This window comes from Ramlibacter sp. Leaf400 (assembly GCF_001424545.1).
Classification (GTDB): Bacteria; Pseudomonadota; Gammaproteobacteria; order Burkholderiales; family Burkholderiaceae_C; genus Ramlibacter.
Genome location: NZ_LMQL01000001.1, coordinates 1 through 56,687, shown reverse-complemented (window position 1 = coordinate 56,687; position 56,687 = coordinate 1). Strand labels below are relative to the sequence as shown.

Annotated in this window: 51 protein-coding genes, 3 tRNA genes and 1 pseudogene (1 of these 55 running past the window's edge); 19 read left to right on the top strand and 36 right to left on the bottom strand. The window is 68.8% G+C overall.

All coding sequences use genetic code 11. The features are described from left to right. The 6 genes from ASG30_RS00270 to ASG30_RS00245 form a co-directional block, all read right to left on the bottom strand. Position 1, bottom strand: partial view of an ABC transporter substrate-binding protein gene (locus tag ASG30_RS00270; protein ID WP_055890866.1) — a 1-nt sliver only. The gene continues 1,574 nt to the left of window position 1, outside the view; a 1-nt sliver of its 1,575-nt coding sequence is all that appears in the window; only part of the start codon is in view: it crosses the left edge, with 1 base visible at position 1; its stop codon lies beyond the left edge, outside the window. Positions 2-43: 42 nt separating this feature from the next. After that, complete coding sequence (locus ASG30_RS00265; RefSeq protein ID WP_055890864.1) at positions 44-1,270, bottom strand: M20 aminoacylase family protein; 1,227 nt, start codon at positions 1,268-1,270, stop codon at positions 44-46. Continuing rightward, positions 1,270-2,250, bottom strand: a complete 981-nt coding sequence (locus ASG30_RS00260; RefSeq protein ID WP_055890861.1) for an ABC transporter permease — start codon at positions 2,248-2,250, stop codon at positions 1,270-1,272. The genes ASG30_RS00265 and ASG30_RS00260 overlap by 1 nt, the downstream gene beginning before the upstream one ends. Before the next feature lie 191 nt (positions 2,251-2,441). Further along, positions 2,442-4,025 carry an ABC transporter substrate-binding protein gene (locus ASG30_RS00255; protein ID WP_055890858.1) on the bottom strand — a complete coding sequence of 528 codons (1,584 nt, stop codon included), beginning with the start codon at positions 4,023-4,025 and terminating at the stop codon, positions 2,442-2,444. Between the two features lie 98 nt (positions 4,026-4,123). Further along, positions 4,124-4,816, bottom strand: coding sequence for a DUF3047 domain-containing protein (locus tag ASG30_RS00250; RefSeq protein ID WP_235579707.1), 693 nt, complete (start codon positions 4,814-4,816; stop codon positions 4,124-4,126). Between the two features lie 175 nt (positions 4,817-4,991). Then, positions 4,992-6,083, bottom strand: a complete 1,092-nt coding sequence (locus ASG30_RS00245) for a porin (RefSeq protein WP_055890852.1) — start codon at positions 6,081-6,083, stop codon at positions 4,992-4,994. Positions 6,084-6,391: 308 nt separating this feature from the next. Between ASG30_RS00245 and coq7 the strand changes: the two genes are divergently transcribed. Continuing rightward, a complete protein-coding gene (gene coq7, locus ASG30_RS00240) occupies positions 6,392-7,009 on the top strand; it encodes a 2-polyprenyl-3-methyl-6-methoxy-1,4-benzoquinone monooxygenase (RefSeq protein ID WP_055891873.1) in 618 nt (205 codons plus the stop codon). Between the two features lie 7 nt (positions 7,010-7,016). On the opposite strand, the gene ASG30_RS00235 is transcribed toward coq7, so the two are convergent. Next, complete coding sequence (locus ASG30_RS00235) at positions 7,017-7,469, bottom strand: OsmC family protein (protein ID WP_055890849.1); 453 nt, start codon at positions 7,467-7,469, stop codon at positions 7,017-7,019. Between the two features lie 397 nt (positions 7,470-7,866). Between ASG30_RS00235 and ASG30_RS00230 the strand changes: the two genes are divergently transcribed. Next, positions 7,867-8,985, top strand: a complete 1,119-nt coding sequence (locus ASG30_RS00230) for a porin (protein ID WP_055891870.1) — start codon at positions 7,867-7,869, stop codon at positions 8,983-8,985. 50 nt (positions 8,986-9,035) lie between these two features. Here ASG30_RS00230 and ASG30_RS00225 read toward each other — a convergent pair whose 3' ends face one another. Further along, the gene (locus ASG30_RS00225) at positions 9,036-10,331 is read right to left on the bottom strand and encodes a hypothetical protein (RefSeq protein WP_235579705.1); all 1,296 of its coding nucleotides are present in this window, start codon (positions 10,329-10,331) and stop codon (positions 9,036-9,038) included. A gap of 126 nt (positions 10,332-10,457) precedes the next feature. Between ASG30_RS00225 and ilvA the strand changes: the two genes are divergently transcribed. From ilvA to ASG30_RS00210, 3 genes are read left to right on the top strand one after another with little or no spacing between them, the layout of a single operon-like run. Continuing rightward, positions 10,458-12,002 carry a threonine ammonia-lyase, biosynthetic gene (ilvA, locus tag ASG30_RS00220; RefSeq protein ID WP_055890847.1) on the top strand — a complete coding sequence of 515 codons (1,545 nt, stop codon included), beginning with the start codon at positions 10,458-10,460 and terminating at the stop codon, positions 12,000-12,002. Further along, a complete protein-coding gene (gene cobS / locus ASG30_RS00215) occupies positions 12,002-12,829 on the top strand; it encodes an adenosylcobinamide-GDP ribazoletransferase (RefSeq protein WP_055890845.1) in 828 nt (275 codons plus the stop codon). Before ilvA ends, cobS begins: the two co-directional genes overlap by 1 nt. Then, on the top strand, positions 12,829-13,377 hold the full coding sequence (locus tag ASG30_RS00210; protein ID WP_055890842.1) for a histidine phosphatase family protein: 549 nt from the start codon (positions 12,829-12,831) through the stop codon (positions 13,375-13,377). The genes cobS and ASG30_RS00210 overlap by 1 nt, the downstream gene beginning before the upstream one ends. On the opposite strand, the gene ASG30_RS00205 is transcribed toward ASG30_RS00210, so the two are convergent. Further along, complete coding sequence (locus ASG30_RS00205; protein ID WP_055890839.1) at positions 13,374-13,841, bottom strand: type II secretion system protein N; 468 nt, start codon at positions 13,839-13,841, stop codon at positions 13,374-13,376. The two genes, ASG30_RS00210 and ASG30_RS00205, sit on opposite strands and share 4 nt — an antisense overlap. A gap of 41 nt (positions 13,842-13,882) precedes the next feature. Here ASG30_RS00205 and gspG point away from each other — a divergent pair, with 41 nt between their 5' ends. From gspG to ASG30_RS00155, 10 genes are read left to right on the top strand one after another with little or no spacing between them, the layout of a single operon-like run. Continuing rightward, the gene (gspG, locus tag ASG30_RS00200) at positions 13,883-14,320 is read left to right on the top strand and encodes a type II secretion system major pseudopilin GspG (RefSeq protein WP_055890837.1); all 438 of its coding nucleotides are present in this window, start codon (positions 13,883-13,885) and stop codon (positions 14,318-14,320) included. Beyond that, a complete protein-coding gene (locus ASG30_RS00195; protein WP_055890834.1) occupies positions 14,295-14,774 on the top strand; it encodes a pilus assembly FimT family protein in 480 nt (159 codons plus the stop codon). Before gspG ends, ASG30_RS00195 begins: the two co-directional genes overlap by 26 nt. Beyond that, positions 14,771-15,127, top strand: a complete 357-nt coding sequence (gspI, locus tag ASG30_RS00190; RefSeq protein ID WP_055890831.1) for a type II secretion system minor pseudopilin GspI — start codon at positions 14,771-14,773, stop codon at positions 15,125-15,127. Before ASG30_RS00195 ends, gspI begins: the two co-directional genes overlap by 4 nt. 1 nt (position 15,128) lies before the next feature. Next, positions 15,129-15,896 (top strand): PulJ/GspJ family protein, encoded by a 768-nt coding sequence (locus ASG30_RS00185; RefSeq protein WP_055890829.1) that lies wholly within the window; start codon positions 15,129-15,131, stop codon positions 15,894-15,896. Then, positions 15,893-16,876, top strand: a complete 984-nt coding sequence (gene gspK / locus ASG30_RS00180) for a type II secretion system minor pseudopilin GspK (RefSeq protein WP_268793554.1) — start codon at positions 15,893-15,895, stop codon at positions 16,874-16,876. The genes ASG30_RS00185 and gspK overlap by 4 nt, the downstream gene beginning before the upstream one ends. 52 nt (positions 16,877-16,928) lie before the next feature. Then, positions 16,929-18,137, top strand: coding sequence for a type II secretion system protein GspL (gene gspL / locus ASG30_RS00175; protein ID WP_055890825.1), 1,209 nt, complete (start codon positions 16,929-16,931; stop codon positions 18,135-18,137). Further along, positions 18,134-18,616, top strand: coding sequence for a type II secretion system protein GspM (gene gspM / locus ASG30_RS00170; RefSeq protein WP_055890822.1), 483 nt, complete (start codon positions 18,134-18,136; stop codon positions 18,614-18,616). The genes gspL and gspM overlap by 4 nt, the downstream gene beginning before the upstream one ends. Before the next feature lie 20 nt (positions 18,617-18,636). After that, a complete protein-coding gene (gspN, locus tag ASG30_RS00165; RefSeq protein ID WP_082521787.1) occupies positions 18,637-19,431 on the top strand; it encodes a type II secretion system protein N in 795 nt (264 codons plus the stop codon). A 4-nt stretch (positions 19,432-19,435) separates the two neighbouring features. Further along, complete coding sequence (gene gspD / locus ASG30_RS00160) at positions 19,436-21,640, top strand: type II secretion system secretin GspD (RefSeq protein ID WP_055890819.1); 2,205 nt, start codon at positions 19,436-19,438, stop codon at positions 21,638-21,640. Beyond that, on the top strand, positions 21,640-23,034 hold the full coding sequence (locus ASG30_RS00155) for a GspE/PulE family protein (protein ID WP_055890817.1): 1,395 nt from the start codon (positions 21,640-21,642) through the stop codon (positions 23,032-23,034). Before gspD ends, ASG30_RS00155 begins: the two co-directional genes overlap by 1 nt. Here ASG30_RS00155 and ASG30_RS00150 read toward each other — a convergent pair. From ASG30_RS00150 to ASG30_RS00130, 5 genes are all read right to left on the bottom strand, one after another. Beyond that, a complete protein-coding gene (locus tag ASG30_RS00150; RefSeq protein ID WP_055890814.1) occupies positions 23,031-23,219 on the bottom strand; it encodes a hypothetical protein in 189 nt (62 codons plus the stop codon). The two genes, ASG30_RS00155 and ASG30_RS00150, sit on opposite strands and share 4 nt — an antisense overlap. Beyond that, a complete protein-coding gene (locus tag ASG30_RS00145; protein ID WP_055890812.1) occupies positions 23,216-23,434 on the bottom strand; it encodes a hypothetical protein in 219 nt (72 codons plus the stop codon). Before ASG30_RS00145 ends, ASG30_RS00150 begins: the two co-directional genes overlap by 4 nt. A 107-nt stretch (positions 23,435-23,541) precedes the next feature. Beyond that, positions 23,542-24,264, bottom strand: a complete 723-nt coding sequence (locus ASG30_RS00140; RefSeq protein WP_055890809.1) for a haloacid dehalogenase type II — start codon at positions 24,262-24,264, stop codon at positions 23,542-23,544. A 2-nt stretch (positions 24,265-24,266) separates the two neighbouring features. Beyond that, the gene (locus tag ASG30_RS00135; RefSeq protein ID WP_055890806.1) at positions 24,267-25,247 is read right to left on the bottom strand and encodes a Bug family tripartite tricarboxylate transporter substrate binding protein; all 981 of its coding nucleotides are present in this window, start codon (positions 25,245-25,247) and stop codon (positions 24,267-24,269) included. A gap of 19 nt (positions 25,248-25,266) precedes the next feature. Continuing rightward, the gene (locus ASG30_RS00130) at positions 25,267-26,517 is read right to left on the bottom strand and encodes an NAD(P)/FAD-dependent oxidoreductase (protein WP_055890804.1); all 1,251 of its coding nucleotides are present in this window, start codon (positions 26,515-26,517) and stop codon (positions 25,267-25,269) included. A 128-nt stretch (positions 26,518-26,645) separates the two neighbouring features. Here ASG30_RS00130 and ASG30_RS00125 point away from each other — a divergent pair, with 128 nt between their 5' ends. Further along, complete coding sequence (locus tag ASG30_RS00125) at positions 26,646-27,548, top strand: EamA family transporter (protein WP_055890802.1); 903 nt, start codon at positions 26,646-26,648, stop codon at positions 27,546-27,548. Positions 27,549-27,551: 3 nt separating this feature from the next. Beyond that, a complete protein-coding gene (locus ASG30_RS00120) occupies positions 27,552-28,508 on the top strand; it encodes a LysR family transcriptional regulator (protein ID WP_055890799.1) in 957 nt (318 codons plus the stop codon). Positions 28,509-28,544: 36 nt separating this feature from the next. Here ASG30_RS00120 and ASG30_RS00115 read toward each other — a convergent pair whose 3' ends face one another. The 4 genes from ASG30_RS00115 to ASG30_RS00100 are packed head-to-tail and all read right to left on the bottom strand — an operon-like array spanning position 28,545 to position 34,471. Then, a complete protein-coding gene (locus ASG30_RS00115) occupies positions 28,545-29,531 on the bottom strand; it encodes a Bug family tripartite tricarboxylate transporter substrate binding protein (RefSeq protein WP_055890796.1) in 987 nt (328 codons plus the stop codon). Between the two features lie 46 nt (positions 29,532-29,577). After that, positions 29,578-31,206, bottom strand: a complete 1,629-nt coding sequence (locus ASG30_RS00110) for a hydantoinase B/oxoprolinase family protein (protein ID WP_055890793.1) — start codon at positions 31,204-31,206, stop codon at positions 29,578-29,580. After that, the gene (locus ASG30_RS00105; protein ID WP_055890790.1) at positions 31,203-33,323 is read right to left on the bottom strand and encodes a hydantoinase/oxoprolinase family protein; all 2,121 of its coding nucleotides are present in this window, start codon (positions 33,321-33,323) and stop codon (positions 31,203-31,205) included. The genes ASG30_RS00110 and ASG30_RS00105 overlap by 4 nt, the downstream gene beginning before the upstream one ends. Continuing rightward, a complete protein-coding gene (locus tag ASG30_RS00100) occupies positions 33,320-34,471 on the bottom strand; it encodes a pyridoxal phosphate-dependent aminotransferase (RefSeq protein ID WP_055890788.1) in 1,152 nt (383 codons plus the stop codon). The genes ASG30_RS00105 and ASG30_RS00100 overlap by 4 nt, the downstream gene beginning before the upstream one ends. 380 nt (positions 34,472-34,851) lie before the next feature. Between ASG30_RS00100 and ASG30_RS00095 the strand changes: the two genes are divergently transcribed. Together ASG30_RS00095 and ASG30_RS00090 are read left to right on the top strand one after the other, a co-directional pair. Further along, a complete protein-coding gene (locus ASG30_RS00095) occupies positions 34,852-36,243 on the top strand; it encodes a PQQ-dependent sugar dehydrogenase (protein WP_082521785.1) in 1,392 nt (463 codons plus the stop codon). Continuing rightward, complete coding sequence (locus ASG30_RS00090; protein WP_235579704.1) at positions 36,243-36,575, top strand: c-type cytochrome; 333 nt, start codon at positions 36,243-36,245, stop codon at positions 36,573-36,575. Before ASG30_RS00095 ends, ASG30_RS00090 begins: the two co-directional genes overlap by 1 nt. A 607-nt stretch (positions 36,576-37,182) precedes the next feature. Here ASG30_RS00090 and ASG30_RS00085 read toward each other — a convergent pair. The 18 genes and pseudogenes from ASG30_RS00085 to tuf form a co-directional block, all read right to left on the bottom strand. Continuing rightward, a tRNA-Gly gene (locus tag ASG30_RS00085) sits at positions 37,183-37,258 on the bottom strand. Positions 37,259-37,311: 53 nt separating this feature from the next. Then, a tRNA-Phe gene (locus ASG30_RS00080) sits at positions 37,312-37,387 on the bottom strand. Positions 37,388-37,406: 19 nt separating this feature from the next. Continuing rightward, positions 37,407-38,114 (bottom strand): response regulator, encoded by a 708-nt coding sequence (locus ASG30_RS00075; RefSeq protein WP_055890785.1) that lies wholly within the window; start codon positions 38,112-38,114, stop codon positions 37,407-37,409. Positions 38,115-38,157: 43 nt separating this feature from the next. Beyond that, positions 38,158-40,440, bottom strand: coding sequence for a sensor histidine kinase (locus tag ASG30_RS00070; RefSeq protein WP_055891858.1), 2,283 nt, complete (start codon positions 40,438-40,440; stop codon positions 38,158-38,160). After that, positions 40,440-41,042, bottom strand: coding sequence for a DUF4390 domain-containing protein (locus ASG30_RS00065; protein WP_156385363.1), 603 nt, complete (start codon positions 41,040-41,042; stop codon positions 40,440-40,442). The genes ASG30_RS00070 and ASG30_RS00065 overlap by 1 nt, the downstream gene beginning before the upstream one ends. Beyond that, complete coding sequence (gene rsmB / locus ASG30_RS00060; RefSeq protein WP_082521784.1) at positions 41,020-42,372, bottom strand: 16S rRNA (cytosine(967)-C(5))-methyltransferase RsmB; 1,353 nt, start codon at positions 42,370-42,372, stop codon at positions 41,020-41,022. Before rsmB ends, ASG30_RS00065 begins: the two co-directional genes overlap by 23 nt. Then, entirely contained in the window at positions 42,369-42,953 is a 585-nt protein-coding gene (locus ASG30_RS00055; RefSeq protein ID WP_055890782.1) for a LemA family protein, read from the bottom strand. Before ASG30_RS00055 ends, rsmB begins: the two co-directional genes overlap by 4 nt. 82 nt (positions 42,954-43,035) lie before the next feature. After that, a complete protein-coding gene (gene rpoC, locus ASG30_RS00050; RefSeq protein WP_055890779.1) occupies positions 43,036-47,262 on the bottom strand; it encodes a DNA-directed RNA polymerase subunit beta' in 4,227 nt (1,408 codons plus the stop codon). An 18-nt stretch (positions 47,263-47,280) separates the two neighbouring features. Further along, positions 47,281-51,393, bottom strand: coding sequence for a DNA-directed RNA polymerase subunit beta (gene rpoB, locus ASG30_RS00045; RefSeq protein ID WP_055890776.1), 4,113 nt, complete (start codon positions 51,391-51,393; stop codon positions 47,281-47,283). Between the two features lie 282 nt (positions 51,394-51,675). Next, positions 51,676-52,059 carry a 50S ribosomal protein L7/L12 gene (gene rplL / locus ASG30_RS00040; protein WP_055890773.1) on the bottom strand — a complete coding sequence of 128 codons (384 nt, stop codon included), beginning with the start codon at positions 52,057-52,059 and terminating at the stop codon, positions 51,676-51,678. A gap of 47 nt (positions 52,060-52,106) precedes the next feature. Beyond that, positions 52,107-52,607 carry a 50S ribosomal protein L10 gene (gene rplJ, locus ASG30_RS00035; protein WP_055890769.1) on the bottom strand — a complete coding sequence of 167 codons (501 nt, stop codon included), beginning with the start codon at positions 52,605-52,607 and terminating at the stop codon, positions 52,107-52,109. 306 nt (positions 52,608-52,913) lie between these two features. After that, entirely contained in the window at positions 52,914-53,621 is a 708-nt protein-coding gene (gene rplA / locus ASG30_RS00030; protein WP_055890766.1) for a 50S ribosomal protein L1, read from the bottom strand. Further along, positions 53,622-54,053 (bottom strand): 50S ribosomal protein L11, encoded by a 432-nt coding sequence (rplK, locus tag ASG30_RS00025; protein WP_055890764.1) that lies wholly within the window; start codon positions 54,051-54,053, stop codon positions 53,622-53,624. 154 nt (positions 54,054-54,207) lie between these two features. Next, positions 54,208-54,804, bottom strand: a complete 597-nt coding sequence (nusG, locus tag ASG30_RS00020) for a transcription termination/antitermination protein NusG (protein ID WP_055890762.1) — start codon at positions 54,802-54,804, stop codon at positions 54,208-54,210. A 3-nt stretch (positions 54,805-54,807) separates the two neighbouring features. Then, positions 54,808-55,191, bottom strand: a complete 384-nt coding sequence (secE, locus tag ASG30_RS00015) for a preprotein translocase subunit SecE (RefSeq protein WP_055890760.1) — start codon at positions 55,189-55,191, stop codon at positions 54,808-54,810. Positions 55,192-55,302: 111 nt separating this feature from the next. Beyond that, positions 55,303-55,378, bottom strand: a tRNA-Trp gene (locus ASG30_RS00010). A 16-nt stretch (positions 55,379-55,394) separates the two neighbouring features. Continuing rightward, positions 55,395-55,490: pseudogene (locus tag ASG30_RS21975) on the bottom strand (elongation factor Tu); the annotation flags it as partial. 4 nt (positions 55,491-55,494) lie between these two features. Further along, a complete protein-coding gene (tuf, locus tag ASG30_RS00005; protein WP_055890757.1) occupies positions 55,495-56,685 on the bottom strand; it encodes an elongation factor Tu in 1,191 nt (396 codons plus the stop codon). Between the last annotated feature and the right edge of the window lie 2 nt (positions 56,686-56,687).

Genomic DNA, 56,687 nt, shown 5'->3' with positions numbered 1-56,687 from the left:
TCTTTGGCTCCTTTTCGTGAAAGGGTAGGCGTGGGGAAAGGGGTCAGGCCGCGGTGAGCGGCAGCGCCTGCTCGACCAGGCTGGCGTGGAGCGCCGAGCCCAGTGGCAGGATCTCGTCGTTGAAGTCGTAGCGGCTGTTGTGCAGCATGCAGCTGCCTTCGCCGCCCTGGCCGATGCGCATGTAGGCACCTGGCTTGACTTGAAGCATGAAGGAGAAGTCCTCCGCACCCATGCTTGGCTCCAGGTCGCGCACGACATGGTCGGCGCCCACCAGCGACTCGGCCACGTCGGCGGCGAACATCGCCTCGCGCGTGGTGTTGGTGGTGGCGGGATACACCCGTTCGTAGTGGACGCTGGCGGTGGCGCCGAAGCCCAGCGCGACGGCGCTGCAAAGCTCGGTGAGGCGGCGCTCCACCAGGTCCTGCACGTCGGGGGTGAAGGTGCGCACGGTGCCCACCAGGGTGGCCTTGCCGGGAATGACGCTCATCGCGTGGACGTCGCCGGCCTGCAGGGCGCACAGGCTGATCACCGCGCCGTCGACCGGGCGCACGTTGCGCGAGACGATGCTCTGCACCGCCGTGATGATGTGCGCCGCCACCAGCACCGGGTCGACCGCCAGGTAGGCGTGGGCGCCGTGGCCGCCCTTGCCGGTGATTTCGATCGTCACCTTGTCGGCCGCGGCCATCATCGGGCCGGCGCTCAGGCCGATGGTGCCGGGGCGCAGCCCGGGCCAGTTGTGCATGCCGTAGACGGATTCGACCGGGAAGCGGTCGAACAGGCCGTCCTCGATCATGGCCTTGGCGCCGGCGAAGCCCTCTTCACCCGGCTGGAAGATGACGATGGCCGTGCCGTCGAAGTTGCGCGTCTCGGCCAGGTAGCGGGCCGCGCCCACCAGCATGGCGGTGTGTCCGTCGTGGCCGCAGCCGTGCATCATCCCGGCGCGCGAGGACTTCCAGGCGAACTCGTTGTTCTCGGACATGGTCAGGCCGTCCATGTCGGCGCGCAGGCCGATCATGCGGCCGCTGGCCGTCTGGCGCCCCCGGATCACGCCGACCACGCCGGTCTTGCCGAGGCCGGCGTGGATCTCGTCGACGCCGCACAGGCGCAGCGCCTCCTTCACCCGGCCGGAGGTGTAGACCTCCTCGAAGCCGATCTCGGGATGCGCGTGCAGGTCCCTGCGGAAGGCGGTGAGCTCCGGGTGGTACTGCGTGATGTGCGCGAAGGCGCGCCCATTGGCCTTGAGCCGGGAAGACGGGACGGCGCTCAGCATCAGTGCCCCCTGCCGCCGCCCACGCGCAGGCGCGGATCGACCGCGAAGTACAGCAGGTCCACCACGAGGTTGATGACCACGAAGATCAGCGCGATCAGGCACAGGTAGGCCGCCATCACCGGGATGTCGGCGAACGTCACCGCCTGGATGAACAGCAGGCCCATGCCCGGCCACTGGAAGACCGTCTCCGTGATGATGGCGAAGGCGATCAGGCCGCCCAGCTGCAGGCCGGTGATGGTCATCACCGGCACCAGCGTGTTCTTCAGTGCGTGGCCGAAATGGATGGCGCGGTTGGACAGGCCGCGCGCGCGCGCGAACTTGATGTAGTCGGTGCGCAGCACCTCGAGCATCTCGGCGCGCACCAGCCTCATGATCAGCGTGAGCTGGAAGATGGCCAGCGTCACCGCCGGCAGCACGATGTGGTGCCAGCCCTTGGGCGTGAGCAGCCCCGAGGACCACCAGCCGATCTGCACCGTCGGACCGCGGCCGAAGCTCGGGAACCAGCCCAGCGTGACGGCGAAGATGAGGATCAGCAGGATGCCGATCAGGAAGGTCGGCAGCGAGACGCCCAGCAGCGACAGCGTCATGAACGCCTGGCTGAGGAAGGTGCCGCGGCGCAGCGCGGAATAGACGCCGATCGGGATGCCGATGGCCAGCGCGAGGAAGGCCGCGACCAGGGCCAGTTCCAGCGTGGCGGGGAAGCGCTCGGCGATCAACCGCGAGACCTTGGCGCCCTGGCGCAGGCTCAGGCCGAACTCGCCCTGGACCGCGTTGAGCAGGAAGTGCCAGAACTGGATGAAGAAAGGCTTGTCCAGGCCCAGGTCGGCACGCAGTTCGCGGATCTGGTCCGGCGTGGCGTCCTGGCCGAGCAGGAAGACGACGGGGTCGCCCACGAACTGGAACAGCAGAAAGGCGATGAAGGCCACGGTGACCATGACCACCACGGCCTGCATGAGGCGACGGAGGATGAAAGCAAACATTGGTTGGACAACAGCGGGGGCGATGCTAGCAGAGCAAGCTGCGGGCCAGCCCCGGTGAAAACGAGGGGCGCGCGGCGCGAACAAGAGGTCGAAAGAAGGGCCATGGCCCCGAAACGAGCAGGCGAGGGGCGCCGCAAAGCGCTCCCTCGCCCCGGTGGGTGCGGCGGCTCAGCCGCCGTGGACCCGCGGTGTCAGTTCACCGAGACCAGGCGCCAGTCGATGCGGTTGTCCGGACGGTGCACCACCTCGACGTTCTTCTTCATCGCCCAGGGGATGATCTGGTTGTGCAGCGGGATGTGGGACACGTCGTCCTTGCTCATCTGCAGGGCCTCGACCAGCCGGCGGTTGCGCACCAGCGTGTCGGTCTCGACCTTCGCACGGTCGATGACGGCGTCGATCTTCGGGTTGCTGAACCGGCCGACGTTGTAGTTGCCGTCGCCGTCCGTGCCCACCGAGCGCACCAGCGACTGCAGGCTGTACATCGCGTCGAAGGTCGGCACGCCCCAGCCGAGCATGTAGATGCTGGCTTCGTAGCGCTGGATCATCGGGAAGTACGTCACCAGCGGCAGGGTGCGCAGCTTGGCGCGCACGCCGGCCCGCGCCCACATGGCGGTGACGGCCTGGCAGATTTCCTCGTCGTTGATGTAGCGGTTGTTGGGGCAGGCGAAGTCGACCTCGAAGCCCTGCGGGTAACCCGCCTCGGCCAGCAGCTTCTTGGCGCCTTCCAGGTCGAAGGGCGCGCGCTTGTGCAGGTCTTCGTTCCAGCCGTTCACCTGCGGCGCGATCAGCGTGCCGGTGGCCTGGCCGAGCCCGCGCATCGTGACGCGCATCAGGCTGTCGATGTCGATCGACTGGGCCAGCGCCTTGCGCACGCGCTGGTCCTTCAGCGGGTTCTTGCCCTTGACGTTGGAGCCGGGCAGTTCGTCGCGGAAGGTGTCCAGGCCGAAGAAGATGGTGCGGCTCTCGACGCCGTCGATCACCTTCAGGTTGCCGTTGTTGCGCAGGCGCGCGAGGTCCTGCGGGCTCGGGTCGAGCACCAGGTCGACTTCACCGGACAGGAGCGCGGCGACGCGGGTGGCCTCCGACTTGATCGGCGTGTAGACGATCTCGGTCAGGTTGCCTTCGAGCTTGCCCCACCAGTTGGGGTTGCGCTCCATCACCATGCGCTGGTCCGGCACCCACTGCTTGAGCATGAAGGGGCCGGTGCCCATGGCGTTGCGGTTGGCGAACGTCTCCTGCGTGACGTTGCGGATGTCCTTGGGTTCGACCGAGTTGTTCTTCTCCGCCCAGGCCTTGCTCATCATGCGCAGCTCGGTGAGCTGGTTGAGCAGCACGGGGTTCGGGTTCTTGGTGAAGATGTCGATCGTGTTGCTGTTGACCTTCACCACGCGGTCGATGCCGGCCGTGTAGGGCGTGAAGTTCGACGTCTTCATCATCGCGCGCTGCAGCGAGTAGACCGCGTCGTCGGCGGTGAACGGGCTGCCGTCGTGGAACTTGACGTTCTGGCGCAGGTTCACGCGCAGCTGGGTCGGCGTGACCTGGTTCCAGGAGGCGCCCAGCACCGGCTCGATCTTGAACGTGCGGCTGTTGTAGTAGACCAGCGTCTCGTAGACCGCGGCGTGGATGCCGTTCTGCAGCGCGTTGTTCTGGGAATGGATGTCCCAGGTGGAGATCTCGCCGGCGCTCGCCCAGCGGAACGTCTTCGCTTGCACGGCCGGGGTGCTGGCCATGGCGGCCGCGGCCGCGGCGCACACAAGTGCGTACTTGATCCTCATGAAACCCTCGTGGAATTGTTGGGAGAGCGGGACTATGCAGCGGGGGGCGGCGGTCGTCAAAAGGGTTTCCCCCGGCCGCCGCCGGCCTGCCGGAGGGATCAGCGCCGCCCGGAGGCGGGCGGTGAAACATGCCTGAGGGGGCCGTACAGCGCGCTGGCGGTGCTGCGCGTGTTGTCGCTGTCGGTCATGATGCCGACCCCGACCAAGGCGCCCGGGGGCTCGCCGAAGGCACGCTCGAAATCGGCGCGCACGTCGCGGTCGTAGTCGAGCCATTGCCCGAGCCGGCCGGCGCCGGATTCGAGCACGAACTTGCGGACGCGATCGGTCCGCGGGCTGCGCACGACGCTTTCTGCGGGGCGCTTGTTGCACCACACGTACATCAGGGTCGCATATGGCATCTCCTCGCCGGTGAGGGTGCGCATCAGTTCGGCCAGCAGGGCGTCCTTGGCCGAGAACCGGGAGCGGTCGCCCTCGAAGGCCAGGATGATGCGAACCGGCGAGTCGTCGGCTTCCCGGGTGGCGATGTCGGCCGCCTCGATCAATTCGGGCACCTTCCAGGAAAAGCGCAGCCGGCCGAGGTCCTGCGGGTCGATGTGCACGCGCTTGCGAAGCACGCTGGCGGCCGAAACCGCCGTGGCCGAAACCGCCGCCCGACCTTCGTCACGCAGGCCGACGAATTGCACCGGCGCCTTGCCAAGCAGCGGCACGTGCTCCCAGGTGGCCCGCGGCACAGGCTGGGCCGCCGAGATGCGGGAGGCCTTGGCCCACGCACTGGCATCGATCGTTTCCACCGCGGGGGGCGATGCACAACCCGCCAGGAGCGCGGCGGCACAGGCAAGGCTGGCGCGCGCACCGCCCTTGATCGACATCATCCGAGATAGCCAGCCATGTTCATTTCCATAAAAAAAGCCGCCCGAAGGCGGCTTTCAAGTTTCTTATTTTCAAGCTGGCGAACCAGCCCTTGAATTAGAAGCTGTGGCGAACACCCAGGTCGAAACCGGTGGAGTTGCTGTTCACGCTCGGGTTGCCGGCAGCGCCCGGAACGGCGGAGGCAGCGGCGCCACCGTCGTTGCGCACGCGAGCAACCGTGGTGTACACGGCGGTGCGCTTGGACAGGTTGTGCACGTAGCCCAGAGCGATCTTGCGGCTGCGCGGCTCACCAGCGGTGTCCAGCTCGTACTGCGAGTAGGACACGCGGATTTCGCCAGCGCCGACCGGCACCAGGGCGCCGAGCAGCCAGCCGTCGCCTTCGGTGGCGCCGACTTCTTCACGGTTGTAGTGACCCATCAGCTTGGCAACGCCGAAGTCCCACTGGGCGCCGATGTTGGCGAACTTGGCGTCGCCGGTCAGCAGCTCGGTGCGGGCAACGCTCAGGGCCACGTTGATCGGGCCGGCGGCGTAGCCGACGCGCAGGCCGGTGCCGTTGCCGTCGTCTTCGTTGGCCACGGTGCTGGCGTTCTCACCACGGTAGTGCTGGACTTGGCCGTAGAAGCCGCCCAGGTTACCCGGCAGGAAGTAGCCGATGCTGTTGGAAGCGCGGACAGCGGTCGGGCCCGTGATGCTGGAGTTCAGCGTCTGGGTGGTGCCGGTGCCGTTGGTGCCGAACGGATCGAACGTGGTCAGGTTCCAGAATTGCGGGGTGTAGTCACGACCCAGACGCAGTTCACCCCAGCCGCCAGCGAGGCTGACCGTGGAACGGCGATTGAAGGTCAGGCCCTGGGTGCCGGAGCGAACCGGGGCGTTGGCGCCGGTGGCAGGCACGAAGGCGCCGATGGCCTGGTTGTTGGCGCTGGTCGCATCGCCTTGGCCGTCGTCGTTGTTGACGCCGGCTTCCAGCCAGAAGGAGGCCGACATGCCGCCGCCCAGATCTTCCGTGCCACGGAAGCCCAGACGCGAGCTGTTGTAGCCGGAGTCGGTCAGGCGGGTGACGCTGCCGCCACCGCTGTTGGACACGCGCTGCACGGTGGCGTCGATCACGCCGAACAGGGTGACGGACGACTGGGCGGAGGCGGTACCGGCGGCGGCCAGCACAGCCAAGGCAACTAGAGATTTCTTCATGCAAGTTTCTCCAAGGTTAAACATAGGGCTCCGGTGCGAAGGGTTCACTCGATGCAGGCACATTCGTGCTCCCGCCGGATCCCCGGGCCAACCTCCTTTTGGGAAGTTGGCGCTATTGCACCAGAGCGTCTTTTGCTAGGCAAAGGATTTAGCCCCTGACTGGTCTTTTCGTGGCGCCGGGACAACATGGCCGGCCGGAAGAGTCGGAACGGTGCAACAAACTCGGCCGCCAAGCCCCTCCGGTCGTGAGTTCCTTGGCAACCGCGACGGTTCGCCGCCGCCCTGCCCTGGCCTCCTACACTGACGGGATGGACCGTCTCCTCGGCGCTGCCGACAGTGCATTGCGCACCCTCTTCGCCCAATCCCGGGCCGTCCGGCCCGTGCCGGAAGCCATTGAAAGTGAGACCGCACTCACTTTGGAGGAACGCCGCCAGGCGGCTTCTCTGATGCGGGTGAACCACGTCGGCGAAGTCTGCGCCCAGGCGCTCTACACGGCCCAGGCCGCCGCCACACGCGATCCGGCGTTGCGCGGCCATCTGGAACGCGCCGCCCGCGAGGAAACCGACCACCTGGCCTGGACACGCGCCCGGCTGGACGAACTTGGGGCCCGCCCTTCACTGCTCAACCCGCTCTGGTACGCAGGCGCCTTCGCGCTAGGACTCGTCGCCGGCCGGCTCGGCGACCGCATCAGCCTGGGCTTCGTGCTGGAAACCGAGCGCCAAGTGGAGGCGCACCTCGCCGGCCACCTCGATCGCCTTCCGGCCGCCGACCTGGCTTCGCGCGCCATCGTGGCCCAGATGAAGGAGGACGAGGCCGTCCACGCTTCGCAGGCGGCCGTCGCCGGGGGCGTCGAACTGCCCGCCGCCGCGAAAGGCCTGATGCGGGCTGCGGCCAAGGTCATGACGACCACGGCCCACTACATCTGAGCGGCGCTCAGCCCGCCTCGACCAGTTCGAAGCTGGTGGTCACAACCGCCGTCTTGGCCAGCATCGCGGTCGCCGAACAGTACTTCTCGTGACTCATGGCGACCGCCCGCTCCACGGCGGGCGCGGGCAGCGCCTTCCCCGTCACCGTGAAATGCATGTGGATCGCGGTGAATACCTTGGGATCGGTGGGTGCGCGCTCGGCCTTCAGTTGGACCGAGCATCCGCTCACGGCGTGACGGCCGCGGCGCAGGATCAGCACCACGTCATAGGCGGTGCAGCCGCCCGTGCCCGCCAGCACCGTTTCCATCGGACGGGGCGCCAGGTTGCGCCCGCCGTTCTCCGGACGCGCCTCGTCCGGCGCGCCATCCATCGCGAGCACGTGACCGCTGCCGGTCTCGGCCACGAATCCCATGCCGGAGCGCGTTCCCGCCGCGCCGGTCCAGGTGACCGTGCATTCCATCGACTGTTCCTTCCCGACCACATCGCGGGTACGTAAGTTCACGGACTCCCCCGAGCCTCTTGCTGCAACGCAGCAAACCGGGGCTATACTGAATTCGAAGCATAACGAGTCGTTGTGCTGACGCTTGTCTCCTCCACCTCTCCAATGGTGGACTTAGCCCCCGGATCGCAAGGCCCGGGGGCTTTTTTCCGCCTTTGCAGAGCTCGCGCCCTGTCGCATACTGGAACGAACTGCTGCCGGCATCGCTGCCGGGCTGCAACCCGATGAATGACGGGCATCGCAGCATGCGGTTACGGAGCGCACCCGTCCTGAAGAACCGGTATACGACTGGGCGAACCCGACCTTGACGACGGGAAAGAGCGTCCTTCGAGGGAGACAGCTCGACTGGAATGCCGGAATCACCTCCAAAAGGGTAGCTGCCTTGGCTGCCCTTGCAGCCGCCGGGCTGGCATCCGCCCAATCGGCCGTGACGCTTTTCGGCGTGGTCGATGCCACCCTGCAGCGCGTCACCAACAGCGGCGTCGGCGCGGGGAACGTCATCCGCCTGACGAATTCGGGCTACAACAGTTCGCGTCTGGGCTTCCGCGGCACCGAAGACCTGGGCGGCGGCATGTCGGCCTCCTTCTGGCTGGAAGCCGGCGTCAGCAACGACGACGGCCAAGGTGCCGGCACCAACTCGAACAACCAGGCGGTCGGCGCCTTCGTGCCCGCGACCGGGGCCAACGCGCCGGTTCGCCCGGGCACGCAGGGGCTGACCTTCAATCGCCGTTCCACCGTCAGCCTGGGTAGCGGCTGGGGTGAGCTGCGCCTGGGCCGCGACTACACGCCCCAGTTCTGGAACCTCACCGTGTTCGACCCCTTCGGCACCAACGGTACCGGCACCACGCAAACCCTGCTCGGCGTGACCGGCAGCGCCATCACCGGTGCGACCGCAGTGCGCGCCTCCAACAGCTTCGGCTACTTCCTGCCGGGCAACCTGGGCGGCTTCTACGGCCAGCTCCAGCACTACCGCGGAGAGAACCCGAGCACGGCCGGCGTGACCGAAGACGACGGCAACGGCCTCGGTGTGCGGATCGGCTATTCCTCCGGACCGCTGAACGTGGCGCTGGGCATGAGCAGCACCAACGCCGCAGCCGGCGACATCAAGCAGAACAACGTCGGCGCCCAGTGGGACTTCGGTTTCGCCAAGCTGATGGGCCACTTCGCGTTCGACGAAGCCGGCGCTGCGGAGGGCCGCGGCTTCCTGATCGGCGGCCTCGTCCCGGTGGGCAGCGGCGAGATTCGTGCTGCTGTCTCGCAGTACCAGGTGGAAGGCGGCACGACCGAGCCGCGCAGCCGCAAGATGGCTCTCGGCTACGTGCACAACCTGTCCAAGCGCACGGCGGTCTACACCACCTACGCGCGGGTGACCAACAGCAGCGGCGCGACCTCGTCGGCCGTGCCGGGTGCCGCGCCCGGTCCGGTCGCCAACGGCTCGTCGACGGGCCTGGACATCGGCCTGCGTCACAGCTTCTGATCGCCACAACAACAAACAAGAAACTTGAAGCCGCCCTCGGGCGGCTTTTTTCATTTGCCGCGCCGGCTGTGCAGCAGGCCGACGTTCATCTCGCCGCTCAGGCTGGCGGCGTAGAAGCGCTCGATCATCTGCACGCTGGTGCGCGCATTTCTCGCCAGGGTCAGCATGTCGATGCCCTGCCCATAGAGAAGACGGAAGCTGATCGAGGTGTGCCTGAGCGAATAGAGGGTTCGCCGCTGGCCCAGTGGCCCATAGGTCAGGCCGCATTCCTTCAGCACCCACTGGAAGTGGAAGTTCAGGACCGCCAGGGCGTGCGCACGATTCGGGATCTGCGGGAGGAAGAGATAGTCGTCCGGCCCGCCGCCGCCTTGCATCACCGCGGCCGCCTTCACCGCCTTGTAGATCCGCACGGCCGCTCGCATCGACACCACCGGCTTGTCATGCCGCTTTGTCTCCGGCAGGTTCATGCGCAGGTAGACGTGGCTGCCCCGCACCTCCTCGATGTGGCGATGCCGCATGACTTTCAGATCACTGGGCCGGATGAAGGTGTTCACCATGAAGCCGATGGCCCATGCCACGTCGGGGGGCATCTTGAGCAGATCCCGGTGGATCCAGAAGCGCTTGCTCTCGCCGAGCGTCTTCGCCACGGGATGCTCGTGGCCGCACAGGCGCCGCGCCGCGCGCAGGATGCGGGCGTACTCGCCAGCGCTGAACCCGCCGCGCGGCGTCGAATGCACCTTGATGACCGGGAACTCGGGCATCTCGCGCACTTGTCCGAGTTGCCGGGCAAGCTTGAACACCTTTCGCACGATCACGAGGTACTGCGCGATCGTCGTGCTGGAGAAGCCTTCCCGGCCAAGGCGCGCCACCAGGGCCTGCAGTTGCACGTGCCCGATCGCCTGGATCGGCCGCGTCCCGAGTTCCGGCAGGATGTGCAGGTCCAGCCGGTTGCGCATGACCTGCAGCGAGCCGCGGCTGAACTCACCGCGCACCTGCCTTTCGGCCTCGTGCATGAACATCGCCTCGGCCAACTGGCCGAACAGGCGAGGCGCCGGCACGTCGTATTCATCGCCTTCGGGGCGGAACAGCCTGCCCGCGAGCTCATCGAAGAAGCAGCGCGCCAGGTTCATCGCGTTGCGCTTGGACGTGGTGCGCAGGCTGCGCGTGTAGGTCTTGCCCTTGAACCAGCAGCGCACCTGCCAGAAGCGGCTGGCCTTGATGCGGAAGATGCGCAGCTTCTCCGGATAGCCCGGGATGGACGTCAGCGTCTCGGGGATCGGCACCGTGCGACCCCGCACCGCGCGGAACGCGACATCGTTGGCGGCGAGCGGTTGAGCCAAATGCACGGACAATGCCTCCTGCAGGGGCGTGGCAATCGCCGCGCCCAAATGAGCGGAAAAGTGTTACAAGCCCGTCCGGTCGTCACACCGGAGTTGCCACGCTCGCAACTGCCCGGGCGGCACGCCTTTCGAATGCCCAAGAAACTCACCCCTGCGGACTACCTGAAGAAGATCCTCACCGCGCGCGTCTACGACGTCGCCGTGGAATCCGCTCTCGACCCGGCCAAGGCGCTTTCGCGCCGATTGCACAACAAGGTCCTGCTCAAACGGGAGGACCAACAGCCGGTGTTCAGCTTCAAACTGCGCGGCGCCTACAACAAGATGGCGCAGCTGACCCCCGACGAGCTCAAGCGCGGCGTGATCTGCGCCTCGGCCGGCAACCACGCCCAGGGCGTCGCCATGGCGGCGCACCGCCTGGGATCGCCCGCGGTGATCGTGATGCCGGTGACCACGCCCCAGCTGAAGATCGACGGCGTCAAGTCGCTCGGCGGCGAGGTCGTGCTGCACGGCGACAGCTATTCGGACGCCTATACGCATGCCGCCGCCCTGTGCGAGCGCCAGGGCCTGACGTTCATCCACCCCTTCGACGACCCCGACGTGATCGCCGGCCAGGGCACGATCGCGATGGAGATCCTGCGCCAGCACCAGGGCCCGCTGGACGCCGTCTTCGTCGCCATCGGCGGCGGCGGCCTGGTGTCGGGCGTTGCCGCATACATCAAGGCCGTGCGACCCGAGATCAAGGTGATCGGGGTGCAGATGAACGACTCCGACGCCATGCTGCAGTCGGTGCAGGCCCGCAAGCGGGTCAGCCTGTCGGATGTGGGCCTGTTTTCCGACGGCACCGCGGTCAAGCTGGTGGGCGAGGAGACCTTCCGCCTGGCGCGCGAGCTGGTCGACGAGTTCATGACCGTGGACACCGACGCCGTCTGCGCCGCCATCAAGGACGTCTTCGTCGACACCCGCTCCATCGTCGAGCCCGCGGGCGCCATGGCCGTGGCCGCCATCAAGCAGTACGCGGCGCAGAACAAGACCCGCGGCGAGACCTACGCCGCCATCCTCTGCGGCGCCAACATGAACTTCGACCGCCTGCGCTTCGTCGCCGAGCGCGCCGAGGTGGGCGAGGAACGCGAGGCCCTGTTCGCCGTCACCATCCCCGAGGAGCGCGGCAGCTTCCGGCGCTTCTGCGAGCTGATCGGCGGCCTGCCGGGCGGCGCGCGCAACGTCACCGAGTTCAACTACCGCATCAGCGACGCGCAGAAGGCCCACGTCTTCGTCGGCCTGACCACGCACGGCAAGGGCGAGTCCGTGCGCATCGCCGCCAACTTCACGCGACATGGCTTCGAGGCGCTGGACCTCACGCACGACGAGCTGGCCAAGCAGCACGTGCGCCACATGGTGGGCGGCCATTCGGCGCTGGCCCACGACGAGCGCCTGCTGCGCTTCATCTTCCCCGAGCGGCCCGGCGCGCTGATGAAGTTCCTCTCCCACATGCGGCCCACGTGGAACATCACCCTGTTCCACTACCGCAACCAGGGCGCCGACTACGGGCGCATCCTGGTCGGCCTGCAGGTGCCGGAGGCCGACGGCAAGGCGTTCCAGGACTTTCTCGACACGCTCGGCTACCCGTACGTGGAGGAAACCGCCAACCCGGTCTACCGGCTCTTCCTGAGGAGCTGATGGCCCCCGCGGCGCGCGCCAGCACCTTCCTGCGCCATTACCTGGTGGCGGTGCAGTTCTTCACCCGCCTGCCGGTCACCGGATCGCTGGCCCGCTGGGTCGGCTTCAGCCCCGAGATGCTGCGCGCGAGCGCGGCCCACTTCCCCGGCGTGGGCTGGCTGGTGGGCAGCGCCGCCTGCGCCGCCTTCGCCATCGTCTCGCTGGTCCTGCCGGCCACCGGCTTCACGCCCCTGGTCGCGGCGGTGGCGGCGACCGCCTGCACCGCGTGGATGACCGGCGCCTTCCACGAGGACGGGCTGGCCGACCTGGCCGACGGCCTGGGGGGCTCTGCCGACCGGCAGCGCGCGCTCGAGATCATGAAGGACTCGCGCATCGGCAGCTTCGGCGCAATGGCGCTCGTGCTCGCCTTGCTGATGAAGGTCGGCTTGCTGGGGGTGCTGGCCGCGGCGTCACCGACCGCCGCCTTCGCCGCGCTCCTGGCGGCGCACGTGGTCTCGCGCTTCTGGCCGTTGCTAGTGATCCGCACCCTGGCGCACATCGGCGACGCCGCCGGCTCCAAGAGCAAGCCGCTGGCCGATGCGATCTCGATCGGCGCCGTCGCGATCGGCGCCACCTGGTGCGTCGTGCCGCTCGCTGTCGCTGTGCTGGCGCAAGGGCTGGCGCCCATCGCCGCAGGCGTGGCAGGCAGCGCCCTCGCCTTCCTGTGGATGCACCGGCTGCTGTCCCGCCGCCTGCAGGGCTTCACCGGCGACGGGCTGGGCGCCACCCAGCAGGTGTGCGAGCTGGGCTTCTATTTCGGCGTCGCCTGTGCGCTGGGGGCGGCCTGATGCGCCTGTGGCTCGCGCGGCATGCGGCCGTGACCCACGGGGAAGGCCTGTGCTACGGCCGCCTGGACCTGCTCGCCGACGAAGCGCTCACGCAGCAGGCCGCGCGACAGCTGCACCAGGCCGTGCCGCCCGAGGCGGTCCTGCGTTGCTCGCCCGCCCGACGCTGCCTGCAACTGGCGACTGCGCTGACATCGCTTCGCCCCGGCCGACCCTTCACGACCGACCCGGCCCTGCAGGAGATGGACTTCGGCCACTGGGAGGGCCGGCCCTGGGACGCCATCGGCGTGCCGGACCTGGACGCCTGGACCCACGACTTCGCCCGGCACCGCCCCGGCGGCGGTGAAAGCGTCCAGGAACTGCTGCAACGGGTGCGGCGCGCGCTGGACCGCGACCGCGGCAAGGGCGACGTGCTCTGGATCACCCACGCCGGCGTGATCCGCGCGGTGCGCCTGCTGCTGGCCGGGGTGCGGGTCGTGGAAAAGGCCGACCAGTGGCCGCGCGAAGCCGTCCCTTTCGGCGGCGTCGAGTGCCACGAGGTGGAGAACTAGCGGCCCGGGGCGTTGAGCGCCGGCAATTCGAGGGTGACCGAGCCCGGCCCGTCCATCGACGGCCCCAGCACGGCCCGGCGCGGCTGCACCGAGAGCAACACCAGACCTTCCTCGATCACGCTGCCCACGCGGTAGGGCCGGGCCGGCTTGCCGTCGACGGCGATCAGCGCGGCGCCTTGCTGCGACTTGCCTGCCACCACGCCCATCAGGTTGAAGCGCGAGGCGGCGGAAGGCTGCGCCGCGGCGACGGGGGCCGAAGGCGTCCCGGCCGTATGTCCCAGCAACCGCGCGACCACCATCGGATCGGCCGGCGCCGCCTGCCGCGAAGCCGCGGCGACGCGCGGCACGGACGGATCGGCGCCGGCGAATTTCATCGCCCAGTAGGCGGCACTCGCTGCCGCCACGGCCCACACCACGAAGGTCACGCCGCGTACTGTCCAGTTGCCCGGCCTGTCGCTCACCATGCGACGATTATCATTGAACGGATTTGGTCACAGGCTTCTCGATGACTCTGTTCCGTTCCACCCGCCGCATGCTGCAGGCCGGCTTCACCCTCATCGAACTGATGGTGGTGCTGGTGATCATCGGCGTTCTCGCCGCCTTGATCGTGCCCAACGTGCTGGATCGCGCCGACGACGCGCGCGCCACTGCAGCCCGCACCGACGTCAACAACCTGATGCAGGCGCTCAAGCTGTATCGGCTGGACAACCAGCGCTACCCCTCGGCCGAACAGGGCCTGCAGGCGCTGGTCGCCCGCCCCAGCGCCGGCCCCCAGCCGATCAACTGGAAGCCCTACCTCGAGCGGCTGCCCAACGACCCGTGGGGCCGGCCGTACCAGTACCTCAACCCCGGGGTCAAAGGCGAGATCGACGTGATGTCGTACGGCGCCGATGGCCAGCCGGGCGGCGAGGGCAAGAATGCGGACGTCGGCTCCTGGCAGTGACCGCGCCGCGAGACGCACCGCCGCCCCGCCTTCACAGCGCGGCTTCACGCTGATCGAGCTGCTGGTGGTGGTGGCGATCATCGCCATCGCCACCGCGGGCGTCGCGTTCGCCCTGCGCGACAGCTCCTCCACCCGCCTGGAGCAGGAAGCCCGCCGGCTCTCCGCCCTGTTCGAATCCGCCCGCGCGCAGTCGCGCAGCACCGGCGTGCCGGTGGTGTGGCACACGGTGGAGGGGGGCTTTCGCTTCGAAGGATTGCCCGAGGGCAGCCTGCCGCAGAACTGGCTGCACGCCGACACGGTGGTCGTGCAGGGCCCGGGGCGCGTCGTGCTCGGCCCCGAACCCATCATCGGCCGCCAGCAGGTGGTGCTCGGTTCCGCCGCCGGCCAGGGGCGCATCCTGCGCATCGCCACCGACGGCCTCGGGCCCTTCGTCACCGCCGAGGTCGCGCCATGAGGAAGGCCGCCGGCTTCACGCTGATCGAGGTGCTGGTGGCCCTGGCCATCGTCGCCATCGCGCTGGTCGCCGGCCTGCAGGCCACCGCCGCCCTCACCACCAACGCGATGCGTCAGTCCAGCGTGCTGCTCGCGCAGCTGTGCGCCGAGAACGAGCTGGGGCGGGTGCGTCTGGCGCGCCAGATGCCCGGGGTGGGCGAGCGCCGCACGGCCTGCCGCCAGGGCAATGTCGATTTCGAGGTGGCCCTGACGGTGGCGCCCACGCCCAACCCCAACTTCCTGCGCGTGGACGCCCAGGTGTTCGAGGCGTCCGGGCCGGTGCTGCGCATCTCCACCGTGGTCGGGAGGTACTGAGATGGCCTCCAGGCGCCGCGCCGCCGGCTTCACGCTGATCGAGCTGATGGTCGCCTTGTTCGTCCTCGCGCTGGTGGCCGTCCTGAGCTGGCGCGGGCTGGACGGCATGGTGCGGGCGCAGGAGACCACGCAGGCCCGGGCCGACGAGATCCACTCGCTGCAGATGGGCCTGGCGCAATGGAGCACCGACCTGGACGCGCTGGTGCAGCTGCCCCAGATGCCGGCGCTGGACTGGAACGGTCGGGTGCTGCGCCTGACCCGCCCGGCGTCCGCGGCCGCCGTCGCCCAGGGCGTGATCGTGGTCGGCTGGAGCCGGCGCGTCAGCGGCGGTGTGTCGCGCTGGACCCGCTGGCAGTCGCCGCCCCTGACCACCCGCGGCCAGGTCGAGGACGCCTGGGTCCGCGCCGACGCCTGGGCCCAGGGACAAGCCGGCACCGAGGACGCCGCGGCCGTCGCCATCACCGCCCTGCAGGATTGGCAGGTCTTCTTCTACCGCTCGGACGCCTGGACCAACCCGCTCTCGAGCGACTTCACCCAGCCCACCCCCGTCGCCACGCCGACCGTCACGCCCAGCACCCCCAGCACCACCACCAGCACGACGGGGCCCACCGGCACCCCGGCACCGGTCGCCCCTGCGGCCGTGAACCCGCGGCTTCCCCAGCTGCCCGAAGGCGTCCGCATCGTGCTGACGCTCCCTGCCGGCCAGGCGATCAGCGGCGACCTGGTGCGCGATTGGGTGCGGCCCACCGTGGGCGGAGGCAAATCGTGAGCCGCGCCCGCCTGCGCCAGCGCGGCGCCGCCATCCTGACCGCCATGCTCACGGTCACGCTGGTGGCCACCTTCGCCGCCGCGGCCCTGTGGCAGCAGTGGCGGGCGGTGGAAGTGGAATCCGCCGAGCGGGCGCGCATGCAGGCCTCCTGGGTGCTGACCGGCGCGCTCGACTGGGCCCGGCTGATCCTGCGCGAGGACAGCCGCTCCGGCGGCGCCGACCACCTGGCCGAACCCTGGGCCGTGCCCCTGCAGGAGGCGCGCCTGTCGACCTTCCTGGCCGCGCAGTCCGGCGGCGCGGCCACCGACGCCGGCGACGCCGACAACGTCTTCCTCTCGGGCACCGTGACCGACCAGCAGGCGCTGCTCAACGTCACCAACCTGGTCGAGGCCGGACGCGTCTCCGAAACCGGCATGCGCAGCTTCCAGCGCCTGTTCGAGCTTCTGGGCCTGCCGCAGGGCGAGCTCAACCGCATGGCCGAGAACCTGCGCTTCGCCTCCGACATCAGCACCGACAACCGCTCGGCCTCGCAGGCGCCGCTGATGCCGCAGCAGCCCGAGCAGCTGGTCTGGCTGGGCCTGTCGCCCGCCACGGTCGCCACGCTCACGCCCTACGTCACGCTGCTGCCCACGCGCACGCCGGTCAACCTCAACACGGCCGCGGCCAAGGTCATCTATGCGGCGGTCAACGGCATCACCCAGGCCGACGCCCAGGAGCTGGTCGCCCGCCGCTCGCTCTCACCTTTCCGCGGCATCGCCGACGCGAGCTCGGCCATGCCGGGCCACGCCGCGGCCTTCACCGAAGGCACCGTTGGCGTCTCCTCGCGCTTCTTCGAGGTGCGCGGGCGCCTGCGCATGGACCGGCTGATCGTGGAGGAACGCTCGCTGGTGCAGCGCGACGGCCTGGACGTGCGCACCCTGCGGCGCGAGCGCGGGGTCGTCGACCGCACCACGGTCGCCCCGCCATCGTCCGGGCGCTGATGCCTTCGGGTGGTACGGTTGAGTTGCCGCCCTCCCTACAATCGTCGCTCCCATGAGTTCGCTCTACGTCCTGCTCCCGGCCACGCCCGTCACGGCACAGACCGAACTCCCGTACGTCCTGTCCAGCGACGGCCGGACCCCCACGACCCAGGCCGCCGCCCCCGTCGCCCTGCTGCCCGCGGCTTCGGGCGCAGGCAGCGAAGTGGTGCTGGTCGCCCCGGCGGCCGCCCTGTCCTGGCACAGGGTCGAGCTGCCCAAGGGACTGGGCCCGCGCTCGCCCCGACTGCGCGCGGTGCTCGAAGGCGTGCTGGAAGACCGGCTGCTGGACGAGCCCGAGAACCTGCACTTCGCACTGGAGCCACGCGGCCAGGCGGGCGGACCCGTGTGGGTCTCGGTGTGCGACCGCGGCTGGCTGCGCGATGCGGTGCAGGCGCTGGAGTCGGCCGGCCGCCCGGTCTCGCGCATCGTTCCCGAATTCGCGCCCGAGGGCGATCCGGCGCTCTACGCCGTGGGCGAGCCGGATGGCGCGCGCCTGGTCTGCGCCGGCCGCGACGGCGTCTACCTCCTGCCGCTGACCGCCGCCTCCCTGGGTCTCTTGCCCACGCTGCCGGAGAACACGCCGGTGGTGGCCGAACCGGCAGTCGCGACGCTGGCCGAACAGGTGCTGCAGCACCCGCCGCAGCTGCAGCAACCGGCGCCGCGCCTGCTGCAGGCAGCCCGCTCGCGGTGGGACCTGGCGCAACTGGAATTCGCCAGCACCGGCCGCGACCGCGCCTTCAAGAAACTCTCCACCGGCTGGGCCGGCTTCCTGCGCGCGCCGCAGTGGCGTCCGGCCCGCTGGGGCGCCGTGCTGCTGGTGGCGGTGCAGCTGGTCGGGCTGAACGCCTGGGCCTGGAAGGAACGCTCGGCGTTGGCCAGCAAGCGCGATGCCACGCGCACCCTGCTCACGCAGACCTTCCCGCAGGTGCGGGCCGTGGTCGACGCGCCGGTGCAGATGGAACGCGAAGTGGCCGCCCTGCGCCAGGCGACCGGCAGCGCGTCCGGACGCGACCTGGAGACCGTGCTGGGCGTGGTCGCCACCAGCGCCCCGCCCGGCCGCACGGCGACCGCGATCGAATTCAACGGCACCGAGGTCCGCCTGCGCGGGCTCGCCGGCAACGAAGCCGAGGCCAAGCCCCTGCTGCAGGGCCTGCGCTCGCAGGGCTATGCCGCCAACGTGCAAGGCGACACGCTGGTCGTGCGTCCGGAGGCGCAGCCATGAAGATGTCGCCGCAGTGGACCGCCGCCTGGGCCGGCCTGGCGCCGCGCGAGAAGATGCTCGCGGGCGGCGCGGCGGCGCTGGTGCTGCTGGCGCTGCTCTGGTGGCTGGGGATCGCGCCGGCGCTGGCGGTGCTGCGCGCGTCCGACCAGCAGCACCAGTCGGTGGACGCCCAGCTCGCGCGCATGCGCGCCCTGCAGCAGCAGGCGCAATCGCTGCAATCGCAACCCAAGCAGAACCAGGACGAGTCGATGCGGCTGCTGGAGGCTTCGGTGCGCCAGCGCCTGGGCACCGGTGCCCGCATGGCCGTGGCCGGCGACCGGGTCACGCTCACGCTGGCCGGCACGCCGCCCGACGCCCTGGCCACCTGGCTGTCGCAGGCACGGGTCAACGCCCGCGCGGTGCCGGTCGAAGCGCGCCTGACGCGCGGCGCGGGCGGGGGCTGGGACGGCACGCTGGTCCTGTCCCTGCCGCCGCGCTGACCTGCCGGAAGACGCAAAGGGTGGCGCGCACCAGCATCGCATCCGTCGCTCCCGCTCCCTGGCGCTGGGCCGCCGGGGGACTGCTGCTCGGCCTGGCGATCGCGTTGCCGGCCTTCCTGCCGGCGTCCTGGCTGGCCGACCGCGTGGTCGCCGCCACCGGCGCGCAGGTCCAGCTCATCGATGCGCGCGGCAGCCTCTGGACCGGATCGGCCCGCCTGGTGCTCACGGGCGGGGCCGGCAGCAGCGACGCCGCCGCCCTGCCCACCCGACTGACCTGGCGCATCCGCCCCGGCTTCGGGGGCCTGCGCGTCGCGCTGGCCTCGGAGTGCTGCACGCCGGTGCCGCTGTCGTTCGACTGGCGACCGGGCTGGCGCAGCACCTCCATCCGCGTGGCGGACGGCCAGTCGCAGTGGCCGGCGTCGCTGCTCGCCGGCCTGGGCACCCCCTGGAACACGCTGCAACTCGACGGCGAACTGGACCTGCGGACGCAGTCCCTGTCACTAGAATGGACCGAAGGCCGTCTGGCCGTCAACGGGAGGGCGGAGATGACCGCTCAACGCATGGCCTCTCGGGTGTCCACCCTGCGGCCCCTCGGCAGCTACCGCGTGGTGCTCGCCGGCGGCGCGGTGCCCACGGTGCAGCTGTCCACGCTGGAAGGCGCGCTGCAGCTCACGGGCAACGGCCAGTGGGTCGGCTCCCGCCTGCGCTTCACCGGCGAAGCCACCGCCGCGCCCGAGCGCGAGGCCGCGCTGGCCAATCTCCTGAACATCATCGGCCGCCGCAACGGGGCCCGCTCCATCATCACCATAGGCTGACGTCATGAACCTCTCCCGTGCCCTGCTTTCCCTCCTGGCGGCGGCTGCCCTGGCCGGCCCCGGCGGCGTGCACGCGCAGCGCGCCCGTGAGCCCGTGACGCTCAACTTCGTCAACGCCGAGATCGATGCGGTGGCGCGAACGATGGCGGCCATCACCGGGCGCAACATCGTGGTCGACCCCCGCGTGAAGGGCACGATCTCGCTGGCGACCGAAAGGCCGGTGCCGCCGCAGACCGCGTTCAACCAGTTCGTCTCCACGCTGCGGCTCTCGGGCTTCACGGTGGTGGAGTCGGCCGGCCTCTACAAGGTGGTCCCGGAAGCCGACGCCAAGCTGCAGACCGGCGCCGTGTCGGTCGGCCCGCCCCCCGGCGGCTCGCAAGTGGTGACGCAGATCTTCCGCCTCAGCCACGAGACCGCCAACAACCTGGTGCCGATCCTGCGGCCGCTGATCAGCCCCAACAACACGATCAACGTGAACCCCGGCAACAACTCGCTGGTGATCACGGACTACGCCGACAACCTGCAGCGCATCGGCCGCATCATCTCGGCGCTGGACAACCCCAACGCCACCGACGTGGAGGTGATCCCGCTGCAGAACGGGCTGGCCGCCGACCTGGCGCCGGTGGTGCAGCGGCTGGTGGACAGCGGCGGCGCGACCCCCGCCGCCGCGGGGCAGGGCCAGGCCGACACGTCGTTCCGCACGGCGGTGATCGCCGAGTCGCGCAGCAACAGCCTGATCGTGCGCGCGGCCAACCCGGCGCGGCTCAACCTGGTGCGCAGCCTGGTCGCGCGGCTGGACCAGCCGACGCCGCAGAACCCGACCGGCAACATCTACGTGGTCTACCTGAAGAACGCCGACTCGGTGCGGCTGGCCACGACGCTGCGCGCGGCGATGGCCGGCATGTCCACCGGCGGCACGACCGGCATCACCGGCGGCCTGCCGGGCTCCCCGGGCACGATCAGCACCAGCCTGCCCGCCACCACCCCGACCGGCATGGGGACGGGCGGCGCCACCGGAGCCGGCCCCGCCGCGGCCGCGGCACAACCGGCCGCGCAGCCCTCCACCGGCGGGCAGATCCAGGCCGACCCGGCCACCAACTCGCTGATCATCACGGCGCCGGAGCCGCAGTACCGCCAGCTGCGTGCGGTGATCGACCGGCTGGATTCGCGCCGCGCGCAGGTGTTCGTCGAAAGCCTGATCGCCGAGGTGAACGCCGACAAGGCCGCCGAATTCGGCATCCAGTGGCAGAACGCCTTCGGCAACCGGGGCGACAAGAACATCGGCGTGCTGGGCACCAACTTCAACACGGGCGGCGCCAACATCATCAACCTGCAGCTGGGCGCGGCCAGCGGCAACATCACGGCGCCCTCCAACGGCATCAACCTGGGCCTGCTGCGCAACATCAACGGCACCTACATCCTGGGCGCGCTGGCGCGCTTCCTGGAGTCGAACGCAGACGCCAACATCCTCTCCACGCCCAACCTGCTGACGCTGGACAACGAGGAGGCGCGCATCGTCATCGGCCAGAACGTCCCGTTCGTCACCGGCCAGTTCACCAACACCGGCGCCGCCAACGGCGCGGTCAACCCGTTCCAGACCATCGAGCGCAAGGACGTGGGCCTCACGCTGCGCGTGCGGCCGCAGATCAGCGAGAACGGCACGGTGAAGATGCAGATCTTCCAGGAGGTCTCGAGCGTGCAGGCCGCGTCGATCAACTCGGCCACCGGCCTGATCACCAACAAGCGTTCCATCGAATCCAACGTGCTGGTCGACGACGGCGCCATCGTGGTGCTGGGCGGCCTGCTGCAGGACGAGTACAACGGCAGCCAGGAGAAGGTGCCCCTGCTGGGTGACGTGCCGGTGGTCGGCAACCTGTTCCGCAGCGAGGCGCGCACCCGCCGCAAGACCAACCTGATGGTGTTCCTGCGGCCGCTGGTGGTGCGCGACGCCGCGCAGACCGACGAGATCTCGCTGGATCGCTACGACCTGATGCGCCTGAAGCAGGAGGCCGCCCAGCCGACCCCCAGCCTGGTGGTGCCGGTCAACAACGGCCCGGTGATGCCGGTGCCCGCCAGCCGCATGCCGCCCGCCGGCCCGCCGGTGCCCGCCGAAGCCGCCGTGCCCGGCGCCACGCCCGCCGCGCCGTTGCCGCCGGCCGCGCCGCTGCCGCCCGCCGCCCCCGCGACGCCCGAAGCCCCCGCCCGCTGATGCCGACCCGCTACCCCCTGCCCTACAGCTTCGCCCGCAGCCACCAGCTGCTGGTGGAGGACGACGGCCAGGCGGTCACGCTCTGGCACGCGGCCTCCCCGGCGCCCAGCGCCTGGAGCGAGGTGATGCGCAAGTTCCCCGTGCGCGAACTGCAGCAGCTGGCCCCCGAGGCGCTGGCCCAGCGCATCAGCGCTGCCTATGCCCAGGGCGAATCCAGCGCCGCCACGGTGGTGAGCGAAGTGCAGAACGAGGCCGACCTCTCGCGCATGATGCAGGAGCTGCCGGCGGTGGAAGACCTGCTGGAGACCAGCGACGACGCGCCCATCATCCGCATGCTCAACGCGCTGTTGACGCAGGCCGCGCGCGACGGCGCCAGCGACATCCACATCGAGCCCTACGAGCGCCACTCCTCGGTGCGCTTCCGCGTCGACGGCACGCTGCGCGAGGTGGTGCAGCCCAACCGCGCGCTGCACGCGGCGCTGATCTCGCGCCTGAAGATCATGGCCGACCTGGACATCGCCGAGAAACGACTGCCGCAGGACGGCCGCATCTCGCTGCGCATCGGCACGCGCGCGGTCGACGTGCGCGTCTCCACCCTGCCCAGCGCGCACGGCGAACGCGCCGTGCTGCGCCTCCTGGACAAGAGCGAGAGCAAGCTGAGCCTGGAGTCCGTGGGCATGACCGGCGAGACGCTGCGCCGCTTCCTCGCCCTGATCGGCCAGCCGCACGGCATCATCCTGGTGACCGGCCCCACCGGCTCGGGCAAGACCACCACCCTCTATGCGGCGCTGTCGCGGCTGGACGCCGGCAGCAGCAACATCATGACGGTGGAGGACCCGATCGAGTACGAGCTGCCCGGCATCGGCCAGACCCAGGTCAACGCCAAGATCGACCTGGACTTCGCCAAGGCCCTGCGCGCCATCCTGCGGCAGGACCCGGACGTGATCATGATCGGCGAGATCCGCGACTACGAGACCGCGCAGATCGCCATCCAGGCCTCGCTCACCGGCCACCTCGTGCTGGCCACGCTGCACACCAACGACGCCGTCAGCGCCGTCACGCGGCTGACCGACATGGGCGTGGAGCCCTTCCTGCTCAGCTCCTCGCTACTGGGCGTGCTGGCCCAGCGCCTGGTGCGCAAGCTGTGTTCGCACTGCGCCGGCCGCGGCTGCGGCGAATGCGGGCAGACCGGCTACCAGGGCCGCACGGGCGTGTTCGAGCTGATGCTGGCCGACGAGAAGATCCGCACGCTGATCCACAACCGCGCATCGGAAGCGAACATCCGCGAATCGGCGCTGGGCGCCGGCATGACGCTGATGCGCGACGACGGCGAGCGGCTCGTGCGCGAAGGCGTCACCTCGCGTGAGGAAGTTCTGCGGGTCACGCGCGACTAGCGGTCCGGCTCCACGCGCTCGGGCACGCCGGGCTTGCCCGGCAGTTCCACCGGCGCCTTCTTGCGGCCGTCTTCCGAGGGCGGCATCCTGGGCTTCTCGTCGCCGGGCTGCGGGTCGGGGTTGTTCACCGGCGGCACGTTCTCCGGCGCCGGCACGTCATGCAGCCGCTGCGGTGCGGCGTTCATTTGCGCTCGCCTCCCGGACCGGTCGGGCCGCTCTCGACGACAGGGTCATCCTCCTCGTCCTCGATGTCGGCCGCCATGGGCTGGGGGCGATCCGGCAGGGGCGGCCGCCGCCGGATGTCGGGTTTGCCGGCGATCTCGCGTTCGGCTTGCGGGATCTGCTGGGCTTCGGGCATGCGCTCCATGTCGCGCGGATCGGGCGTGGTGTCGGTGGGCATGGTGGTTCCTGCTCCTCTGGTGAGCTCGAGCCTTCATGCTGGGCCGCATGCCGTGGGGCCGCACTCGGCGCGGTGCGCGGCTTGATGTCAGCCCGCACCGACAGCCGTCAGGCCAGCCCGAGCCGGTCCGCCAGGTCCAGCAGGCTACTGCAGTGCAGGTCGTTCTCCGGCCGGGGCGAGACGTCCTTCGGCTGGGCCGCGCCGAACTCGAGCGGACGTTCGATGTAGGCGGTGCGCAGGCCGCAGCGCCGCGCACCCGCCAGGTCGTCGTGGTGGGCCGCCACCAGCATCACCTGCGAAGGCTCGACGTCGAACACCTTGGCCACGCCGAGGTAGGTGGCGGGATCGGGCTTGTACGCGCGGAACACCTCGGCCGACAGCACGCAGTCCCAGGGCAGCCCGGCGCGCTTGGCCATGCGGGTGAGCAGGCCGATGTTGCCGTTCGACAGCGTGCAGATGACGTAGCCGCGCTTGAGCCGCGCAAGCCCGGCCACGCTGTCGGGCCAGGGATCGAGCCGATGCCAGACCTTGTTCAGCTCGGCGCGCTCGGCCTCGCCGAGATGTCCGAGGCCGAACCGCGGCAGGATGTCGTCGAGAATCAGGCGGTGCAGGTCGTCGATCAGCGTCCAGCCCAGCTCGCCGCTGGCCACGCGCGCCATCGCGGGCTTGTAGCCGGCGCGCCAGGCCCGCGCGAAGGCGTCGCCGTCCACCTGCGGATGGCGCTCGCGCATCTCGCGCACGATGCTGCCGTGCCAGTCGACCACGGTGCCGAAGATGTCGAAGGCCAGCACCTGCACCTGCGGGACCGGCGGGGTTGCGTCATGGGCCATGCTCAGTCCACCTTCACGTTGGCGGCCTTGATCACCCGCTCCCACTTGGGCACTTCGGCCTCGATCAGGGCGCGGAACTGCTCGGGCGTGGAGCCGCCGACCAGGAAGCCCTGGCTGCCGAAGAACTCCTTGATGTCGGGCGCCTCCAGCGCCTTCACCACCTCGGTGTTCAGCCGCGCGAGCACCTCGCGGGGCAGGCCGGCCGGCGTGAACAGCCCCTGCCAGGACGTGGCCTCGAAGCGCTCCAGTCCCGCCACGCCGCTCTCGGCGATCGTCGGCACCTCGGGCAGCAAGGGATGGCGCCGCAGCGACGTCACCGCGATCGGCCGCACCTTGCCGGCGCGGATCTGCGGCAGCAGCACCAGGAGGTCGCCGAACATGGATTGCAGGCTGCCGCCCAGCATGTCGTTGAGCGCGGGCGCGCTGCCCTTGTACGGCACGTGCGTCAGCCGCGCGCCCGTGGCCAGGTGGAACATCTCGCCCGTCAGGTGCATCGAGGTCCCGTTGCCCGGCGTGCCGTAGGTGATGGGGTCGGCCTTGGACGCGGCGATGAAATCGCGCACCGTGCGCAGGTTGCTGCCGCTGCCCACCGCCAGCACCAGCGGCGCCGACACCACCGAGCTCACCGGCGTGAAATCGCGCAGCGTGTCGTAGGGCAGCCTGGGGTACAGGCTGGCGGCGATAGCGTTGCTGCCCGTCACGCCCATCAGCAGCGTGTGGCCGTCGGGCGCCGACTTGGCCACCGAATCCGCGCCGGTCGTGCCGCCGGCGCCGGGCCGGTTGTCCACCACCACCGGCTGGCCCAGCGACACCGCGAGCTTCTCGCCCAGCCGTCGCGCGAGCAGGTCCGTGCTGCCGCCAGGCGGGAACGGCACCACCAGGCGCACAGGCTTGCTCGGAAAAGCCTGGGCGAAGGTGAGCGTGGGCAGGGCGGCCAGCGCCGCGAAGGCATTGAAGCGGCGGCGACGAAGGGCTTGGGGCATGGTCGGCCTTTCTGGGGGGTCAGGAGTGGAAGGTTCGGAAGCGATCCGGCGCGAACGGCCGCAGGTCGACCTGCGTGGGCCGGCCCGCCACCAGGTGCGCGAGCTCGCGGCCGGTGCTGGCGCCGGCGCACATGCCCACGTGGCCATGCCCAAACGCCAGCCAGGCGTTGGCCGTGCGCGGCGCCCGCCCGATCACCGGCAGGCTGTCGGGCAGGCAGGGCCGATGGCCCATCCAGCGCGTGGTGCGCGAGCTGTCCAGGTGCGGGAACATCTCGCGGCCCTTGGCCAGCAGCACGTCGGCGCGGTGGTAGTTGGGCGGCGGCGCGAGGCCGGCGAACTCCACGCTGCCGGCCAGCCGCAGGCCCATCGCCATCGGGTTGACCATCAGGTTGTATTCGGGCGCCATCACCGTGTGGCGAAGCTGCAGGTTGTTGCTCTGGACGGTCACGTGGTAGCCGCGTTGGGTCTCCAGCGGCACCTCCGATCCGAGCTGCGCGGCCAGGGGACGGGACCACGCGCCCGAGGCGACCACCACGCCATCGCACGGCAGCATCTGGCCGGAGGCGAGGCGCACCGCGGTCACGGTGTCGCTGCGCTTCTCGAATCCGGTGGCCGTGTCCTGCACCGTGACCGCGCCGTCCGCGATGCACTGCGCATGCAGGGCTTTCACCAGCGCCTCGGGGTCGAGGGTGGAGCCGTTCTCGGGCGCGAGGATGCCGAAGCGGAAGCGCCCGCGCAGGTCCGGCGCCATCTGCGCGAGTTCGTCCTCGCCGATGTCCCGCAGCTCCACGCCGAGGCCGCGGCGCAGGTCCATGCCCCAGCGCCAGCGCGCGGCGGAGGGGCCGGAGCCGTAGACGTACAGGCAGCCGGTCCGGCGCACCAGGTGCGTCGCCCCCGCGCGCTCCAGCAGCGGCGCATAGCTCTCGAAGATGGGCGCCAGCAGGCCGCGCATCGCGGTGGCGATGCGCACCACTTCCTCGCGGCTCGAATGCCGCAGGAACCGCAGCAGCCACGGCAGCAGCGCCGGCAGGTAGGCCGGCCGGATCGCGAGCGGCCCTTCCGGGTCGCGCAGCCAGCCGGGCACCTGCTTCCACATCCCCGGCATGCCCACCGGCAGGCAGGCGCTGGGCGAGAGCGAGCCCGCATTGCCGAACGAGCAGGCTTCGCCCGGCGGGACCGGCGACACGAAGGTGATGCGGTGCCCATCGCGCTGCAGCCAGGCGCCCGCGCAGGTGCCCACGATGCCGGTGCCGAGCACGACGAGATGCATGGGGCCAGTGTAGCCAGCGGTGCGCCCGCGCCTGAGCCGCGCGGGTGGTACGAGAAACGTTCGCACGCATCAGTGGCCCATCGAGATTTCATCAATGACGCGCTTGCCGCTGCGCCTATGCTCGACGCATGTCCCGCATCAAGCCCGCCCACGCGCTGCTGGCGCTCGCCGTCGTCGCCGTCTGGGGCACCAACTTCGTGGTGATCCGGGCGGCGCTCGACGAGTTGCCGCCGTTGCTGCTGGGCGCGCTGCGCTTCCTGCTGGCGCTGGTGCCTGCCATCTTCTTCCTGCCGCGCCCGCGCGTGGGCCTGGCCAACCTGGCCGGCTACGGCCTCTTGATCGGCGCGGGCCAGTTCGGCCTCTTGTACATCGCGATCGACGGCCGCATCTCGCCCGGGCTCGCATCGCTGGTGGTGCAGACGCAGGTGTTCTTCACCATCGGCCTGGCCATGTGGCTGGCCGGCGAGCGCCTGCGCGGCCACCAGCTGCTGGCGGTGTTGATCGCGGCCACGGGACTGGCGGTGGTGGGCTGGCACACCGACGCCACCACCACCGTGGCCGGCCTGCTGCTGGTGCTGGGCGCCGCGGCCTCCTGGGCCGGTGGCAACATCCTGACCAAGCGAGCGGGAAGCATCAACATGCTGGCTTACGTGGTGTGGTCGTCGGCGTTCGCGGTGCCGGTGCTGTTCGCACTTTCGTTAACGTTCGAGGGCTGGGATCGGATGAGCACGAGCGTGCAGCAGGCATCGACCGGCGCCTGGGCCGCCGTGGCCTGGCAGTCGTGGGCCAACTCGCTGTTCGGGTACGCGGCGTGGAACTGGCTGCTCTCGCGCTACACCGCGGCCACCGTCACGCCGCTGGCCTTGCTGATCCCGGTGTTCGGGATGGGCGCGTCGGCGGTCTGGCTGGGCGAGCCGCTGCCCGCGTGGAAGCTGGTGGCGGCGGCGCTGGTGATCAGTGGGCTGGCGCTGAACCTGTTTTGGCCGCAGGGAACCCGGGCGATGGCATCGCCCGCGGCCGATCGGAGGTAGCGGATGGAGCGAGCTGTTTCACTGCGCCACCTGCGCTGCTTCCTCGCGGTCGCCGAATCGGGTTCGTTCACCACCGCTTCCTCGCGCCTCTTCCTGACGCAATCGGCCCTGACCGCGACCATCCAGCAGCTGGAGGAAGCGGTCGGCCTCAAGCTCTTCGACCGCACGACGCGAAGGGTCGTGATGACCGAGGCCGGTGCGCTGTTCCGGCCGCAGGCCGACAAGATCCTGCGCGAGTTCGACAACGCCGTGGGGGACCTGCGCGCCCTGGCGCATGGGCAGAAGGGCCACATCAAGGTGGCCGCCATCCCCTCGGTGATCTACCAGTTCCTCTCCATCGCGATCCCCGCCTTCCGCGAGCAGTTCCCGGACGTGACGATCTCGCTTCGCGACGCGGGCGCGCTGAGGATCGAACAGATGGTGCTGGACGGGGAGGTGGACTTCGGCATCACCGCCCGGCACAAGGGCTTCGACGACCTGGACTACTCGCCGCTGATCTCGGACCGCTATGGCGTGGTCTGCCGGCCCGACCATGCGCTGGTGCAGCGCACGCAACCGCTGCGGTGGAAGGACCTGCCCTCCAGGGACTACGTAGCCTTCAGCCGCGACACCGACGTCGGCTCCTTCCTCGCGGCGCACGCGGCCGAGCTGCCCATCGTCAACGACGAACACGACGAGGTTTCCGGGACCACGGCCCTGTTCGCCCTGCTGACGACGGGCACCAGCTATTCGATCGTGCCGGCTCTGGCCACCAAGGCCGGCAGCTTCCAGGGCCTGACGTTCCGGGAGCTGACCGACCCGGCCCTCAGCCGCGAGATCTTCCTGATCACGCGCCGCCTGCGGTCGATCTCGCCGACCGCCAGGCACCTGCTGGAGGTGCTGCTGGCCAGCATCGAAAGGAAGGAGCTGCCCGAGGGCGTTTCGCTGATGCGGCAGTTCGGCGAGAGCGCCAGGAAGTAGCCCCGGCGCTGCCTGCGCTGCCGACGTTGTTTGCGCTCAGTCGACCTTGACGTTGGCGTCCTGGACCACCTTCTCCCACTTGCGGGACTCCGAGCGCATCAACTCGCCCAGTTTCTCCGGCGTGCCGCCGGCGATCTCGAAGCCGGCTTCGCGCAGCTTGTCGCGCGTCTCGGTGTCTTCCAGTGCCGAATTGAAGGCCTTGTTCAGCTTGGCCACGATGTCGGCCGGCGTGCCGGCGGGCGCCACGATGGCGTACCAGGCGGTCAGCTCGTAGTTGGGCACGCCGGATTCGGCGACGGTCGGCAGGTCGGGCGCGAGCGCGGTGCGTCGTTCGGTGGTGACGGCCAGGGCGCGCAGCTTGCCGTCCTTCACGAACGGCATCACCTCCGGAAGGATGGCGATCATCATCTGCGTCTGGCCGCCGATCAGGTCGGTCAGCGCCGGGGCGCCGCCCCGGTAGGGCACGTGGCTGATCTTGGCGCCGGTGGCCTTCTTGTACATCTCGGCGCCCAGGTGCGCGGGCGTTCCGTTCCCCGCCGACGCGTAGTTCACCTTGTCCGGGTTGGCGATGAGGTACTGGTTGAGTTCCTTCATCGTCCGCACGGGCACGGAGGGATTCACCACCACCAGGCTGGGCAGCGTGGTCGCCAGCACCACCGGCGCAAAGTTCTTCAGGGGGTGGTAGGCGAGCTGCTTGTAGAGGTGGGCGTTGACGGCCAGCGCGGCCGAGGTCCCGAGCAGCAGCGTGTAGCCGTCCGGGGGCGCGGAGGCCACGAACTGCGCCCCGAGGTTGCTGCCCGCGCCGGGCTTGTTCTCCACCACGACCGACTGCCCCAGGCGCTGCTGGAGCTTGAGCGCCAGGGTGCGCGCCAGCGCGTCGGTCGAGCCGCCGGGCGGGTACGGCACCACCATCTTGATCGGCTTGGTGGGAAAGGTCGCGGCGGACTCCTGCGCGTGGGCCACGCAGAGCGGCAGCACGGCCGCGAGGAGCACGCTGGACACGGACAGGGCGAAGCTTTTCATCAGTGACACCTCAGGAAGGAAAGTGAAGGAAACATCGGCGGCGGCATCAGCGGGCGTAGCCGTGCAGCCGGTCCGCTGAAACGAGGTTCTCGTCGCGCTCGGCAAGGGGGCCGTAGCCCCCGCCACCGGGCGTGCGCAAGATCACTTCGTCATTGGGGGCCAGGACGTGGGGCCGCCGGCTGTCGATGGCCACGCCATTGACCAGCACCTCGCCGCAGGCGCCGTGGCCGCCGCCCGCAAGACCCGGCGCGGGCACGCGGATCCGCTCCGTCAGGAACACGATGGACACGGGCGTCTCGTGCCGGTTGACGAAACAGATCTCTTCGCCGAGGCCGCCGCGGAACCGGCCGGCCCCGCCCGAGCCGGGCCGCAGCCGCTTGTAGCGGAAGAACAGCGGGCTGTCCCGCTCCGCCACCTCGATGGGGGTGGGAGAGATGTTGCTCGGCCAGGACATCGCCGAAGAGCCGTCCTTGCCCGCGGTCGCGCCCAGTCCACCGTTGTAGAAAAGGACGGTGGCGAAAGGCTTGCCGTTGCTGCGCGTCCCCGAGAGGTTGGCGATCCACAGCGGCGACCCCGCACCCGCCATCACGCGGTCGGGCAGCACCGAGGCCAGTGCGCCGAAGATCGCCACCGGCACGTAGTGGCCGGTACACGCGCGACCACCGACAGGGGCCGGCGAGTTGGGGTTGAGGATGGTCCCCGCCGGGGCGATCGCCACGATCGGGCGGAACAGCCCATCGTTGTTCGACAGCTCGGGAAGCAGCAGGCACTTGATCGCGTAAACCGTCATCGCCGACGTGTAGGCCAGCACGCAATTGATCGCGCGCGGCTGCTGCCCGGACGTGCCGGTGAAATCGCACTCGACGCGGCCATCGGCCACGCGCACGGCGACCACGAACCGCAGCCTCTGGTCGAAGCCGTCGGTCTCCATCTCGTAGCGGTATTCGCCTTCGGGGATCTTGCGGATCGCCTCCCGCATGGCCGCTTCGCTGCGGTCGAACAGGGCGGCCGCCAGGTCGTCGATGCCGGCCAGGCCGTACTCGCCCAGCACTTCACCCAGGCGCGTCGCGATCAGTTCCACCGCGCCCACTTGCGACCAGATGTCGCCGACGGTCTGCTCGGGGGTCCGCACGTTGGTGCGGATGAGGGTCAGCAGCGACTCGTCGGGCCGGCCGTTGCGCAGCAGCCGCATGACGGGGATGTGGAACCCTTCCTCGAACAGCTCGCGGGCGTCGACCGAGCGGATCTTGCCGCCGATGTCCGGCACGTGGCCGGCCGTCGCCGCGAAGCCCACCAGGCGCGCCTGATGGAAGATCGGCTTGACCAGGCACACGTCGTTGAGGTGGCCGGTGCCGATCCAGGGGTTGTTGGTGATGAACACGTCGCCCGGTTCCATCGCGCCCGCGCCGACCTGGTCGAGCACGGCACGCACCGTGCGCGGCAGCGTGCCGATGAACGAGGGGATGCTCCCGCTGTTCTCGGCCAGCGACCGGCCTTGCGAGTCGGTGACGACGACGGCGAAGTCGTTGGCCTCCGAAGACAGGGTCGAGAACGACGTGCGGACGATCAGCTTGGCCGCCTCGTCCGCGATCGAACGCACGCGGGTCCAGAACACTTCCAGGAAGATCGGATCGGTGGCGCCCGTGTCCGCGGCGGCAGGGGTCTTGGTCGTCATGCTGCGTCCTTGATCGTGATCACCAGGTTTCCGCTCGGGGACTGCTGGACGTGTCCTCTCGGCCCGACCACCAGGGTCGAGCTCGCGTCCTCGATCAGCAGCGGGCCTTCAGCGGTGAAGCCGGCCCGCAATGCGGACCGCTCGAACACCGGCGTGGGCACGTAGTCACCGGCTTCCTTGAAATAGACCTGCCGCATCGCCTTCGGGCTCGCCTTCTCGCCGGTCGGCAGGCTGTCGGGTTCGAACTGCTTGCGCGGCGGCGACTCGCCGGACACCCGCAGGTTGACCAGCTCCACCGGCACGTCGGGCGGCGTGCGCCCGAACTTCTCGCGGTACACCGCCTCGAACGCATCGACCAGCGCGCTGCGGGTGGCCTGCACCGACGGCGCACCGTCGCCGGCGTAGGGACCGGCCGGCAGCGTCACCGACAGGTTGAAGCCCTGGCCGACGAAGCGCCCGTCCGCCTGGCGGGTGAGCCGGGCCGGGCCGAACGTGGTGGAGACGTTGTCCAGCGCCGCTTGCGCGTCGCGCTCCAGGGCGGTGAACGCCTGCTCGAGCTCTTCCAGCGAATTCGTCGCGGGCCGGAACGTGACGGTCCTGGAGCGGTCGGCGCGCGCGGGCGCCACCAGCAATCCGTAGGCCGACGCCACGCCGGCCGCGGGCGGGCAGATGATGGTCCGCACGCCGATCTTCTGCGCCACGTAGTACGAATGCAGGGGGCCGCCGCCGCCCGTGCACAGCAGCACGAAATCACGCGGGTCGCGGCCGCGCTCGGCGACGTGCACGCGCGCAGCGCCAGCCATGTTCTCGGCCACGATGTCGTGCACGCCCCAGGCCACTTCCACCACGTCGCGCTCGATCGAGCGGGCCAGGCCGTCCAGCGACTGGCGGGCGAGCTCCGTGTCGATGTGCAGCGTGCCGCCGGCGAAATAGCCCGGGTTGAGGTAACCGAGCACGAGGTTCGCGTCCGTGACGGTGGGTTGCTCGCCTCCGCGCCCATAGCAGGCGGGCCCCGGCTCCGAGCCCGCACTCGCGGGCCCGACCTTGAGCAGGCCCAGCAGGTCGCGGTGGGCGATGCTGCCGCCGCCGGCGCCGATCTCGATCAGGTCGACCGTCGTGATCTTCAGCGGCAGTCCGCTGCCTTCGGCGAAACGCTTGCGCCGGGCGGCCTCGAAGCCGAAGGCGATCGACGGCTTGGCGTGCTCGACGAGGCACAGCTTGGCCGTGGTGCCGCCCATGTCGAAGGCGAGCAGGTCGGAATGGCCGTCGCGCTGGCCGTAGTGCGTGGCCGAGATGGCGCCGGCGGCCGGTCCGGATTCGAGCAGCTCGATCGGGTTGCGCTTGGCGTCCGAGACGTGGCTCAGGCCGCCGTTGGACAGCATCATGAGGACGCCGCTTCGCAGGCCCAGGGCCGCCAGGCGCGTCTCCAGCGAGTCGAGGTACCGCGTGGCCAGCGGCTTGATGTAGGCATTGGCGACCGTCGTCGAGACCCGTTCGAACTCCCGGATCACGGGCGCCACGTCGCACGACAGCGTGAGTCCGAGATCGGGGAAGTCCTGCCGGATCCATTCGGCCACCGCCCTCTCGTGCTGTCCGGAAGCGTACGAGTGGAGCAGGCAGACCGCGACCGACTCCACGCCGGCATCGACCAGGCGCCGGACGGCGGCGCGCACGCCGGTGCGGTCCAGCGGTTCCAGCTCGTTGCCCTGCGCGTCCAGCCGACCGCCGATCTCCTGGCGCAGGTTGCGCGGCACCAGCGCCGGCGCGCGCTCGATCGTCAGGTCGTAGAGGTCGTACTTGCGCTCGTGGCCGATCTCGATGACGTCGGAGAAGCCTTCGTTCGTCAGCAGGCCGGTGCGCACGCCGCCTCTTTCGATCAGCGCGTTGGTGAACAGCGTCGTGGCATGCACCACCCGCGTGACCCGCGAAGGATCGATGTCGCAGGAATGGAGCAGCCCGGTGACGCCACTGATCACGGCTTCGGTGGGATCGCCGTGCGTCGTCAGCACCTTCAGGCTGTGCAGCTTGCCCGCGGCGTAATCCAGGGCGACGACGTCGGTGAACGTGCCCCCGATGTCGATGCCGATCGCCCAGTCCTTCGTCTGCTGCGCCTTCATGCGAGCTCCTCGCACGCCAGGCGGATGCGCCGGCACCCCTCGCGCAGGCGCTCCTCCGAATCCGCGAAGGAGATGCGGAAGAACGGCGAGAGTCCGTAGGCGTCGCCCTGGATCACGGCGATGTTGGCGGCGTCCAGCAGGTGCAGCGTGAAGTCCATGTCGGTGGCGATGGTCGAGCCTCGCGGCGACTTCTTGCCGATGGCGCCTTCGCAGGACGCGAACAGGTAGAACGCGCCCTCGGGCCGGTGGCAGCGCACGCCGGGCGCCTGGTTCAACAGCTCCACGACCAGGTCGCGGCGCCGCTGGAAGACGGCGCGCGTTTCGGGGATGAAGTCCTGCGGCCCGTTCAGGGCGGCGACGGCGGCGGCCTGCGAGATGGACGACGGATTGGACGTGCTCTGCGACTGCAGCTTGACCATGTTCTTGATCAGCGCGGCGGGGCCGGCGGCATAGCCGATGCGCCAGCCGGTCATGGCGTAGGCCTTGGAGACGCCGTTGACGGTCAGGGTCCTGTCCCTCAGCCGCGGCTCGACCTGCGCGGGCGTGACGAACTCGCGGTCGTCGTAGACCAGGTGCTCGTAGATGTCGTCCGCGAGGATGCACACGTGCGGGTGGCGCAGCAGCACGTCGGCCAGCGCGCGCATCTCGTCGCGCGTGATGACCGCGCCGCTGGGGTTGTTCGGCGAATTGAGCAGCAGCCACCGCGTGCGCGGCGTGATGGCGCGCTCGAGCTGGTCCGGCGTCAGCTTGAAGCCGGAGGCGGCATCGCATGGGACCAGCACCGGTGATCCTCCGGCCAGCCGGACGATGTCCGGATAGGACACCCAGCAGGGTGCGGGGATGATCACCTCGGCGCCGTGCTCGACCGTGCACATCAGGGCGTTGAAGATGGCCTGCTTGGCGCCGGTGCACGCGATGATCTCGCTGGTCTCGTAGTGCAGCCCGTTCTCCCGCGCGAACTTGTCGCGGATGGCCGCCTTGAGCTCGGGCGTGCCCCCGACGTCGGTGTACTTGGTCTTGCCCGCTTCCATCGCCCGCTGCGCGGCCTGCCGGATGTGCAGCGGCGTGTCGAAGTCCGGCTCGCCGGCGGTGAGGCCCAGGACGTCGCGCCCGGCGGCGCGCAGCTCGCGCACGCGCTGGCCGGCCATGGAGCTCGGGGACGGTTTGATTCGATTCAGTCGATCGGCGATGTGGATCACGTCTTCATCCTTTGGACGGTCAAGGCTTCGCCAGCTGCGCGGGGGCGGCGCTGGTGGTTGCTGTCGGGGTCAGGGGGCCTGCGGCCGGGAGCGTGTTTGGAGAATAGGTTCGGTGTTTGTTCGCGACAAATGAAAACGAACGATCGACTATTCGCCCCGAGAGATAAGTCGCGCGTGCTCGGCTGGCGACTCCAAACGAAAAAAGCGATGACGCGCCACTCGCGATAGCTAGCAAAGACCCGGATAGAAAACAGATCGCGATTGACCTTGACTTTGTCTTGGCCAGCGGCGGGTTGACGCCGATCGGGCCAGGCAACAAGGAGGCCATCATGAAGAAGCCGACCCAGGCCCATGGATGGGCAAGTCAGTTCGCCAGCGCCCGGCCCCGGCACGGGGCCAGCGGGACGACCACCAGGCGCCCCGCAAGCATCGAGACCTACCTGCTCCTGGGTGCGACCGGCCTCATCGCCTCTTGCGCCTCTGCTCCGCCACCCGCGCAGCAAGCACAGCCACAGGCGCCCCAGACACAACAGGCGCCGAACCTGGCGGCCACTCCCGTGCTGTCCAAGTTGAGCAACCCGTGGGACATGGCCTTCCTGCCCGATGGAACCATGTTCTTCACGGAGAAGTGCAAGGGCCTCTCAGTGCGGCAGCCCTCCGGCACCGTCACCCGCCTGCTGGGCATGAAGGATTCGCAGGGTTACGCCACCACGGCCCCTGACCTGATCTGCGATGGCCAGGCCGGCATGAACGGCGTTGCGGTCGACCCCAACTTCGCCAGCAACCGGTACGTCTACGTGTACTCCACCTCCAGCATGGCGCAGCCGACGACCAACCGCGTCATCCGCTTCGCGGTGAGCCCCGACGGGACCCGGTTGTCCGACCGGAAGGACATCGTCACGGACATCCCCTACAAGGTCGCCAAGAGCGACCACCCCTTCGGCGACTCGGGCGCACACAACGGCGGACGCATCCGCTTCGGACCCGCCGACGGCTTCCTGTACGTGACCACGGGCGACAACCACAACGGCGAAGTGCCCCAAAGCCCGACGCGCATGGGCGGCAAGGTCCTGCGGATCGACCGTGAGGGCAAGGCCGCTCCGGGGAACAACCCGCCGCAGGGATTCGATCCGCGAGTCTTCACCTACGGGCACCGCAATCCCCAGGGGATCGCTTTCCGCCCGGGCTCCAACCAGCCCTTCACGATCGAGAACGGCCCCTGGCATACGGATGAGGTGACCGCCCTCGTGCCGGGCGGCAACGGTGGGTGGGATCCGCGTTCCAACGTCAACGGTCGTGGCGATTGTCCCGACAGGTACTGCGGCTACAGCCCCAACCAGATGGGCGCCATGCCCAACAAGGAACGGTCCGCCTTCATGCCGATGACGGACCTTCGCACCTATCCGAATGCGATGAAGCCGGCCTGGACCAACGAGGGCCTGTCCCAGGGCATGTCGTCGGGCACCTTCCTGAACGGCAAGCAGTGGAAGGGCTGGGACGGGAAGATGGTGGTGTCCTATATGGGCATCGGCATCCACGGAACGCCCGTCGGCAATCGCCTCGATGTCCTGGACATCAGCGCCGATGGCGCCTCGGCCAAGAGAACCACCATGTCGCTGCCCATGCCGGCGGGCCGCTTCCGCTCGGCGGTCCAGGGGCCGGACGGGAGCCTGTTCGTCGCCACGGACGAAGGCGAGATCTACCGGATGACGCCCAGCTGATGCTCCACCAGCCGAAGTCGATGCGCCGGGCTGTGGCTGCCGCCTCGGCTTGTGGTTCCCTGTTTCTTGCCGGTTCCGCCGTCGCAGACGAGGAGCTGTTCAAGAAATCCAACTGCCTGGCCTGTCACGCCATCGACCAGAAACGGCTGGGACCGTCCATGAAGGACGTGGCCGCCAAGTACAGCGGCGACAGCGGGGCCGCGGACATGCTGGCCAGGAAGATCCGGGAGGGCGGGGTCGGCGTGTGGGGCCAGTTGCCCATGCCTCCGCAGCCTCAGGTGTCCGAGGCCGATGCGAAGGTGCTGGCTGAGTTCATCCTGTCGGTCAGATAGCCGGAACTGGTGCCGAGAGGAATGAAGAAAGGGGCTCACATGGAGCCCCTTTGGTCGGAAATCCTTGCTGCGCAAGGACATTAGGAGATGTTGTCCTTGGGCGGAATCGAACCACCGATACGCACAGGCCTCGCCAACCCTAGTGATTTCCTTGTGGTTTCCACTCTCTGGGTCCGGCGCAGTGTCCCAGTCGCGTGGTGCCAGACGTGCGCGCCAGGCTCCCCGAGGCCCTACCGCCTGCCGCTTTCAGTCGAGCGGATCAGTCGTGAAAGATGGAAGCTAGCAAGCTTAATTTCCTCACGCGATAGCCGCTCAGGCTCATTGCTAAACTGAACGTATGTCGCAGATCGTGGATGCGAACGTTGTCAGCGATGCCGACGTTGCGACGAATGCGGTATCCCTTGCGACGCCTTCGGCGAATACACAGGAAACCGCGTGGGCTCGTGCTCCTCACGAGGGCTCAAAGCACAAAGCTGCTCTTCTCGTATCCGGCGTTGATTCAAACGCGAACCGCCCGGAGCCGTGAAGCTGCCGAGCGTCGTGATTGCGTGGCGGGCGCGAGCTTGTCCGTGCTGTGGTTCGGACGGATCGGCTGACGCCATCCAAATGGAGCGGGAAAAGAGTCTCGAACTCTCGACCTCAACCTTGGCAAGGTTGCGCTCTACCAACTGAGCTATTCCCGCGGGGTGCCGAAGAAAAAGCCCCTGATCTTTCGATCAAGGGCTTTCCTTGGATCTGGTGGCCTGGGGCGGAATCGAACCACCGACACGCGGATTTTCAATCCGCTGCTCTACCAACTGAGCTACCGGGCCGTGAGCCGGCAATTATAGCCTAGCCGGCGCTTCGCTTGCCTCGGGAGAGGTCGACGCCGAGCTGCTTGAGCTTGCGGTACAGGTGGGTGCGCTCCAGGCCGGTCTTCTCGGCCACGCGGGTCATGGAGCCGCCCTCCTTGGCGAGGTGGAACTCGAAGTAACTCTTCTCGAACTCGTCGCGCGCGTCGCGCAGGGGCTTGTCCAGCTCGAACGTCTGGCGCGCCTGCGGGCCCATCTCCACCGGCGCGGGGATGGTCTGACCGCCGGTCATCGCGGCTTCGACGGTGAGTTCGGCCATCGGCGGGATGGGCGTGCTCACGTAGCCGGGACCGGGCTTGGGCCGGATGCCGGCATTGCCAGGCGTCTCGCGCGTGAGCGCGCCCTCGACGGCCTTGAGCAGCTTCTGCATCGTGATCGGCTTCTCGAGGAACGACTGCGCGCCGATCTTCGTTGCCTCCACCGCGGTCTCGATGGTGGCGTGACCGCTCATCATGATCACCGGCATCGTGAGCTGGCCGGTGCTGGACCACTCCTTGAGCAGCGTGACGCCGTCGGTGTCCGGCATCCAGATGTCCAGCAGCACGAGGTCGGGGCGGGCGCGTGCCCGTGCGGATCGGGCTTGTGCAGCGTTCTGCGCCAGTTCGACGTTGTGTCCTTCGTCGTTGAGGATTTCCGAGAGCAGGTCGCGGATACCCAGTTCGTCGTCGACCACCAGTATGTTTGCCATGTTCTCGATTGCTGTAGCCGGCGCGGCTCTCAGCAGGTTGTTGTCAGGCTGCAACCGCGAATGATAGCGAGACTTGCGCCCCCGCAATCACTCCGTCCTCCACCCGGTTCTTCACATCGATGCGAGCCCCATGCTCGTCCGCAATCTTCTTGACCACCGCAAGGCCGAGCCCCGTGCCCCGGTCCTTGGTCGTGACGTAGGGCTCGAAGGCGCGCTTGAGGATGTGCTCGGGGAAGCCAGTGCCGCTGTCGCGCACCACCAGCCGCACGCGCCGGTTGGCCTCGTTCCACTGGGTGCGGATCAGCACTTCCTTGCGCGCGGAGCCCTCGGTCGCATCCTGCGCGTTCTGCAGCAGGTTGTGGATGACCTGGCGCAACTGCTGGGGATCGCCCAGGATCTTCGGGCAGGTGGCGTCCAGCTCGGCGCGCACCGGCACCTGCGAGCCCGGGCCCGGTTCGCCCTCGCGCACGTAGAGGTGCAGCACGTCGTTCACCAGGCCGTTGAGGTCGATCGGCTTGAGCTCGGCCGCGGGCAGGCGCGCGTAATCGCGGAATTCGTTGACCAGCCGCTTCATCGCGTCGACCTGGTCCACGATGGTCTGCACCGACTTGCGCAGGATCGCGCGCTCGGGCTCGGCCACCTTGTCGCCCAGCTTGTGGGCCAGGCGCTCGGCCGACAGCTGGATCGGCGTGAGCGGGTTCTTGATCTCGTGCGCCAGCCGCCGCGCGACCTCGCCCCAGGCCTGCGCGCGCTGGGCCGAGACGATCTCCGAGATGTCGTCGAACACCAGCAGGCGGGCCGGCTGGCCCCCAGGCTGTTCGGAGGGCATCTCCGCGCCGCGGGCCACCAGCGTGATCGCGCTGCCCTGCGCCGCCGCCCCACCCTGCACCGGCGCCAGCTCGAAAGACTGCTGCCAGTGGTCCAGGCCGTGCTGCAGGCGGTCGTTCATGTAGTCGTCGAACTGCGTCTGCACGGCGGCCCCGAAGGTCTCCAGCCCCGGCACCTCCGCCAGCGGCCGCCCTTCGTGGGCCGCGAGCGGGATGCGCAGGATGCGCGTGGCGCCCGGGTTGGAGGTCTCGATGCGTCCCTGTTCGTCCAGCACGATCACGCCGGCGGTCAGGTTGTCCAGGATGGTCTGCAGGTGCGTCCGCGCGGCGTTGACCTGCCCCATGCTCAATTCCACGGCAGCGCGCGCGTCGGCCAGCTGCTGAGTCATCTCGGCGAAGGATCGCGTCAGGCCGCCGAGCTCGTCCTTGCCCAGCAGCACCGGCTTGGGCGACAGGTCGCCGGCGGCCACTTCGCGCACGCCTGCGGCCAGCAGCAGCAGCGGCCGCGCCAGCTGGTTGCCCAGGATGACGGCCAGGAAGATGGCGCCGAACACCGCCAGGAACAGGCTGAGCGTGAGCGTGCCGATGTACATGCGCCGCAGGCCGTCGCGGGCCAGCGCACGCTCCTGGTACTCGCGGTAGGCCTCCTGCACCGCGATGGCGTTGGCCACCAGCGTGGGCGGCAGGCTCTGCGTCACCTGCAGCACGCGCGGCTCCGCCAGCAGGCCGAGCCCCGGGCCGGGCACGATGGCCAGGGCCTTGATGCGGGCCTGGCTGGTCGAGCCGGGGTCTTCCAGGCCCTCCACCACCGCCATCGAGCGCTGCGCCCGCACCCTGCGGATCTGCTGCACCGTGGGCCGCTCGGGGCTGAGCAGCAGGCGCGACTGGCCGGCGCTGGCGACCAGCTGGCCGCTGCCGCTCCACAGGATCAGGTCGTTGGCCGACAGCGGCTCGCGCAGGCGGTCCAGGGCCAGCGCGGCGGAGGTGTCCGGCACCTCGGCCAGTTGCGCCGCGGCGACGCGCGTCTTGTTGGCCAGGTCATTCGCGAGGGTGTCCAGCGTGGAGCGTCCCAGGCTGAGGCCCGCGTCCAGCGCGCCTTCCACCTTGACGTCGAACCAGCTCTCGATCGAGCGCGAGACGAACTGGTAGGACACCACGTAGATCAGCAGGCCGGGAACGAACCCCACCAGCGCGAAGATGGCCGCCAGCTTGACCAGCAGCCTGCTGCCGAACTTGCCGCGCCGCACGCGCGAGGTGAGCCGCACCGCGACCCAGCCGATCACCAGCAGCAGCAACCCGGCCACCACCATGTTCACGGCGAACAGGCGGCCGTAGTTGCGCTCGTACAGCTCGCGGTTGCCGGTGGCCTGCGTGAGCAGGAACATCAGCACGATCGCGATGGCGATCATCACCGCGGCGCCGACCAGCAGGGCCCAGCGCACGGCTCGCCGGCTGCCGAAGGTGGGCTTCGGCTCGGCCGAGACTTCCAGCGGCGTGATCACCGGCCGTTCTCCAGCGCGAGGCGCTGGTTGCGACCGGCCACGATGTTCCAGTCGGACTGGCCGACCGCGCCGATCTGGAAGGGCCGGGGCAGCTGCGAGACGTCCAGCCGGAAGCGGAAGTCCACGCTGTACTTGGCGTCCGGCTCCAGGTCCGACAGCTCGGCGATCTTCCAGCGCGAGATGTGGCGCACGGCCGCGAGCGCCTCTTCCTGGGTGTCGAAGCTCTGGCCCAGCGCCAGGCCCGAGCTGCCGATCGGCGTCGGCGAGACCTGCAACCGCCAGCGGCGCGTGAGCGGCTGGTAGGACAGCCGCATGTGGCGCGAGCCGCCCGCTATGTGCTTGTCGTACCAGTACCAGCGGTCGCGAAGGAGCGAGGCGTCCGCCACGAAGAACATGGGGATGCCCTTGAGCAGCGCGTCCTCCACCGCGGGCGGCAGCTCGAAGCCGACGCTCGCGCTGAGCAGCACGCCTTCTTCGGTGCGTTCCAGGCGCAGTTGGGTGACCTCGGCGCCCTGGGCGCGCACCCACGCCGGCGCGGCCAGCAGCAGCACCGCCGCGAGCCAGCAGACGCAGCGCTCAAGCCAGCGGCGACGCAGCATCCGCGCGCTTGTCCAGCGCGGCATAGAAGAAACCGTCGTGGTCACCTGCAAGATTGTCCCGGAGGGGCTCCTGCCCCGCCCCGGCTTGCGGTCGCAAATGCCCGGGGCCGGGCCGCAAAACGGCCTCATTGTTGTGTGCAACAAACGCTTCGACGCGGTGCTGGCCCTCCTCGAGAAAGACCGAGCAGGTGCAGTACAGCAGGCGCCCGCCGGGCCGCACCAGCGGCCACAGCGCGTCGAGCAGGCGGCGCTGCTGCGCGGCCAGCGTGTCGATGTCGCCGGGGCGGCGCAGCCAGCGCACGTCAGGGTGACGGCGCACGATGCCCGACGCGGTGCAGGGCGCGTCCAGCAGGATCCCGTCGAAGGGCCGCCCGTCCCACCAGCGCCCGACGTCGGCGGCGTCGGCCGCCACCACCTGGGCCTGCAGCCCCAGCCGCTGCAGCGTTTCATGGATGCGGTCGCAGCGCTGCGGATCGACGTCCAGCGCGGTGAGTTCGGCATCAACGCGCTCCAGCAGGTGCGCGGTCTTGCCACCGGGCGCCGCGCAGGCGTCGAGCAGCCGCAGCGGTTGCCCGGGCGTCGGCTCCAGCTCTTCCAGCAGCAGCGCAGCGGCGAGCTGCGCGGCAGCGTCCTGGACGGAGACCCAGCCCGGGTCGAAGCCCGGCAGCGCATGCACGGGGCGAGGCCGCGCCAGCACGATGCCGGCCTCGCCGACCGGCACGCCCTCGATGCCCTCGGCGGCCCACTGCTGCAGCAACTGCCCGCGGTTGGCGCGACGCACGTTCACGCGCAGCGTCATCGGCGCCGCCGTGTTGTTGGCGGCGAGGATCGCCTGCCAGTGCTGTGGGTGGTCCTGGCGAAGCCGGTCGATCCACCAGCGCGGGTGGTTCCACCGCGCCACGGGATCGCGGTCCGTCGCCGCGACCAGGGCATCGCGCTCGCGCAGGAAGCGGCGCAGGCACGCGTTGAGGAAGCCCGACTGCGCGGCGGTGGCCGGCGAGCGCTTGGCCGCTTCCACCGCCTGGTCCACCAGGGTGAACGGTTCGTAGGGCGCGTTGCTCGGGTCCCAGCACAGGGCCAGGGCCGTGCACAGCAGCGCGTCGGCCTCGGGCGGCGGTGGGCGTTTCGCAAGCTGCTTGCGCAGCGCGTCGGCGCGTCCGAGCTGGCGCAGGGCGTGGAAGGCCAGGGCCTGCGCGGCGGCGCGCAGCTCGGGCGCGATGCGCGCGATGGCGGGCGTGGCGGATTCGCCGCCGCGCACCGCAAGCACGACCGACGCCGCCGCGATGAGCTGTCGCCACAGCGGGATGGCGCCGTCGTGCGAAGGGTTCAAGTGGCGGGTCCCCTGGCCATGGGCATCGCTTCCAGCCCGCGGCCGGGCTTGAAGCCGAACAGCCAGGCCAGCAGCACGGCCGGGAACTGGCCGATGGCGTGGTTGTACCGCTGCACGGCCTGGGTGAATCTCTCGGCGCCGGCGATGCACTGTGCCGTCATGTGCGCGCGAGTGTCCGTGAGCGTGTCGGGCAGGCGCGGTCCCGCGAGGTCGTGCGCGTCGTCACGCTCGGCGCGCTCCCAGGCGGTGGCCAGCACCGACTGCGCGGCCGCGAGCGCCGCGATGCGCTCGGGCTCCAGGGGCTTCTGGCGGGCCGACGCGAGCGTGGCTTCCAGCTGCGCCGCCGCGCCCTGCAGCCCGCCCCAGAAAGAGCCGCCGATGCCGTCGAACACCGAAGCCGGGTGGTCGCCGTCCTCGGGCAGCAGCTGGCCCACCAGCTGCACCTGGCGCGCCAGTTCCGCATCGAGCGCGGCAAAGGCCGAGTTGGCTTCGCCGCGCAGGCGCACCAGCCGGTTGTAGGCGCCCACCGCCCAGAACAGCAGGACGGCCGTGGCGACCCAGGAGACGAGCGTGGAGGACATCGGGCTTTCGAGTCGGCGGTAGAAAGGAAAACGCCCCACCCGCTTTCACGGGTGGGGCGCCTAGTTTAGTGAAGCGCGCCGCTTACTCGCCGGATGCGCCTTCGGTCGCCTCGGGGGCGCCCGCGCCTTCGGCGATGCCGGCCAGTTCCGCAGCTTCCTGGTCGGCGATGGCGCGGCGCTCGGCCTCGTCCATCGCGTCCTTGGCCTTGCGGGCCTGGTGGTACGCCATGCCGGTGCCCGCGGGGATCAGGCGGCCGACGATGACGTTCTCCTTCAGGCCGCGCAGCTCGTCGCGCTTGCCCATGATGGCCGCTTCGGTCAGCACGCGCGTGGTCTCCTGGAAGGAGGCCGCGGAGATGAACGAATCGGTCGACAGCGAGGCCTTGGTGATGCCCAGCAGCAGGTTGCTGTAGGTCGCCGGGATCTTGCTGTCGCCACGCAGCGCGTCGTTGGTGTCCAGCATCTCGGAACGCTCGACCTGCTCGCCGCCGATGTAGCCGGACTCGCCCGGGTTCTCGACCACGACACGGCGCAGCATCTGGCGAACGATCACCTCGATGTGCTTGTCGTTGATCTTCACGCCCTGGAGGCGGTAGACGTCCTGCACCTCGTCGACGATGTAGCGGGCCAGCTCCTCCATGCCCAGCAGGCGCAGGATGTCCTGCGGGTCCGCCGGACCGTCGACCACCGACTCGCCCTTGTTCACCACCTGGCCTTCGTGCACCAGGATGTTCTTCTCCTTGGGCACCAGCTCCTCGTGCACGCCGCCTTCCGGATCGGTGATCTGCAGGCGGATCTTGCCCTTGGTCTCCTTGCCGAACGACACGGTGCCGGTCATCTCGGCCAGCACGCCCTTGTCCTTGGGCGAGCGGGCTTCGAACAGCTCGGCCACGCGCGGCAGGCCGCCCGTGATGTCGCGGGTCTTCTGCCCTTCGATCGGGATGCGGGCCAGCACTTCGCCGGGCGCCACGTCCTGGCCGTCACGCACCTGGATCAGCGCGCCGACCTGGAAGCCGATCGTCACCGAGTGGTCGGTGCCGGGGATCTTCACCTCGCCGCCGCTGGCGTCGATCAGCTTGACCTGCGGGCGGACCACCTTGGCGGAGCCGCGGCGCTTCGGGTCGATCACGACCAGCGTCGACAGGCCGGTGACCTCGTCGACCTGCTTGGCGACCGTGAGGCCTTCCTCGACGTTCTCGAACTTCACCTTGCCGGCGAACTCCGTGATGATCGGGCGGGTCAGCGGGTCCCAGTTGGCCAGCACGGTGCCGGCCTTGACCGACTGGTCGGCCTTCACCGTCAGCGTGGCGCCGTACGGCACCTTGTGGCGCTCGCGCTCGCGGCCGTGCTCGTCGTGGATGACGATCTCGCCGGAACGCGCGATCACCACCAGCTCGCCCTTGCCGTTGGTCACGTAGCGCATCGTGCTGTTGAAGCCGATCACGCCGTTGGACTTGGCTTCCACGCTGGAGGCGATGGCCGCGCGGGACGCGGCGCCACCGATGTGGAAGGTGCGCATCGTCAGCTGCGTGCCGGGCTCGCCGATCGACTGGGCGGCGATGACGCCGACCGCTTCGCCGACGTTGACCATGCCGCCGCGGCCGAGGTCGCGGCCGTAGCACTTGGCGCAAAGGCCGAATCGCGTGGCGCAGGTGAGCGCCGTGCGGACTTTCACTTCGTCGTTGCCGGCGGCTTCCAGCTCCTCGATCACGTCCTCGTCCAGCATGGCGCCGGCCGGGACCATGACGGCCCGCGACTCGGGGTGCAGCACGTCGTCGGCCGCGACACGGCCGAGGATACGGTCGCGCAGCGATTCGATGACTTCACCGCCCTCGACGATGGCGCGCATCAGCGAGCCCTCGCTGGTGCCGCAGTCGTCCTCGATCACGACCAGGTCCTGCGTCACGTCGACCAGGCGGCGCGTGAGGTAGCCGGAGTTCGCGGTCTTCAGCGCCGTGTCGGCCAGGCCCTTGCGGGCGCCGTGCGTGGAGATGAAGTACTGCAGAACGTTCAGGCCTTCGCGGAAGTTGGCCGTGATCGGCGTCTCGATGATCGAGCCGTCCGGCTTGGCCATCAGGCCCCGCATGCCCGCCAGCTGGCGGATCTGGGCGGCCGAGCCGCGGGCGCCGGAGTCGGCCATCATGTAGATGGAGTTGAACGACTCCTGCTCCACTTCCTTGCCGTTGCGGTCCAGCGTCTTTTCCTTGGCCAGCTGGGCCATCATCACCTTGGACACTTCGTCGCCCGACTTGCCCCAGATGTCGACCACCTTGTTGTAGCGCTCGCCGGCGGTGACCAGGCCCGAGACGTACTGCTGCTCGATCTCCTTCACTTCCTTCTCGGCGCGCGCGATGATCTCCGCCTTCTGCGGCGGCACCAGCATGTCGTCGATGGCGATGGAGATGCCGGCCTTGGTGGCCAGGCGGAAGCCGTTCTGCAGCAGCTTGTCGGCGAAGACCACGGTCTCCTTCAGGCCGCACTTGCGGAAGGACACGTTGATCAGCTTGCTGATCTCCTTCTTCTTGAGCGCCTTGTTGATGTTGGCGAAGGCCAGGCCCTTGGGCAGGATCTCCGACAGCAGCGCGCGGCCGACCGTGGTGTCCACCAGGCTGGTGGAAGGCACGAACTCGCCGCTGGTCTTGTCCCTGTTCCACTCGGTCAGGCGCACGGCCACCTTGGCGGTCAGCTCGACCTGGCCGCCGTCCAGCGCGCGCTGGACCTCGCCCACGTCGGCGAAGACCATGCCTTCACCCTTGGCGTTGATGCGCTCGCGGGTGGTGTAGTACAGGCCCAGCACCACGTCCTGCGACGGAACGATGGACGGCTCGCCGTTGGCGGGGAAGAGCACGTTGTTGGAGGCCAGCATGAGCGTGCGGGCTTCCATCTGCGCTTCCACCGACAGCGGGACGTGCACGGCCATCTGGTCGCCGTCGAAGTCGGCGTTGAAGGCGGCGCAGACCAGCGGATGCAGCTGGATCGCCTTGCCTTCGATCAGGATCGGCTCGAAGGCCTGGATGCCCAGGCGGTGCAGGGTCGGCGCGCGGTTCAGCAGGACCGGGTGCTCCTTGATCACCTCTTCCAGGATGTCCCACACCACCGGGGTGCCGGATTCCACTTCCTTCTTGGCCGCCTTGATCGTGGTGGCGATGCCCATCGCCTCCAGGCGCGAGAAGATGAAGGGCTTGAACAGCTCCAGCGCCATCAGCTTGGGCAGGCCGCACTGGTGCAGCTTGAGGGTCGGGCCCACGGTGATGACCGAGCGGCCCGAGTAGTCGACGCGCTTGCCCAGCAGGTTCTGGCGGAAGCGGCCGCTCTTGCCCTTGATCATGTCGGCCAGGGACTTCAGGGCGCGCTTGTTGGCGCCCGTCATGGCCTTGCCGCGGCGGCCGTTGTCCAGCAGCGAGTCGACGGCTTCCTGCAGCATGCGCTTCTCGTTGCGCGCGATGATCTCCGGGGCCTTGAGTTCCAGCAGGCGGCGCAGGCGCGAGTTGCGGTTGATGACGCGGCGGTACAGGTCGTTCAGGTCGGAGGTCGCGAAGCGGCCGCCGTCCAGCGGCACCAGCGGACGCAGGTCCGGCGGCAGCACCGGCAGCACGTCCATCACCATCCAGTTGGGCTTGATGCCCGACTTCTTGAAGGCTTCCAGCACCTTCAGGCGCTTGGCGTTCTTCTTGACCTTGACTTCGGAGCCGGTCAGGTCGCCGCGAAGCTTCTCGATCTCGATGTCGATGTCGATGCCTTCGAGCAGGTCCTTGATGCCTTCGGCGCCCATCTTGGCGATGAACTCGTCGCCGTATTCCTTGCGCTTGGCGTCATGGTCGTCCTCGGACATGATCCCGAACTTCTTGAGCGGGGTCATGCCGGGGTCGGTGATGACGTAGGCCTCGAAGTACAGCACGCGCTCGATGTCGCGCAGCGTCATGTCGAGCACCAGGCCCAGGCGCGACGGCAGCGACTTCAGGAACCAGATGTGGGCGCAGGGCGCGGCCAGGTCGATGTGGCCCATGCGCTCGCGGCGCACCTTGGTCTGGGTGACTTCGACGCCGCACTTCTCGCAGATCACGCCGCGGTGCTTCAGGCGCTTGTACTTGCCGCACAGGCACTCGTAGTCCTTGATCGGGCCGAAGATCTTGGCGCAGAAGAGACCGTCCCGCTCCGGCTTGAACGTGCGGTAGTTGATCGTCTCGGGCTTCTTGACTTCACCGAACGACCACGAACGGATCTTCTCCGGCGAGGCCATCCCGATCTTGATGGCATCGAAATGCTCGTCGGGTGTGAATTGCTTGAACAGGTCGAGTAGCGATTTCATTGACTCAATCCTTCCCTATTACGAACGCTCGAGTTCCATGTCCAGGCCCAGGGAGCGGATCTCCTTGACCAGGACGTTGAACGATTCCGGCATGCCGGCGTCGATGGCGTGCTCGCCCTTGACGATGGACTCGTACACCTTGGTGCGGCCCTGCACGTCGTCGGACTTCACCGTCAGCATCTCCTGCAGCGTGTAGGCCGCGCCGTAGGCTTCCAGCGCCCACACTTCCATCTCGCCGAAGCGCTGGCCGCCGAACTGGGCCTTGCCGCCCAGGGGCTGCTGCGTGACGAGCGAGTACGGGCCGGTCGAACGCGCGTGCATCTTGTCGTCCACCAGGTGGTGAAGCTTGAGCACGTGCATGTAGCCCACGGTGACGGGGCGCTCGAACTGGTCGCCGGTGCGGCCGTCGTACAGGTGCGCCTGCGTGCGGGTGGCGGTGAGGCCCTTGCGCTGCGAGATGTCCTCCGGGAAGGCCAGGTGCAGCATGTTGCGGATCTCGGTCTCCGAGGCGCCGTCGAACACCGGGGTGGCGAACGGCACGCCCTTGGCGAGCTCGCCGGCCATCTCCAGCACCTGGTCGTCGCTCATCGACGTGATGTCTTCCTGGCGGCCGGACTTGTTGTACAGCTCGTCGAGGAACTTGCGCAGTTCGGCCACGCGGGACTGCTCCTGCAGCATGTCGCCGATGCGGTGGCCGATGCCCTTGGCGGCCCAGCCCAGGTGCACTTCCAGCACCTGGCCCACGTTCATGCGCGAAGGCACGCCCAGCGGGTTGAGCACGATGTCGCACGGCGTGCCGTCGGCCATGTAGGGCATGTCCTCGACCGGAACGATCTTGGACACCACGCCCTTGTTGCCGTGGCGGCCGGCCATCTTGTCGCCGGGCTGCAGGCGCCGCTTGACGGCCAGGTAGACCTTGACCATCTTCAGCACGCCGGCGGGAAGCTCGTCGCCCTGGGTCAGCTTCTTGCGCTTTTCTTCGAACGCGAGGTCGAAGTTGTGGCGCTGCTGCTCGATCGAGTTCTTGATGGACTCGAGCTGGGCGGCCACGTCGTCGTCGGCCGGGCGGATGTCGAACCAGTGGTACTTCTCGATCGACTGCAGGTAGGCCTTGTCGATCTTGGTGCCCTTGGCCAGCTTCTGCGGGCCGCCGTTGGCGACCTTGCCGTTGAGCAGCTTCTCGATCCGGTCGAAGGCGTCGGCCTCGACGATGCGCAGCTGGTCGTTCAGGTCCAGGCGGAAGCGCTTGAGTTCATCGTCGATGATCTGCTGGGCGCGCTTGTCGCGCTGGATGCCTTCGCGGGTGAACACCTGCACGTCGATCACGGTGCCCTGCGAGCCCTGGTCCACGCGCAGCGAGGTGTCCTTCACGTCGGAGGCCTTCTCGCCGAAGATGGCGCGAAGCAGCTTCTCTTCCGGCGTCAGCGTGGTCTCGCCCTTGGGGGTGACCTTGCCCACCAGCGTGTCGCCCGGCATGACCTCGGCGCCCACGTAGATGATGCCGCTCTCGTCCAGGCGGTTGAGCTGCTGCTCCGACAGGTTCGGGATGTCGCGGGTGATCTCCTCGGCGCCCAGCTTGGTGTCGCGCGCCATCACCACCAGTTCCTCGATGTGGATCGAGGTGTAGCGGTCGTCGGCCACGACGCGCTCGCTGATCAGGATCGAGTCCTCGAAGTTGTAGCCGTTCCAGGGCATGAACGCCACCAGCATGTTCTGGCCGAGCGCGAGCTCGCCCAGGTCGGTCGACGCCCCGTCGGCGACGACGTCGCCCTTGGAGATCTTGTCGCCGCGCTTGACGATCGGACGCTGGTGGATGTTGGTGTTCTGGTTGGAACGCTGGTACTTGATCAGGTTGTAGATGTCGACGCCGACTTCACCGGCGGCGGCTTCCTCGTCGTTCACGCGCACCACGATGCGGGTGGCATCGACGTAGTCGACCACGCCGCCGCGGCTGGCGGTGACCACGGTGCCGGAGTCGACCGCGGAGACGCGCTCGATGCCGGTGCCGACGAAGGCCTTCTCGGGGCGCAGCACCGGCACGGCCTGGCGCTGCATGTTGGCGCCCATCAGTGCGCGGTTGGCGTCGTCGTGCTCCAGGAAGGGCACCAGCGAGGCGGCCACCGACACGATCTGCGCCGGCGACACGTCCATGTACTGGATGCGGTCGGCGCCGACCAGGATGGATTCGCCGCGCTCACGGGCGGACACCAGCTCGCCGGTCAGGCGGCCCTGCTCGTCCAGCGCCGCGTTGGCCTGGGCGATCACGTACTTGCCTTCCTCGATGGCCGACAGGTAGTCGATTTCCATCGTCACCTTGCCGTCGCGCACGCGGCGGTACGGCGTCTCGATGAAGCCGTACTCGTTCAGGCGCGCGTACAGGGCCAGGGAGTTGATCAGGCCGATGTTCGGGCCTTCCGGCGTCTCGATCGGGCACACCCGGCCGTAGTGCGTGACGTGCACGTCGCGCACTTCGAAGCCGGCGCGCTCGCGCGTCAGGCCGCCCGGGCCCAGGGCCGAGACGCGGCGCTTGTGCGTGATCTCGGACAGCGGGTTGGTCTGGTCCATGAACTGCGACAGCTGCGACGCGCCGAAGAACTCCTTGAGCGCCGCGGAGATCGGCTTGGAGTTGATCAGGTCGTGCGGCATCAGCGGCTCTTGCTCGGCCTGGCCGAGGCGTTCCTTGACGGCCTTCTCGATGCGGGCCAGGCCCGTGCGGTACTGGTTCTCGGCCAGCTCGCCGACGCAGCGGACGCGGCGGTTGCCCAGGTGGTCGATGTCGTCGACTTCACCGCGGCCGTTGCGCAAGTCCACCAGGATCTTGACCACGGCGAGGATGTCTTCGTTGGTCAGCACCATCGGGCCGGTGCTCTCTTCGCGTCCGACCTTGGCGTTGAACTTCATGCGGCCCACGCGCGACAGGTCGTACGTGTCCGGGTTGTAGAACAGGCGCTGGAACAGGGCCTGCACCGCGTCCTCGGTGGGCGGCTCGCCGGGGCGCATCATGCGGTAGATGGCCACGCGGGCGGCGAACTCGTCCACCGTCTCGTCGATGCGCAGGGTCTGGCTGATGTACGGGCCCTGGTCGAGCTCGTTGGTGTAGATGACCTGCAGGTCCTGGACGCCGGCGGTGCGCAGCTTCTTGAGGAGGGCCTCGGTCAGCTCGTCGTTGGCCTTGGCGATGATCTCGCCGGTGTCGGCGTCGACGACGCTGCGGGCGACGACGCGGCCGATCAGGTAGTCCTCGGGCACGCTGATGTGCGTGGTGCCGGTCTGCTCCAGCTCACGGGTGTGGCGGGCGGTGACGCGCTTGTCCTTGGCCACCACGACCTTGCCGGACTTGTCGGTGATGTCGAAGCGGGCCACTTCGCCGCGCAGGCGCTCGGAGACGAACTCCATCTGCGCGCCGCTGTCCATCAGGCGGAAGTTGTCGTTGACGAAGAAGTTCGCCAGGATCGACTCGGGCGTCAGGCCGATGGCCTTGAGCAGGATCGTCACCGGCATCTTGCGGCGGCGGTCGACGCGGAAGTACAGGATGTCCTTCGGGTCGAACTCGAAGTCCAGCCAGGAGCCGCGGTAGGGGATGATGCGGGCGCTGAACAGCAGCTTGCCCGAGCTGTGCGTCTTGCCCTTGTCGTGCTCGAAGAACACGCCCGGCGAGCGGTGCAGCTGGGAGACGATCACGCGCTCGGTGCCGTTGATGATGAAGGAGCCCTTGTCGGTCATCAGGGGCACTTCGCCCATGTAGACCTCCTGCTCCTTGACCTCCTTGACCACCTTGCTCTGCGGCGTCGACGACTCGCGGTCGTAGATGATCAGCTGCACCTTGGCGCGCACGGCCGAGGCGTAGGTCAGGCCGCGAGTCTGGCACTCGCGCACGTCGAACGCCGGCTTGGCCAGGTTGTATTCGATGAACTTCATCTCGACAAACCCGTTGTGCGAGACGATGGGGAAAGCCGCGTCGAACGCGGCCTGCAGGCCCTCGACGGTGCGCCGCGAGGGCGCCATGTCGGCTTGGAGGAAGGCGGTGTACGCGTCCTTCTGCATCTGCAGCAGGTACGGCACTTCCAGCACGCTGTCGCGTTTGCCGAAGCTTTTGCGGATGCGCTTGCGTTCGGTGTAAGAATAGGCCATGAGATCTCCGGGCTATGAGCTCTTGCGCAACTGACTAGCCGGGCCCGCGGATGGGACCGGCGTTGCTTGGCGGGTTGGCCACTACCAACCATGGCGGACGGCCGTGCATTGCACACGGCCCGAACCAAGGCATCTTCTGCAGTCGGGGTCAGAAGACACTCGAAAACTCTGGGGGGAACCCGCGATTGTCCCAGGGCTTTCGGGTGCGTTCACGCCACCCTCCAAGAAGCACCAAAGGCTGGAGGCCCTTTCGAGCCGTCCAGCCTCCGGTGCCGGGGTCGATTACTTGAGTTCGACCTTGGCGCCGGCTTCTTCCAGCTTCTTCTTGGCAGCCTCGGCGTCGGCCTTGGCGATGCCTTCCTTGACGGCCTTCGGAGCGCCGTCCACCAGGTCCTTGGCTTCCTTGAGGCCCAGGCCGGTGATCTCGCGCACGGCCTTGATGACCGACACCTTGTTCGCGCCGGCTTCCAGCAGCTGCACGGTGAACTCGGTCTTCTCTTCGGCGGCCGCGGCAGCGCCGCCGCCAGCGCCACCACCGGCGGCCGGAGCGGCCATCGCGGCGGCGGACACGCCGAACTTCTCTTCGATCGCCTTGACCAGGTCGTTGAGTTCCATGACCGTCATGCTGTCCAGCGCGGTCAGGAATGCGTCTTTGTCGAATGCCATTTTTCGTTCCTAGAAATGAGTTGGGTTACGTGGGGGACGCCTGCCGCTCAGGCAGCCGCCGCCTCGCCTTTCTTGGTCGCCAGCGCGCCCAGCACCACGGCGGTGCGGGAGATCGGCGACATCAACAGCCCGCACAGCTGGGCCAACAGCACTTCCTTGCTCGGAATGCTGGCCAGCTGCTTCACGCCGTTGACATCCAGGGCCTTGCCCGCGAACGCGCCCGCGCGAATGACCAGCTTGTCGTTGGTCTTCGCGAAGTCGGCCACCACCTTGGCGGCGGCCACAGCGTCCACGGAGAAGCCGTAGATCAGCGGACCGGTCATCTGGTCACCGACGACTTCGAACTGGCTGCCCGCAACCGCACGGCGAGCCAGGGTGTTCTTCAGAACACTCAGGCTGACACCCTGCTTGCGCGCTTCGTTGCGCAGCTTCGTCATGTCGGCGACCGTGATGCCGCGGTATTCCGCCATCACCAGCGTTTGAGCTTTAGCGGCGAGGCCGGTCACTTCTTCAATGACCGCTTCTTTCTCACTGCGATTCAGACTCAAGGTCTACTCCTTAAATGCGCCGCTGGGGTTTCCACCTTCGCGGCACGCCTTTCCTTCAGCGACCAAACCTCGAGGAATCTTCCAACTCCATCTCGGCGGGATCGCCATCTGCGTTGGCGACGGGATTTGGAGGCGAACCTCCATTCCTGCCATTAAGCGGGTCGCCCCGCACCAACGGTCTTGGATGGCCTGCCGGTTCCTCGCGGGCCGGCAGCCCACCACGCCGGCCGCGCCTTTCGGCACGGCCGATAGTCAGAGGTGCCCGAGCAACGCGCTACGCGCTCTTGGTCCGGCACCTCGTCATTGCTACGCCTGCGGTTGCGCCGCCAGCGTCTGCGTGTCCACGCGAACGCCCAGGCCCATGGTCGAGGACACGGCCACCTTGCGCAGGTAGATGCCCTTGCTCGATGCCGGCTTGGCCTTGGTCAGCGCGTCGATCAGCGCCGACAGGTTGCCCTGCAGCTTGTCGGTGTCGAACGAGCGGCGGCCGATGGTGGCGTGCACGATGCCCGCCTTGTCGACGCGGAACTGCACCTGGCCGGCCTTGGCGTTCTTGACCGCCGTGGCGACGTCGGGCGTGACGGTGCCGACCTTGGGGTTGGGCATCAGGCCGCGGGGGCCCAGGATCTGGCCCAGCGTGCCGACCACGCGCATCGCGTCGGGCGCGGCGATCACCACGTCGAACGGCATGTCGCCGGCCTTGACGCGGGCGGCCAGGTCGTCCATGCCGACGATGTCGGCGCCAGCGGCCTTGGCTTCCTCGGCCTTGGCGCCCTGGGCGAACACGGCCACGCGCTTGGTCTTGCCGGTGCCGTTGGGCAGCACGACGGCGCCACGCACCACCTGGTCGGACTTCTTGGCGTCGATGCCCAGCTGCACGGCCACGTCGATGGACTCATCGAACTTGGCGGTGGCGGCTTCCTTCACGAGGGTGATCGCCTCGGTCAGCGGGTACAGCTTGGTGCTGTCGACCTTGCCCTCGAGGGCTTTTTGCTTCTTGGTCAGCTTGGCCATTTACACGCCCTCCACGGTGACGCCCATCGAACGGGCAGAGCCGGCCAGCGTCTTGACGGCGGCGTCGATCGAGGCCGCGTTCATGTCCTTCAGCTTGGTCTTGGCGATCTCCTCGAGCTGGGCCCGGGTGATCTTGCCGACCTTGTCGCTGTGCGGCTTGGCCGAACCCTTGTCCAGCTTGATCGCCTTCTTGATCAGCGTCGTGGCCGGGGGGGTCTTGATGATGAAGGTGAAGCTCTTGTCCGCGTAGGCGGTGATCACCACCGGCAGCGGCAGGCCCGGCTCGACACCCTGGGTCTGCGCGTTGAACGCCTTGCAGAACTCCATGATGTTCAGGCCGCGCTGGCCCAGCGCGGGGCCGATCGGGGGCGACGGGTTGGCCTTGCCAGCCGGCACTTGCAGCTTGACAAAACCGACGATTTTCTTCGCCATGGTTCAGGTACTCCTTGCGGGTTCTAGCGCCTCGGTCACAAGGACCTCGGCTCCCCGGGGTTGACAGCTCGACTTCTTGAAACCCGCGCGAGCTGGTGAACGCGGATCGGAAAACTTGGCATTCGGGGCCCGCCGTGGCCGGGCCCGCTGGGCTTCAGGTCTTCTCGACCTGGCTGAACTCGAGTTCGACCGGCGTGGCGCGGCCGAAGATGGTGACGGACACCCGCACCTTGTTCTTCTCGTAGTTGACTTCCTCGACCGTGCCGTTGAAGTCGGTGAACGGGCCGTCCTTGACGCGCACGTACTCGCCCACCACGAATTCGACCTTGTGGCGGGGCTTCTCGACGCCCTCTTCCATCTGGCCGAGGATCTTGGCGACCTCGTCCTCGGAGATCGGGGCCGGGCGGTTCTTGGCGCCGCCGACGAAGCCGGTCACCTTGTTGGTGTGCTTGACCAGGTGCCAGGTGTCGTCGTTCATCACCATCTGCACCAGCACGTAGCCGGGGTAGAAGCGACGCTCCGAAGTGCGCTTCTGGCCGTTCTTGATCTCGACCACTTCCTCGGTGGGCACCAGGATCTCGCCGAACATGTCCTGCATGCCGGCGCGGTTGATGCGCTCACGGATGTTGCGCTCGACGGCCTTCTCCATGCCGGAGTAGGCGTGCACCACGTACCAGCGAAGGTCGGGGTTGGTCGGCTTGGCGGGCGCGCCCGCTTCGCCGGCGTTCTGGGACGTTTCGGTTTCGCTCATGTCTTACTTCCACCCCAGGATCAGGTCGTAGAACACCCACTCGAGGGTCTTGTCGGTCAGCCACAGGAACAGCGCCATGACCACGACGAAGCCGAACACGTAGACGGTCATCTGGATCGCTTCCTTGCGGGTGGGCCAGACGACCTTCTTGACTTCCTTCCAGGCGTCGCGCCCGAAGGCGGCGAACTCCTTGCCGGTCTCCGACGTCATGAAGACGACGAAGGCCGCGGCCAGGCCCAGCACCAGAGCGCCCCACTGGGCGACGGCGCCCTGGCGGCCAAGCAGGTAGAAGCCCGCGATGCCGGCGATCACCAGGGCGACGGCGGCGCCCAGCTTGGCCTTGTCGGCGCCGGTGGTGACGGTTTCAACTTGCTGTGAAGTGGCCATGAATGGCGGTTTCCTGCTCTTGATCCAGCCGTTTCCTAGAAACGGTGAAGCCCGTCGTTCAGACGGGCTTGATTTCTCTCGCGCCCTCGCGGGCCTGGGATGCCACTCAGGTGGCAGGGGCAGTAGGAATCGAACCTACAACCTTCGGTTTTGGAGACCGACGCTCTGCCAATTGAGCTATACCCCTCCGAGGCCGTGAGGCCTTATTCCATGATCTTGGCGACGACGCCGGAACCCACGGTCTTGCCGCCTTCGCGGATGGCGAAGCGCAGGCCTTCTTCCATGGCGATCGGGGCGATNGCCTTATTCCATGATCTTGGCGACGACGCCGGAACCCACGGTCTTGCCGCCTTCGCGGATGGCGAAGCGCAGGCCTTCTTCCATGGCGATCGGGGCGATCAGCTTGACCGTGATCGACACGTTGTCGCCAGGCATCACCATCTCCTTGTCCTTGGGCAGCTCGATGGCGCCCGTCACGTCCGTCGTGCGGAAGTAGAACTGRGGACGGTAGTTGTTGAAGAACGGCGTGTGGCGGCCGCCCTCGTCCTTGGACAGCACGTAGATCTCGGCCGTGAAGTGCGTGTGCGGCTTGACCGAACCCGGCTTGCACAGCACCTGGCCGCGCTCGACGTCTTCGCGCTTGGTGCCGCGCAGCAGGATGCCCACGTTGTCRCCGGCCTGGCCCTGGTCCAGGAGCTTCCTGAACATCTCCACGCCSGTGCAGGTCGTCTTTTGCGTGGGCTTGATGCCCACGATCTCGATTTCCTCGCCGACCTTGACCACGCCACGCTCCACGCGGCCGGTGACCACGGTGCCGCGGCCGGAGATGGAGAACACGTCTTCCACCGGCATCAGGAACGCRCCGTCCACGGCGCGCTGCGGCGTCGGGAAGTAGCTGTCCATCGCGTCGGCCAGCTTCATGATGGCCTTCTCGCCCAGGTCGCCCTTGTCGCCTTCCAGCGCCAGCTTGGCCGAGCCATGGATGATCGGGGTGTCGTCACCGGGGAAGTCGTACTTGGTCAGCAGCTCGCGCACTTCCATCTCGACCAGCTCGAGCAGCTCGGCGTCGTCCACCATGTCGCACTTGTTCAGGAACACGATGATGTGCGGCACGCCCACCTGGCGGGCCAGCAGGATGTGCTCGCGCGTCTGGGGCATCGGGCCGTCGGCGGCCGAGCACACCAGGATGGCGCCRTCCATCTGGGCGGCACCGGTGATCATGTTCTTGACGTAGTCGGCGTGGCCCGGGCAGTCCACGTGGGCGTAGTGGCGYGCGGCCGTCTCGTATTCCACGTGCGCGGTGTTGATCGTGATGCCGCGCGCCTTTTCCTCGGGCGCCGCATCGATCTGGTCGTAGGCCTTGGCTTCGCCGCCGAACTTGGTCGACAGCACCGTCGTGATCGCCGCCGTCAGCGTGGTCTTGCCGTGGTCCACGTGGCCGATGGTGCCCACGTTGACGTGCGGCTTCGTGCGCTCGAATTTACCTTTTGCCATTT

Bases quoted from the DNA above. Each gene is read 5' to 3' on its own strand.
- ASG30_RS00265 (WP_055890864.1), bottom strand. From the start codon at position 1,270: ATGCTGAGCGCCGTCCCGTCTTCCCGGCTCAAGGCCAATGGGCGCGCC.
- ASG30_RS00260 (WP_055890861.1), bottom strand. From the start codon at position 2,250: ATGTTTGCTTTCATCCTCCGTCGCCTCATGCAGGCCGTGGTGGTCATG.
- ASG30_RS00255 (WP_055890858.1), bottom strand. From the start codon at position 4,025: ATGAGGATCAAGTACGCACTTGTGTGCGCCGCGGCCGCGGCCGCCATG.
- ASG30_RS00245 (WP_055890852.1), bottom strand. From the start codon at position 6,083: ATGAAGAAATCTCTAGTTGCCTTGGCTGTGCTGGCCGCCGCCGGTACC.
- coq7 (WP_055891873.1), top strand. From the start codon at position 6,392: ATGGACCGTCTCCTCGGCGCTGCCGACAGTGCATTGCGCACCCTCTTC.
- ASG30_RS00235 (WP_055890849.1), bottom strand. From the start codon at position 7,469: ATGGAATGCACGGTCACCTGGACCGGCGCGGCGGGAACGCGCTCCGGC.
- ilvA (WP_055890847.1), top strand. From the start codon at position 10,458: ATGCCCAAGAAACTCACCCCTGCGGACTACCTGAAGAAGATCCTCACC.
- cobS (WP_055890845.1), top strand. From the start codon at position 12,002: ATGGCCCCCGCGGCGCGCGCCAGCACCTTCCTGCGCCATTACCTGGTG.
- ASG30_RS00210 (WP_055890842.1), top strand. From the start codon at position 12,829: ATGCGCCTGTGGCTCGCGCGGCATGCGGCCGTGACCCACGGGGAAGGC.
- ASG30_RS00205 (WP_055890839.1), bottom strand. From the start codon at position 13,841: ATGGTGAGCGACAGGCCGGGCAACTGGACAGTACGCGGCGTGACCTTC.
- gspG (WP_055890837.1), top strand. From the start codon at position 13,883: ATGACTCTGTTCCGTTCCACCCGCCGCATGCTGCAGGCCGGCTTCACC.
- ASG30_RS00195 (WP_055890834.1), top strand. From the start codon at position 14,295: ATGCGGACGTCGGCTCCTGGCAGTGACCGCGCCGCGAGACGCACCGCC.
- gspI (WP_055890831.1), top strand. From the start codon at position 14,771: ATGAGGAAGGCCGCCGGCTTCACGCTGATCGAGGTGCTGGTGGCCCTG.
- ASG30_RS00185 (WP_055890829.1), top strand. From the start codon at position 15,129: ATGGCCTCCAGGCGCCGCGCCGCCGGCTTCACGCTGATCGAGCTGATG.
- gspL (WP_055890825.1), top strand. From the start codon at position 16,929: ATGAGTTCGCTCTACGTCCTGCTCCCGGCCACGCCCGTCACGGCACAG.
- gspM (WP_055890822.1), top strand. From the start codon at position 18,134: ATGAAGATGTCGCCGCAGTGGACCGCCGCCTGGGCCGGCCTGGCGCCG.
- gspD (WP_055890819.1), top strand. From the start codon at position 19,436: ATGAACCTCTCCCGTGCCCTGCTTTCCCTCCTGGCGGCGGCTGCCCTG.
- ASG30_RS00155 (WP_055890817.1), top strand. From the start codon at position 21,640: ATGCCGACCCGCTACCCCCTGCCCTACAGCTTCGCCCGCAGCCACCAG.
- ASG30_RS00150 (WP_055890814.1), bottom strand. From the start codon at position 23,219: ATGAACGCCGCACCGCAGCGGCTGCATGACGTGCCGGCGCCGGAGAAC.
- ASG30_RS00145 (WP_055890812.1), bottom strand. From the start codon at position 23,434: ATGCCCACCGACACCACGCCCGATCCGCGCGACATGGAGCGCATGCCC.
- ASG30_RS00140 (WP_055890809.1), bottom strand. From the start codon at position 24,264: ATGGCCCATGACGCAACCCCGCCGGTCCCGCAGGTGCAGGTGCTGGCC.
- ASG30_RS00135 (WP_055890806.1), bottom strand. From the start codon at position 25,247: ATGCCCCAAGCCCTTCGTCGCCGCCGCTTCAATGCCTTCGCGGCGCTG.
- ASG30_RS00130 (WP_055890804.1), bottom strand. From the start codon at position 26,517: ATGCATCTCGTCGTGCTCGGCACCGGCATCGTGGGCACCTGCGCGGGC.
- ASG30_RS00125 (WP_055890802.1), top strand. From the start codon at position 26,646: ATGTCCCGCATCAAGCCCGCCCACGCGCTGCTGGCGCTCGCCGTCGTC.
- ASG30_RS00120 (WP_055890799.1), top strand. From the start codon at position 27,552: ATGGAGCGAGCTGTTTCACTGCGCCACCTGCGCTGCTTCCTCGCGGTC.
- ASG30_RS00115 (WP_055890796.1), bottom strand. From the start codon at position 29,531: ATGAAAAGCTTCGCCCTGTCCGTGTCCAGCGTGCTCCTCGCGGCCGTG.
- ASG30_RS00110 (WP_055890793.1), bottom strand. From the start codon at position 31,206: ATGACGACCAAGACCCCTGCCGCCGCGGACACGGGCGCCACCGATCCG.
- ASG30_RS00105 (WP_055890790.1), bottom strand. From the start codon at position 33,323: ATGAAGGCGCAGCAGACGAAGGACTGGGCGATCGGCATCGACATCGGG.
- ASG30_RS00100 (WP_055890788.1), bottom strand. From the start codon at position 34,471: ATGGCCGGCCAGCGCGTGCGCGAGCTGCGCGCCGCCGGGCGCGACGTC.
- ASG30_RS00095 (WP_082521785.1), top strand. From the start codon at position 34,852: ATGAAGAAGCCGACCCAGGCCCATGGATGGGCAAGTCAGTTCGCCAGC.
- ASG30_RS00090 (WP_235579704.1), top strand. From the start codon at position 36,243: ATGCTCCACCAGCCGAAGTCGATGCGCCGGGCTGTGGCTGCCGCCTCG.
- ASG30_RS00075 (WP_055890785.1), bottom strand. From the start codon at position 38,114: ATGGCAAACATACTGGTGGTCGACGACGAACTGGGTATCCGCGACCTG.
- ASG30_RS00065 (WP_156385363.1), bottom strand. From the start codon at position 41,042: ATGCTGCGTCGCCGCTGGCTTGAGCGCTGCGTCTGCTGGCTCGCGGCG.
- ASG30_RS00055 (WP_055890782.1), bottom strand. From the start codon at position 42,953: ATGTCCTCCACGCTCGTCTCCTGGGTCGCCACGGCCGTCCTGCTGTTC.
- rpoC (WP_055890779.1), bottom strand. From the start codon at position 47,262: ATGAAATCGCTACTCGACCTGTTCAAGCAATTCACACCCGACGAGCAT.
- rpoB (WP_055890776.1), bottom strand. From the start codon at position 51,393: ATGGCCTATTCTTACACCGAACGCAAGCGCATCCGCAAAAGCTTCGGC.
- rplL (WP_055890773.1), bottom strand. From the start codon at position 52,059: ATGGCATTCGACAAAGACGCATTCCTGACCGCGCTGGACAGCATGACG.
- rplA (WP_055890766.1), bottom strand. From the start codon at position 53,621: ATGGCCAAGCTGACCAAGAAGCAAAAAGCCCTCGAGGGCAAGGTCGAC.
- rplK (WP_055890764.1), bottom strand. From the start codon at position 54,053: ATGGCGAAGAAAATCGTCGGTTTTGTCAAGCTGCAAGTGCCGGCTGGC.
- nusG (WP_055890762.1), bottom strand. From the start codon at position 54,804: ATGAGCGAAACCGAAACGTCCCAGAACGCCGGCGAAGCGGGCGCGCCC.
- secE (WP_055890760.1), bottom strand. From the start codon at position 55,191: ATGGCCACTTCACAGCAAGTTGAAACCGTCACCACCGGCGCCGACAAG.